Below are 57,671 nucleotides of genomic sequence, written 5' to 3' on the forward strand. Positions count from 1 at the left end.
CATTACAAAAAACATTGGAATCAAAAACATTCCAATGTCGTCACTATACCAATGACTTTTATTTAGGATTAAGAGTAAGGTTTCATAACTACGCCAGCCTAAAAACATAAGGATGAACGCATAGCCAATTTGGATTATAGTTAATAGAATTTTCATTTATTCTTTTAGTATATTCAGCTTGTAAAGATATTAGAAATAGCAGAAATCTTTCCTTATCCAATTTCAATTTTATCAATTTCTTTCATTAACCTATCGGTTTCATAAAGAGCAACAATGATTTTTTGATAGTGCAAAATATCTTCATATTCCAAAGTTCTATCTTTTCGGTCTTTCAGCCATTTTTGAGCGGGTTGATAACCACCAATGTAAAACTCCCAAGCTACTCTCGGAACATTGTCAAAATATTGCGTGTCGTTGATGTAAACCTTACCGTTTTTAAATATTGTTTTGCCAACTACATTTTCTCCGTCAATTGGATATTGCGTAATATATTCTTCAACGGTTGGACTTTCCAATAAATGTATTTGTCTGATTTCTCCGCCCAACTTTACTAAATGCCAAAACGTGTCTTGGTCTTTTGGGAAAGGTACTCTTGGGAAATCAATTTTTAAAAACTCTTTGTATTTCTCTCGGTATGTTGGCGAATGTAAAACCGCATAGATGTAATCTAAAATGTCAATTGGGGCAAAGGTGTTTTCCGTAGTTTCCTTTTCATTAGTAAAAGTCAAACCTAAACTCTCTGCTATTTGATTGACGATTTCAGTTTTTAAATTTGGTTTTCTCTCTGTGTCTTGTTCTATTGATTGTTGCCCATTTACTTCTGGATAGATATAAAGTGGGAAAATATATCCTGTTTCCTTTGTTTGTGATGAAATATTGCACATATCAGAAACAAGACGACTTGTAAAAATGTGTTGAAAATCAAATGTAGATTGTTGACGACAAGTAATCAAACTAATATTTTTAGGATTGTTTAAGTGATTAAACATTTCAGTTCTTGGATATGCAACAAAACCTTTTGATTTTCCTGTAAAAAAAGTATATCTGTCGTCAAATGGTCGATACATAACTCTTACTTCTGTTGGATGATTTTTTTGCAAATCTTCTTTAGCCCATTCAATTTTCCAATCTCTTCCGTCAGCAGGAAGTTTGAGAATACTTCTTATTTCATTATTATCATTTTCAATGAATGTATCCCTAATTTCTTTAAGTTCTTTAGGTTTTATATTGATTGTTATTTTATCTCTTTTAGTTTGAAAACCTGATACATAGGTTTTCATAAGATTGTCAACTTTAAAACCTGATTCATACTCACTTTGCGACTTAAAGTCTTTTGGAACAAAAAATAAGTAAGGTTCAACATTTTCTAATTTAACCCATTTGATAGATGAAAATGAGTTTTCATTAAGTGTTTCATATTTTAAGTTTCTCCTTCCAAACAATTCAGAATGGTAAATTTCTCCCAATTCTGTTTTTTTCTTTTTCCCTGTTTTAACTAAAATGTTAATTGAAACACCTTGTTGTATATCAAATACATTTTCATCTTTACTTCCATCTGGTGCTGTTTCGTTTTTTTTTGCACTACCGTGTAAATCAATTATATGAACCTTATCAAAAGTTTCTAATAAACTTCTACGCATTTGACGGTGTGTAATTCCGTCAATAAAGCTATTATTTGAAATGTAAGCCAAAACACCACTTCCATTTTTGTCGATATAATGTTGTCCGTAGCGAATGAATTTGATGTAATCATCATCCAAATTGATTTTACGTTCATTGAGATTTTTCTTGTAGTCAGAAATTAAATCTTGAATCCAATCATTTTTATTTGTGCTACTTACAGCATAAGGCGGATTTCCAATTACACACATTACAGGCGTATCTCTTTTTATGTGGTTGGCTTCATTGGCTTCATTTGCTAAAACTGTTGTCCATAATGTACCAGTATCTGGATGATGTTCTTCCAAACTGTTGGTGAGGTAAACCCTAAAACGTTGGTTGGTGGTGGGTTTGTAGCCTGTTTCTGTCAAAAGCAAATCTAATTTTAGATGTGCCATAGCATAACTCGCCATTAGCAACTCAAAACCGTTCAAGCGTGGCAATAAATTCGTTTCTACATAATTACTCCAAATGCCTTGTTGTCCTTCAAATTTTTTATGGATATGTTTTACAACTTCTGCCAAAAAAGTCCCTGTTCCTGTGGCTGGGTCAAGAATTTGTACTTTGTGTACTTCTAGTTCCATTTGTTTATAACCTGTTGCCGAACGTTTGTCTGCGGTTTGGGTGTTTACTTTTATGGTTGTTTTGCTGGTGTCGGCAAGTCCTTGCGGTAAATCAAATTCCGTTTTCAAAATGTCGTCAACTGCCCGTACAATGAAATTTACAACGGGTTGCGGTGTGTACCAAACGCCACGAGACTTACGCAATTTCGGGTCGTATTCGCTTAGGAAAGTTTCGTAAAAGTGGATAATCGGGTCTTCCATTTTGGTGGATTTCCCGTAGTTCTTCAAAATTTCTTCTACGTTACACGCCAAAAAGATTTCCGAAAGATTTTCAACAACCCATTTAATTCGGTCGTCAATGTCTGGCCCTGCAATGTAGCCAAACAGTTTTCGCAAAAAAGGATTGGATTTTGGAATCAGTTCAGCCGCTTCTTGTCTGCTAAAATTATCCAAAGTAGGGTCGTGCAAACGAGCTGCAAACATTCCGTAAGCAATGGTTTGAGCGTAAACATCAGCAAAACCTTGTGGTGTAATGTCGTGAATTAGAATATCCTTAAAAGCCAACATTTGATCTTTTAAGGTACTATCCTCTTGATGATTTTGGTCGCTGATTAATGCTTTACCAATAATATCGGCCAGTAGCCGAGCCTTACCTGCCATCATTTCAGCAAGCCTTTTTGGACTTTTAATAGTTTGCCCTATGTGAACACAAAAATCTTTTATAAGGTCTTCAAATGTTTTGAAGTTTTCGGGTTTAGCAATAATTCCTTTTTCAGTTATTTCTGCAATCGCAACTTTGGTAATAAACTCACCATCTATGTATAAATGAAAATTTATATAATCTGTAAAGATTAAATTATTTAAAGATGCCTTATAGCGGTCAAATTGTTCCTTATTTCCTGTTTTCTTCTTCCCTTCAAGGTCTTTATCGCCAATGTCTTTAGCTTCAATAAAGCCAACCGGAATATTTTTTTTGTAAGTATATAATCCGGGGCACCACAGGATTGGCGTTTTGGTTCGTTTGTTGCTCTTATCTCGGGAACTAAATTTTCAAGAAGTTGCTGAAGGTCGCCCCTAAATGTATGTTCGGTAGCATTACCTAATTGATAGCGTTGATTTATGTTGTTTAGGTATTGGTCTATGGTCATTTAATTCCTGTATATGTGGATGATTTGGTTAGAGGAACTAAAATTAAGAATAAACTTGGATGTAAGCTCTTATTAATTTAATAAAGGTCTATTCTCGGCTTCTTAATAAACCTATACAATAATTAATATCTTGTGTGAAATGCTTTATAAGTTCATTCATTTCATTAACCCTATTTTCTGGCTTTTTTTTGCTTTTCAAAAGTGGTTCTAACTGCTTAGAAATAGTTTGCTTTAAATTATAATATAAATTAAATCGGGTTCATCACTATTTTGATGAAAAACTTTCTATGAAAGCATTAAGTATTGAAATGGCTATTTCTAAACTCACAAAAAATTTACATCCATTTTATTTACTTCGAGAAATGAAGATGCTATCTACAAAGAAATAATTATTTTAGTGGGATGTGTTACGAAACTTCAAATACAAAAAATAGGGAGCAAGTCGAAAATTATAGTAAAGCAGTAGTTAGTGAGGTACTTGGATATAAACCAAACTATCATGTTTCTGGATTTTCAAAATATACAAATCAATATATTATACCTATGGAAAATAAGGGATTGATATTTCCAACAGTTTGGGGATTGATACCTGAGTTTGCATTGAATGATCCTGATACATTCTCAAAAAAGTATAATACTTTAAACGCTAAAAGGGAAACTCTTTTTTCCAGTATAGTATATAGGGAAAGTGCAAAAAACAAAAGATGTCTTATACTTGCGGACGGTTTTTTTGAGCCACATAAAGAAGGAAAAGTTTCTATTCCATATTATTGTTATATTCCCACAAAAGAATACGAGGACGGGAGAGATATGTTTTGTTTTGCTGGTATTTATTCGGAAATAGGTATTGACCTTTATAGTTGTAGTATTATAACCACCGAAGCGAATGATTTTTTTTCAGAAATACACAATGTAAAAAAAAGAATGCCTTTAGTATTGGATGAAGGTTTAAAAGATGAATGGCTTAATGACGGTTTAAAACAAAATCAAGTTGAAGAAATTATGCAAAATGGCTTTACTTCAAAAGAATTTAACGCATATCCTGTAAGCAGGGATTTGTATAAAAGGGATATAGACACAAACAATCCAAAAATTTTGAATCCAGTTGATAATAACAGCCTTTTTTAATATGGAAATGAACATCTATATCAAAGCAATGGAAATTGGATTTAACGCTAATGACGGTATTAAATATATTGATTTTAAAAAGCCAAATTGAATCAGAACTGAAATGCACCATTGATGGAAGTAAAGAAATCGCATTCTTTAATTGGGTAATGGAAAGCTTTGATACTATTCATAGAAAAGAAATGAAGTCACATGATCTTTATAAAAATACATTGAATCATATTAATCGTAAAAACATACATGGTGGTGACCCTTTGAAATTTGAAATATCTTATCATATTTTCTCCACACGCGTTTTTTATTTGAAGATTATTTAGAATTTAAAGAATCTAGGAAACAAGCCAAGAGCGCCCAGAAATCTTCCACCATTGCCATTATTATTGCTATAATCACTTTGCTAATATCTATTTATTTTTCTGCTACTACACCCAAACCCCCATTTGATGTAAAAGTCATTGAGAAGTCAATCCCAATAAAAGAACAAATCCGTATTTATAATGATATATTAAAATCATTTCAACCAAATAATCAAAAGGACTAAAAAAAACTTCAAATTTAATGCCCCATTAGATTTATAGCTTTTGTAGAAATCAAAAATGATCCGTACATTTGACATCCTATATAGCAAAACGTAATTTTTATGTAAGCTTAATGATTGTATTTCGTCTAAATTTTTGCTAAAACTATCCCCGCCAAAATAAATTTTTATTAATTTGTCATCAAATTATTATTAGGTATGAGCATGTCTCTTAAAATTACTCCTTCAGATAAAAAGGAAAAAAAGGATTTTCTTCGCATTAAAGGCAATGCGATAGAGGCTAAATTAAATATTTTTTCTGGCAAGCAAGGCGATCATTTTTTAACCTATTCTCCATCCCTAAAAATTTCTGGATACGGAAGTACTGAGAAGGAAGCAATTGAATTTATAAAGTTGGAATTAGAAACTTTTTGTGAAGATGTTTTTTCAATGAATACACAGGAGCGCGAAAATTACATTTTATCATTAGGTTTTAAAAAAGAAAAATTTCATACGAAAAATTTCTCAAAAGCCTATATAGATGAAAACGGCCGACTTCAAGATTTTGACCCCGGAACCATAAAGCATGAAGTCCTTGAAACTGCTTAATTTGTGGGGGACTATCGGCCAATAAAGACCAAGTTATTTATTAAGTTCTTAGAACACCACAACTGCTATCGACACGGTGAAGCAAGAGGCTCTCATTTTTATTGGAAACGTCCTGGACTTACTCGCAGAATAGTTATTCGTGAAAGCGATAAGGATATACCACCATTCCACATTAAAACAAATTTAGACACTCTTGGACTTTCCATTCAAGATTTATTAGATTTTTTGGATAAAAAGTCGAAGAACAAGAAAAAATCCAAATAACAAAAAGGGAAAAAGAAAAACAATCGTACATTAATCGTACAAAAATATAAAACAGAAAACCGTAAAAACTTAATAAATAAGTAATTACGGTTTTTCTCTGTACAGGCGGAGAGACTCGAACTCTCACACCGTAAGGCACTAGATCCTAAGTCTAGCGTATATTGCACTAAAGAAACGTAAAAACACTCATTTTCAATGATTTATATGTTTTACCATTTTCTTTAAAGTCATTTAATATCAGTTGATTTCAGCATTTGTTGTACCTATGTTGTACCTAAAAAGCTCAATAAATTCGTATCTTTATAAAAAGTGTACAACAAAAATTGAGCAAAAAACGCAATGTTGTACCTATGTTGTACCTGATTTGACTTTCGTACTCAAAACAGGTCAATTATGTCATCAAATGCAAAAATAGTTCTTCGTAAAAAACCGAACAGCAAAGGTCAATATCCATTAGCTATTCGAATTACAAAAAATCGTCGTTCCACCTATCAATATGTTGGTCACTATATTGATATAGAGGAATGGGACAAAAAAAACCTAAGGGTAAAAAAATCAAATCCAAATGCCGATAGTCTAAACAAGTTATTATCACAACAACTTTCTGATGCCAATAAGGCACTTATTGATTTACAGTCCGAATATAAAGATGCTTCGGCAAACCAGATTAAAAAAGAAATTTATGCGTCAGGGAATTCCTCAACTTTCTTTGAACTGGCACAAGAGCATCTGGACGAACTGGAAGTTGCAGAAAAGTTAAATCGCCTATCCACGGACAGTGCATTGATTAGTTATATAATAAAATATCATAAATCTAAACAGCTTTCATTTCAAGAAATTGACGAGCGTTTTCTTAAAAAATTGATGATATACCTCAAAGTTAAGCACGACCTTGCAGAGACTTCAATAATGAATATCCTTGTTTTAATCCGCTTATTGTTCAACAGAGCTATAAAGTTAAAAATAGTTAGTAGGGAATTGTATCCTTTTGGTGGTGACAAAATTAAAATCAAGTTTCCAGAGACTACAAAAATAGGGTTGAATATTATCGAGATAAGAGCTATTGAAGATTTAGATAATCTAACCCCCAATGAAATCCATACAAGGAATGTTTGGCTTTTTAGTTTCTATTTTGCAGGAATGCGGGTTACAGATGTGCTCTGGACAAAGTGGTCAGACATATATGACAATAGGCTTCATTATAGAATGAATAAAAACTCAAAACTACTGTCCTTAAAAATTCCAGATAAGGTTCTAAGTATTTTGGATTTCTATAGAGATGATAAAAGACACGCTACAGATTTTGTTTTTCCTGAATTGAAAAAGGCTAATCTGGATGATGCAAAAGACATTTATAATAAAAGAAAAACGGCAACCAAGAAATTCAACGATAACTTAAAATCCATTGCCAAAAAAGTAAAAATAGACAAGAAGATTACAATGCACATTGCCAGACATACTTTTGGTAATATTGCCAGTGATTCCATTCATCCTTTAATGTTACAAAAACTATATAGACATAGTGATTTAAAAACAACATTGAATTATCAGGCAAATTTTATACATAAAGAAGCAGATGATGCTTTAGATAGTGTTGTTAACTTTTGAATATTCAAAAAAAAGAGTAAATAAACTGAAATTAGCAATTCATATAGTCTGGATTAGGTGGTAGTTCACTTCCATTTCATTCGTTGTAATCTAACCGCATTTAAAATTGCCAACAAAGCCACACCAACGTCTGCAAAAACAGCTTCCCACATTGTGGCCAAACCACCTGCTCCCAAAACTAAAACCACAGCTTTCACGCCAAATGCCAGTCCAATGTTTTGCCAAACGATTCGGCGCGTGGAACGACCTATTTTTATGGCTCTTGCTATTTTGGAAGGTTGGTCTGTTTGGATGATAACATCTGCCGTTTCGATGGCCACATCGCTGCCCAAGCCACCCATTGCAATACCAACATCACTCGCTGCCAATACTGGTGCATCGTTGATGCCATCACCTATAAAAGCCACTCTGTTGTCGGTTTCGGCCATCAGTTTTTCGACTTCGGCTAATTTATCTTCTGGCAACAATCCACCTTTTGCCCAATCAACGCCCATTTCTTTTGCCACTTGTTGGGTTATGGAATCCTTGTCGCCGGAAAGCATTATGATTTTGGAAATTCCAGATTCACGAATTTGTTTGATGGCATCGTGGGCATCTTCTTTCAATTCGTCTGCAATGATGACATAGCCAGCGAATTTGTTTTCAATGGAAACCATCACAATGGATTCTACAATGTTGTCGGTTTCAGATGGAACTTCAATATTATTTGAATTCATCAAGGGCTTATTCCCAACTAAAACAGTTTTGCCATTGACCGTTCCCTTTAATCCTTTTCCTGCGACTTCTGTTACTTCTGTTGCCTGAAAATCTTCGCCATCGTCTTTATATTCCATTATGGCCTTGGCAATGGGATGGGTGGATTGTTCTTCCATCGCCATTAGATATTTCATAAATTCGGGTTCTTCCCAACCAATGGCTTTTATTTCCTTGATTTTGAAAACACCTTTGGTCACAGTTCCGGTTTTGTCCATTACCACTGTGGAAATCCTTGTCATTTCGTCCAAAAAGGATGCGCCCTTAAAGAGAATTCCATTTTTTGAAGCTGCTCCCAATCCACCGAAATAACCCAAGGGAATAGAGATAACCAAGGCACACGGACAGGAAATAACCAAGAATATCAATGCCCTGTATAACCAATCGCTAAACACATATTCTTCAACAAAAAAGTAGGGCAAAAATGTTAACCCAATCGCCAAGAACACCACAATAGGTGTATAAATTCTGGCAAATTTCCTGATGAACAATTCAGTTTTTGATTTACGTGTTGTGGCATTCTGCACCATATCGAGGATTCGTGCAATAGAACTGTCCTTGAATGCTTTGGTGGTTTCAATTTCAATAACACCATCCAGATTGATGCTTCCCGCAAATACTTTTTCGCCTTTGGCAATGGTGTCAGGTTTACTCTCGCCCGTTAAAGCCGCTGTATTGAATGAGCCTTTTTCAGAAAGTAAAACTCCATCCAGAGGAATTTTTTCGCCAACTCGGACTTTTACTTTTTCACCTATTTTGACGGTTTCGGGATTTACAGCAACATATTCGGCATTTCGATAGACCAATGCTTCATTTGGCCTTACATCGAGAAGAGATTTAATGTTTCCTTTGGCCTTTTTTATCGCAGCACTTTGGAACAATTCGCCCACGGCATAAAATAGCATTACGGCAACACCTTCGGGATATTCGCCTATGGCAAAAGCTCCCAACGTGGCTATTGACATTAGGAAGAATTCGGTAAAGAAATCACCTTTTTTAATACTGTTCCAACCTTCTACTATCACAGGAAAACCGACTGGAATGTAAGCTATAACATACCACAGGATGCGTATCCAACTCGAAAAATGAGGTAAGGTTTCAAAATAATCAAAAGCAATCCCTGCAATTAGCATTACAAAACTGAAAATTGCTGGCAGATAGGTTCTGAAATTTATTTTTTTGTTATTGTTCTTAGGACCTTCTTCGTGCGAATGTTTACCCGAATGCATTTCGACATCAATATCACGAAGATTTACTTTTTTCTTTTTCATATACACAATAAATTATTTAAAAGGGTGCAACGGAAGTGCATCTATTGTCCACTACACTTTTCACAAATTCCTTTAATGACCAAATTTGCATTTTCGGCCAAATAGCCATCGGGCAAATTGATATGAGGGATTTTATGCTCTGTCAAACAAACCGTTTCATCACAATTGGTACAATGAAAATGTAGATGCAAATCTTGGTCGAGTTCGCAACTGCATCCTATTTCACATAAGGCATATTTTGAGATTCCTGTACCATCATCTATTTGATGAACTATCCCTTCTTCTTCAAAAGTTTTTAAGGTTCTGTATAAGGTTGTTCTATCTGCTTTCACAAAGGTGTTTTCAATATCGGTTAGTGCAACCGCAACTTCCTTTTCTGCCATATACTTATAAATCAAAATGCGCATCGCAGTTGGTCTTATTCTTTTACTTTCCAATTTTTCTTCTATTTCTTTCATCTATACAATTATTTAATAATCAAGTAATCATCGTCTCCCAATTCGCCTTTTATCATTTCTGACGATAATGTATATGCACCTTTGGTTACAACTCTTATATTTTCTGGATTTTCAGTTTGCAGATTGATTTCAACATATCCCAAATCAGTAATACCAATGATAACGGGAATCATTTTAAACTTTATTGTGTTTTCTTCCTCTTCACCGTCCTCAACCAAAATAAAAATAAAGAACTGTTCACCCTCTTTGATAATGGCATCTTCAGGTACTGCAAACACCATTTTTTGGTCTTGGACGATTCTTCCTTCAACATACATTCCGGGAAGTAGTTCTTTGTCCTCGTTATGAACATCGGCGTGGACGTGCAATGCTTTTGGGTCATTTTCAAAGGTTTTCCCAATGGCGTGTATTTTTGCCTTTAAAACCTCGTCTGGTTTTGCTGCTACTGTAAAGTATATTTCCTGTCCTAACTTCACTTTTCTGATGTCCTTTTCATAAACTTTAAAATCTACGTGTATTTCAGAATTATCACTTACAGTGAACATTTTGGTCTGCGGCGCCACATAATCGCCAAGACTTACTGTTACTTCATCTACGTAACCGCTTATGGGTGTTGTAATAGGCACTGCAGAATAAATCTGTCCTTGCAAAACCTTGTCTGTATTAATACCCAGCAATTTCAATTTTGAACGTAAACCATTGACCGAAGAAGTAGTGGAACGAAACTTGGATTGTGCCATTTGAAATTCTTTTCCTGAAGACACCCCTTTGTCATAAAGCGTCTGTTTACGTTCAAAATCCTGTTTCAAAAATACGAGTTCATCATTTTTTTCCTGATATTCCTGTTGCATTGTAATAATATCGGGATGTTCCAGATAAGCCAATACTTGACCTTTGCTTACTTTATCGCCTTCAATAACTTTAATGGAACGGGCGTTGCCACCCACAAATGGGCTTATGTTTGCCCTATCTTGTGGGAACAGTTCCAATTGACCTGTAACCTTTATGGTATTGCCCAGGCTCTTTTTTTCCAAAGGATTCGTTTCAAGACCTATGGTTTCAGCCTGCTCTTTAGTAAGTTCAACAACGCCTTCTTCGTGGTTTTCCTCGCCGTGTTCCATATTTTCCGAACTTGCGGTTTCTTCATTATGACCTTCTTCTTTCTGATTATTATTACAGGAAGCGAACACGAAAGTCAGGGCTAAAAATAGTATGACTGCTATTGCTTTATTTTTCATTTCTCTTTTATTTAATATTATAGATTGCCCAATTGGTATTGTACCTCGATGGCTTGTTGGTTATATTGATTGATATATTGTAAGTGGGTTTGCTTTATACTGATGGCACTATTGAGTATGGTTATATAGTTCACATAATCTATCTCGCCCTCCTTGGATGCCAATTGTGCCGTGGAAATTTGTTCTTCAGCCAAAAGCAAAGCACCTTCTTCATAATACTGTAATATCTTTTTTGTTTTTTCAAGGGATTTGAGCAGTTGCAAAACACGGCTTTCAGTAATCGCTTTTTGTTCCAAATATTGGTTTTCAGCGACCATTGCATCTGCCTTGGCTGCCTTTATCCTTGATTTCTGCGGAAAAAACCATAGCGGAATATTGATTCCTGCCTGATAGGTATTGAAACCTGAAATATCATCTACTATTTGCCGTCCATAGGAAAGACTAAATTTTGGCAAGAACTGCGATTTTTCTACACCCACATTTGCTTTACTAACTTCCACATTTTGAAGGGAATATTGCAACATTGGATTATTTACTACAGACGTTGAATCCATCAAGGTGTTCAAATTCATTGGCTGATATAAAGCTGAAACCGTTTCAATGGGCGCATCCGTTCCCAAATATTGCTTTAAGGCACGTTTTGCAATTTCAATGTCATCATAGGCCTGTTGCCTCAATACCTGAATTTGTTGGTATTCCGAAGAAGCGGAAATAAATTCAAGCTTGCCAGTTTCGCCCGTATCATAACGCAACTGTGCCGCGGTCTTAAAATTGGCATAAACACTATCCAACTGTTCTGCAAAACGCAATTGTGCTTTGTTATAATTTATCAGGTCGTAAGCCTGCATCACATTACGGACCAACTGTTGCTCATTGACAGCATATAATTTTTCGCCCAAAGCCACGCGTTCTTTATAGAATTTCGATTTTGAAAAACCAGAAAGCAAATCAATATTACCCTGCTGTACGCCAATGGTAGTTTGCACTCCGGGAAGGTTGTTGCCATATTCTTCCTTTCCCGTAAAAACCTGTGTGCTGCCCAAGTCGAAACTTGTACCCTTCATTGCTTGTTCACGTTCTATAAAGGCCTGGCTTTTCTTAACGGAAGGATAATTTTGCTTTGCCATTGTAATGGCCTCTTTCAAAGTAATGGTTTTTGGAATTGTTGTATTCTGGTTTATTTCCTGTGCAAAGCTGTTTCCGGAAGTGAATACGCCTCCCAACATTAATAGAATAGTAATTACCGCTGTGCTTTTATTGATGTAACTTATTTCGCCACCGTTACCTTTTTTCTCTTTACGAGATTCGAGCAAATAATATAAAACAGGGATAACCACCAAGGTTAAAAATGTTGCCGTAAGCAATCCACCAATAACAACCGTTGCCAATGGTCGCTGGACTTCTGCACCGCCAGAGGTGGAAACAGCCATTGGGATAAAGCCCATAATGGCTGCTGTTGCCGTTAACAAAATTGGCCGCAAACGTTCGTGCGTAGCGTCGTAGATACGTTTTTTTAAATCTGTCATTCCGTTTTCTTTTAGTTCGTTGAATTTGTTTATGAGTACCAGTCCATTCAATACGGCAACACCAAAGAGTACGATAAACCCAACACCCGCAGAAATACTGAAAGGCATACCTCGAACCCACAAAGCAAAAACACCTCCAATAGCTGCCAATGGCACAGCCATATAAATCATTAAGGATTGTGAAAATGAGTTGAGTGCGAAATAGAGCAAAATGAAGATTAAAAACAATGCGATGGGCACTACAATCATTAAGCGGTCTGTGGCTCGTTGCAAATTTTCAAAAGAACCGCCGTAGGTTACGTAATAGCCAGCAGGTAATTTAACTTCGGCTTCCAGCTTCTGCTGAATTTCTTCCACCATTGTTTTTACATCACGTCCCCGAACATTCACACCAACCGATATACGACGGTAGGTATTGTCCCTTGAAATTTGCATAGGACCGGGTTTGTAACTGATTTCAGCAACTTCCTTTAAAGGCACTTGTGCACCATTTGGCAAATCGATATAAAGATTTTTAAGACTGTTGATGTCCTTTCTAAATTCCTTTGCCAAACGAATAACAACATCAAATCGTTTTTCACCTTCAAAAATGACACTTGCTTGCTCTCCTGCAAATGAAGCACTCACATAATCATTCAGCTTGTCAACGGTTACACCGTATTGTGCCATTTTTGCGCGGTTATATACCACTGTCATTTGTGGCAAACCGCTTGTAGCTTCTACATTGAGGTCTGCCGCTCCAGGAACGGTTCTTATGACCGCAGCGATTTCCTGTACCTTATCTGCCAACACGTCCAAATCTTCTCCGTACAATTTGATTGCCACGTCCTCACGAACACCGGTGAGCAATTCATTAAAGCGAAGTTCTACAGGTTGGGTAAAAACAAAGTTCACTCCGGGAATCACGGAAATCTTCTCTTGGATTTTTTCTATGAGTTCTTCCTTACTATCTGCCGAGGTCCATTTGCTTTTATCTTTTTCCAGAATAATATAGCTATCGGCAATGTCCATTGGCATTGGGTCTGTGGGGATTTCGGCAACGCCAATCCTTGACACCATCGTTTTGACTTCGGGAAATTTAGTAACAATATTTTGAAGTTTTTTCGATACTTCAATGGATTCGGTAAGGCTACTACCTGGCTTTATAAGAGCTTGCATAGCAATATCGCCTTCGTCAAATTTTGGGATAAATTCGCCACCCATATTGCTGAAAACAAATCCTGCTATTAATAGCAAAGCAACCGCACCAATAACAACACCAGCCTTAAAGCGCAATGCAAAATTGAGCAACGGTGCATACGCTATGTTTAAACCGGACATTATTTTATCACTAAACCTATCAATCTTGTTTTCAAATTTGGCGAACCAACTATTTTGATTTTCGGTGGGTTTTAAAAATAATGCCGAAATCATTGGCACATAGGTAAGGCAAAGGATAATGGCTCCCAAAACGGCAAACCCAAACGTGAACGCCATCGGACGGAACATTTTTCCTTCAATTCCTGTTAAAAATAGAATAGGAGTAAATACAATGAGGATAATCAATTGTCCAAAAAATGCGGAATTCATCATTGTACTTGCCGAATCGTATGCAATTTCATCCATTTCAGCCTGATTAATATCTGATGTGGTTTTTTTCATCCGCTGATGAATGTGGAATACCATTCCTTCTACAATTATTACGGCACCATCTACGATGATTCCAAAGTCAATCGCTCCCAATGACATCAGATTCGCCCAAACACCAAATTGTTTCATCATAATAAATGCGAACAATAGGGATAAAGGGATTACCGAAGCAGTTATTAATCCACCACGAAAACTTCCCAAAAGAAGTACTAAAACAAATATTACAATGAGTGACCCTTCAATAAGATTTTTTTCAACGGTACTTGTGGTTCGTGCAATAAGGTCACTTCTGCTTAAAAAAGTATCTATATATACGCCTTCAGGCAAGGATTTTTGTATTTCTTTGATACGTGCTTCTACATTTTTAACCACATTGCTCGGGCTTTGTCCTTTCAGCATCAAAATCTGTCCACCAACAGATTCGTGACCCTCTTGGGTAAAAGCACCATAACGTACTTGATTACCATAGCCTACTTTTTCAGCTACATCACGTATCAAAACAGGACTACCGTTTTGTGTGGTAACAACAGTGTTTTCTAAATCCTCGATACTCCGTGCCAAACCTTCTCCACGGATAAAATTGGCTTGGTGGTTTTTTTCAATATAGGCACCACCTGTATTGGCATTGTTCATTTTCAGGGCATCAAAAACCTGATTCATAGTAATACCAAAACTTTTAAGTTTATCGGGGCTTAAAGCCACTTCATATTGTTTCACAAAACCTCCAAAAGCATTGACCTCTACGACTCCAGGTACTAAAGCCATCTGCCGTTTTACAATCCAGTCTTGAATGGTACGAAGCTCCATTGCATCATATTTATCTTCGTAGCCTTCCTCTACTTTTAATGTGTATTGGTAAATTTCGCCCAAACCAGTGGTAATGGGTGCCATAAAGGGCTTGCCAAATCCATCGGGAATTTCTTCACTAACTTCTACAAGTTTCTCTTGTACAAGTTGTCGAGGTAAATACGTTCCAACTTCGTCCTCGAAAACAATGGTAACGACAGAAAGCCCAAAACGGGAAACGGAACGCAACTCGATAACATCGGGTAAATTGGCCATTGCCAATTCAACCGGGTAGGTTACAAATTGCTCAATATCCTCTGTTCCCAAATTAGGAGCAGTTGTTATAACCTGCACTTGGTTGTTGGTAATATCGGGTACAGAACCCAAGTTTATTGTAGCCATTGAGTATATGCCCGCACCAACAAGTGTCACTATAAATAGTCCAATAATAAACTTGTTATTAATGGAAAATGAAATGATTTTATTAATCATAGAAAAGTAATAATTCAGTTAAACCTTCCGATAAAAGCCAAAAGACCTATCGAATTGAAAATGACCAAAATGGTCAGGATAGGATATAGTTATCCTATAAAAAACTGAATCAAACTTTTGGGGGCTGAAGAAGAGAAAGGTGAATATCTTTGCCAAGACTATCGAAATGGCTGAAGTTCTCTTTTGAAATCGTATCTTGAAATGGATTGAATGAAGATATGCCAAAATCTATGGTGTGAACGTGGCAACAATGGCATTGGCAAAAAGGTGAACACAATTCACAGTCTATGTTGTGGTCACCATCAAAATCGGTTACGGTAACAACTTGGGAATCGTCCTTAACCTTTCCTGTATCGCTACAAGGCACAACATTAAGTGCCAAAAAGTAAATGGATAATATTATTGCTATGTATTTCACGATGCAAAGATAAAAGAATTATGGTGCAACTGTGTTGCAAATAATGATATCACTATATTTTTTTTATATGAAGCATTACCCCTCAAATTCTGATTAAAACATTTAACCAACATTTGATATAATTCAGGATGTTTCTTTTTGAGCAAGTCCTAAAAAGAAATTGAAAACCGTAATTTTTACTATTACTTTTTAGTTTGTATCAACCGTAGCCCTTTCGTAGACAAATTAATCCCACCCAAAATTCATACTTTTATTCATTCTTAATTTTTAAAAATATGTAATATGTTATATTTTGGGCAGAACTTATACTTATCTATTTACACTACGTCTTTCTTTGTTATTAATTGATACACACAAGGAATTACCACCAAGTTTAATATAGTTGCTGATAACAAACCGCCTAAAATTACAACTGCCATAGGGCTTTGTATTTCACTACCGGGTTCGCCACCTTTTAGAGCCAATGGTATCAATGCCAGACCTGTGGTAAAGGCAGTCATTAAAATAGGGTTCAATCTATCTAAAGCCCCAGCTTTTATCAACTGAAAACCCTGTACTCCTTCTTTTCTCAAATCTTCATATCGTGAGACCAAGAGAATACCGTTTCGTGTGGCAATACCAAACAAACTGATAAAGCCTATGGTCGCTGCAATACTTATGATACCTGATGTAAAATACACAATCAAGATACCACCAATCAAGGCCAGAGGTAAATTAATCAACACTACGAACGCCAGTTTTACGTCCTTGAATTCATAATACAATAACAAGAAAATGACAGCTATGGCGATGATGGCCGTTATCAAGAGAAGCTGTGATGCTTTGGATTCACTTTCAAACTGTCCACCATATTGCACACGGTAGCCTTCTGGCATATTCACGTTATTGGCCACAACTTCCTTTATTTCGTTTACCGCACCACGCAAATCCCTGCCCTGTACATTGGCGGCTACCACAATCTTTCGTTGCACATCTTCCCGATTGATGGTATTTGGACTACTCACGGATTGTACCGTAGCCAATTCGCCTAACGTGGTCTGTCCTCTATTCGGTAAACTGATCAAGGTCTTATTGATGTTCTCAATATTGTCGCGAAACGGTTTTTCGTAACGGACCACCAAATCAAAATATTGCTGTCCTTCATAAATCTCGCCCGCTTCTTCTCCCGCAAAAGCGATATCCACTTGTTCCATAAGATTACCCACCGTCATTCCATAAGCCGACAAAATCTGGCGTTTGGGTTTGATGCGTATTTGCGGTACTTCAATTTGTTGGTCAACCGCAACATCTGCCAATCCATCAATGTCCTTGATGTTCTGTTCCACGCTTTTGCCTACTTCAAATAGTTGTTGTAAATCTGAACCAAATATCTTGATGGCAATATTGGCGCGTGTTCCGGAAAGCATATGGTCAATACGGTGGGCGATGGGTTGTCCCAAGGTAATATTGACACCTGGTGCAACGCTCAATTTGTTTCGGACTTCCTCAAAGAACTCTTCTTTTGTTTTGTCCTCAAGGACAAAAGGCACATCAATTTCAGAAGCATTGACACCTTGCGCGTGTTCGTCCAGTTCGGCACGGCCTTGTCTTCGGGTAACGACCTCTACTTCGGGCATATCCAATAGTATAGTCTCGATTAATTTACCTGTCTTGTTGCTTTCTTCCAAAGACATTCCCGGGGGACCGACAACACTAATTACCAAAGAGCCTTCGTTGAATTCAGGAAGAAAACTCCGCCCTAATTGTGTGACAACCAACAGACTTAACAGAAAGGCAATCACGGTTACGCCTATAATGGTTTTGGGTGTTCTGGTTACACGTTCCAAAAGAGCTCCATACCGTCTTTGTAGCCATCGCTCCACGCGTGTACCTTCAGCCTGCTTGTTCAAAAGCTTTTCATTGTTCAATAAATAGGAACACAGAATAGGCGTGACCGTCACGGCAACTACCAATGAGGTCAATACTGATGTTACAAAGGCTATTCCCAGCGGTTGCAACAAGCGACCTTCCATTCCGCTTAAAAAGAACAAGGGCACAAATGATACAATAATAATTAAGGTAGCGATGATAATGGAACTTCGTATCTCTACCGAAGCATCACGTACTACTTTTATGGTCGATTCCCGCTCTGTTTTCGGTTTTCTGATATTTTCGCGCAAGCGTTTATACACATTTTCCACATCGATGATGGCATCATCTACCAGCGCACCTATAGCAATGGCCATACCACCCAAACTCATTGTATTTATGGTGTAACCCAACCATTTTAATATGATGATGGAAACCAATAATGAAATAGGGATAGCCAGCAAGGAAATAACGGTAGTTCTCCAGTTCATCAGAAAGATGAAAAGGATAATCATTACAAAAAATGCACCTTCTAAAAGGGTCATATTTAGATTACTAATAGAAGCATCAATAAAATCGGATTGTCTAAAGATTTGACTTTTGATGTTGACCCCGTTTGGCAATGAGGATTCTAAATCAGCAATCGCTTCATCCAAGCGGTCTGTCAGCTCCAAGGTGTTTACATCGGGCTGTTTAGAAATGGTCAGAATCACAGCGGGATTTGCGTTTAACGAGCCATCGCCAATTTTATCGGCAGCTCCTACTTGTACCGTGGCCACATCCTTAATCTTTATGGTCTGGCCGTTTACTTGCTTTAGAACCGCTTCCTGCAAGTCTTCCAGCACATAGGCTCTACCGCTTCCTTTAATGATGTATTGATTGCCATATTGGTTTATAATACCGCCAGGGGCATTTTCGTTAGCCTCCCTAACGTGTTCTACCAATTCTGATAGGCTTACGTCGTAATACTTCATCTTTTCGGGATTGGCAAATACTTGGTACTGCTTGTAATCTCCACCAATGACCACCACATTTGCAATACCGCCAATGGCTTTTATACGAGGCCTGATGGTCCAGTCGGACAAGGTTCGCAATTCCATTGGCGAAAGACTATCCGATGTCACGCCCAAGAGCATTATTTCGCCCATAATGGAAGATATAGGTGCCATTGTAGGCGCACCGATTCCTTCGGGTAGGTTCTCCCGTACCATTGGGATGCGTTCGCTTACAATTTGGCGTGCACGGTAAATATCGGTTCCCCATTCAAATTCTACCCAAACAATGGAAATACCTGCTGCCGATGACGAACGGATTCGTCTCACGTTGGGCGAACCGTTCAAGGCAGTTTCCAATTGATAGGTTACTAATTTTTCGACTTCTTCAGATTCCATTCCGTGCGCTTCGGTAAGAATGGTTACCGTAGGTGCCGTTAGGTCTGGGAATACATCCACGTTCATCGTACGGGCATAATAGATGCCCAACACGCTCAATGCAACCGCTCCCAATAGAATGAGCAATCTGTTTTGAAGTGAAATTGATAATATTTTATTTAACATTTCTCTTCGTTTTTAATGTTCGTGACCGTGTGCCGGTGTAGAACCGGACATTGAAGCCATTTTAACTTGATACGCTCCCGTTGTCACGACCACTTCGCCAACTTGCAGACCTTCCAGTATCTCTACATTTTCGCCATTGCGTTTTCCAATCTTTACAGGTCGTCTTTCAAAACTTTCGCCTGATAGTTGAACGATAACTGAATAGCTTCCATAGTCTTCCAAGAGAGCATTCACAGGAATCATTGTGTTCTGTGTTGCATTTCCCATCGCTATCTGAACAGGTGTTAGACTTCCTATTGGCATATCGACGGTGGCATTGACTTCCGCAAAAACAGAAATCAAAGGGTTTTCACGTTCCACGTCCTTACCAATCGAAAGGATTTTGCCCTCGGCATCAGTTACGTCTTTCCATTGGTTATCAATATCTTGATACCATATACCTTGCACATTGCCCATCGCAAGTCCGTAGTTGGGTGCTAGCTGCGCTTTTAAAACTCTCGATTGATGCGTCCCAACTGTTACAAGCGCTACGCCTTGTTCTACGTAATCGCCATTTGAAACTGTTATGGATTTGATAAAGCCATCAAAAGGTGCTCGAATTTGTTTACTTCCGCCCGATACACCAGATACCAATGATTGATAGTTGGCTTTGGCTATCTCGAAACTACTCTCCACTTTTTCAAATTCAGATTTTGGGACTATTTTGGATTCGTATAGCTCCTTCTTTCTTTCATATTCCGATTTGGCTTGTTGGAATTTCGCTTTTGCGGAAGCGATATCTGTACTCAAATTGTTTGAAGCTAAACCTTGACTGTTCAAGCTCATTAACAGCTGACCTTGTTTTATCGCTGTACCCTCAGTAAGATTATTTACTTTAAAATCTACCACACCATTGGATTTTGCCGCCAAGGACTTTGTTGAACTTGGCGATGGCATCCAAACACCTGACGTATTGATGACATCGTAAATTTCACCTGAAATGACAGGTGCGGTCTGAAAATCGATTTTCCAAGCCTGCTCTTTTAAGAACGAGATACTTCCATCATCTTCGGCAGTACCCAAAGCTTTTATGGCGTCGTCTGCATTAGCATAAACCGTAACATCATCAATCGTGATTTTATCAAAATAATCAGGTGTTTTCAATTCAAAAACCAATTGATAGTTTCCAGTTTCTTTCGGTTGAATGGCAGGTGAAAAAATACCTGGTGATGAAGGTGCATCTACCATATTTCTGATGCCTTGACTATCTTTTATCAAACTAACCGTTACAGAACCTTCCCGAACGGGCTGGTGTTTATCCAAAACCGTAAAGTGGGCTGCGAATTTGCTGCCGTTGCCCACTATAAGCGCAGGAAACTCAACAAAGAGCTCTGTTTTATGCGTCCAGATAGTATGGCTCAATCGTGGAATTTCTTCGCCCACGTGACTGCCATCTTCATTGTGTGCGTGTGCATCTTCTGCCTTGTTATTGCAGGACATTGCCAAAAAGGCGAGCACTATTATTATATATTTCATCTTTCGTATTTATTTGATTTTTAATGGTCGTGGTGTTCAGCACCATCATCGTGTTTGTGGGTTTCGATCTTCGTTTCCATAGAATCTTTTCCTACTTGAAACTCTTCTTGTCCTATGGTTTCATCGTCCATATGACTACCATCGGCATTGTGTTCGTGTCCGTGGTCGTCGGTACCTTCGGTTTTTGTATCTCTGCAAGAGGTTATGGTAATCATTGAACCTATGGCTATTGCGAATATTATTTTTGAAATTTTACTCATTGCTAAATATTTGTTTTGGTATCCGTGAATCTTCGATTTCATAATTGTATGCTTTAAAATTTATAGTTGATGTTTTAAGAGTTGCGCCTGAAGCAATTGGATTTCCTTTTCCATCTGCAACATTTTATCTGATGCATTTCGGTAGAACTGAAGCTCTACATAATAATCCATAAACGAATATTCGCCCAACCTATAGGCCTTAAAAAGCAGTTGTTCGCTATTTAAATTGCCCATCGTGGTTAGATACTCATTGTATTTTTCGAGCATCAGTTCATATCGGTTGTACGTTTCCTGAAATTGTGCATAAAGCGACGCAGTAATAACTTGAGTGTTTGATTGCTGATACTCATAATCGGCTTCGGCGGCTTTTACCTTGTTCTTGCTGTTCCATAATGGAATGGAAATACCGCCATAAAATCCCGAATAATGACCGGTACTAATGCCTTGATAATTGTAACCAAGTGCGATATCAGGCAACACCTTGTTTTTTTCGAGTTTTACTTTTTGAAGCGAAGCCGTTTCAGCTGCCTTTAAACCTTGTAACGAAGGGTCGCTGGTTAATCTTTCTTGCCAAAGCGTTTCGACCTCGGCAACCTCGATAGGTAAATCTATACCTGCTGTAAAACCATCAATGGCATTCCCGCCATTCAATGTTCTGAGTTTGGACAGTAAAATTAGGATTTCACTTTCAATCTGTTCGACTACAAACTGCTCTTGAATCCAAGCGATTTTTGCCTTGTTTAAATCTAAAATCCCGACTTGTTCCTTATCATAAAGCTCTTCAACCTGGTTGAAAACCCTCTTGTTCTGGGCTCTTCTTTCGGCTTCAATAGTTTTCTGTTTTTGAAGGAAAGCAAGTTCAATCAGTACCGTTTTCGCTTCCAACAAAACTTCCTGCCTCTTTTTAGCATAGGATGTTTGCAGTTGCATCGACTTTAGGCCGTTCCATTTACTGCGCGAACCATATACCGTTGGAAATTCGAAGGATTGCGATATTTCATATTCCGTATAATTTCCTGTTGCATTATCGCCGAAGGGCAAATAATAACCTGAAAGTTGTGGGTCAGGTAAATTATTGGTACTCTTGTTTTCGAGTTGTTGGCTTTCAATGAATGATTGGTAGCCTTTTAACTCAGTATTATTCTGTTCTATCTCATTAAGTAGTTCCCCAATGTTTTTATTCTGTGAGAAACCACTAACAAAGAACAGGCATCCGCAAATCGCGGACACGATGTATTTCTTCATTGCTTGAAATTTTAAGTTTAATCTTAATGTATAACAGAATTCCTGCCGTAGCGGTAGGTATTCCTAAACGATTAACCTAAAGATGGTGGTCCTCGTAAATCGAGGGATGAGAGGTAAGAATTAAAATAGTTATTGGGCGGATGATAAATTGGCGCTTTACTGTTTTGCCTAATATCAACGACATAAAATTCTTGAAAATCAGAGGTAGAATTTACAACATTGTCATCTACGATAGTCTGCCGCTCAACAGTATTCCTTTTAAGTACAACAATATCGTTGGACACCGTTGAATGGACGTGCATATCCATAAAGAACCCAAAGAAACCGTATGGGGATTCTTCTTTTTCTTGGGAACTATCATCGTGATGGTGATGCTCGCCAGTATGAGCAATATCTGAATGGGAATGCGTTTCTGCGTGCTGATGATGCAAATGTGGAATAGCTTGATGCAGAACCATTAGGCTAAATAGACCCAAAAAGAAAAATACCGCTATTTTATTTGGTTTTTGCATCACTTACAAATATATAAATTTTAAAACTTGTAGCTATGTTTTTTTAACACGACATATAACTTTCGTTAAAAGACCTATATGTTTCAACTGATTGACTTTTGATTAAAACATTCGACCAACATTTTATATAGTTCTGGATGTTTCTTTTTAAGCAAGTCCGAGCGTTCAAAAAAATACTCTGAAGCAACGGCAAAGAATTCAGCTTGATTGGTGCCTCCATATTTTCTGATATCAGAGTGGTTATCATTTATCGCTTCCATTTCTTTATGGATTAAATACAGCCAAGATATTGAATATTGATGTTATAATAGCTGCTCTGGCACACCATCTGTTCTATCATTCAAATTATATTTACAAGATATAAGAATTTGTTTATATCCGTAAGATATTAATTGCCTCCATATTCCCATTCTTATTTGTATATCTCAAATTTCAGGATTAAAAGACTTTAATCTGTTACGTTATATGCTGAATGATTTGTAGAATTTGTGAAATATATTTTTTAGTAATACTGCTCATTACAAGTCTTTAATACACTTCAGTTTTTCTGCGATTATAGACATTATTATTTTAAAACTATGTGTTCATCCAATGATTCAATAGGTATAAAAATTTCTAAAAGTTTTAATAATAAAATAAAACATAAGACTATAACTAGAATTATTATAACTATTACCCACCATATTTTATCCTTTTTGGTAATGCTATTTTTTACAGAGGGTACTTTATTGCTTTTTTTATTTCGTCTATTCCGTCTATTTTCCGACATAGAATATCATTTTTACTATTTATCAATCATTTCCAATTCAATTTTTGTAGCCACACAAAACGCTTGAATATTATATCCTCTTAATTCATTAATGCTTATGAATATTTCCTTTTAGCACAAAAAAATAAAGCAGAAATGCGGCTATTACCATAAGGATTATCATAAGAATACCTTTGACCTTATCTCTTTTTGTGATGTCGGTATTCGATGATTTCCGATTTTTTTTGTTTCTTCTATTTCTTCTATTTTGAGACATTCTTTTATACTATTTCCAATTCATCTTCTGTAATCGAACCGCATTCAGAATGGCTAACAAGGCCACGCCTACATCGGCAAAAACTGCTTCCCACATCGTTGCCAGACCACCTGCGCCCAAAACCAAAACCACTGCTTTTACACCAAAGGCCAACCCAATATTCTGCCAAACGATGCGTCTTGTAGAACGTCCTATTTTTATGGCTCTAGCTATTTTACTTGGTTGGTCTGTTTGGATGATTACATCTGCGGTCTCTATCGCCACATCGCTGCCCAAACCACCCATTGCAATGCCAACATCGCTCGCTGCCAAAACCGGTGCATCGTTGATGCCATCGCCTATAAAGGCTACTTTAGTATTAAATTGTTTTTTCAAATGCTCAACTTCGTTGAGCTTATCTTCTGGTAACAAACCGCCTTTTGCAGTATCAATACTCATTTCTTTTGCCACTTGTTGGGTTATGGAATCCTTATCGCCGGAAAGCATTATGATTTTGGAAATACCGGATTCTCGAATTTGTTTGATGGCTTCGTGGGCATCTGCTTTCAATTCGTCTGCAATGATGACATAGCCAGCGAATTTGTTTTCAATAGAAACCATCACAACGGATTCTACAATGTTGTCGGTTTCAGATGGAACTTCAATATTATTTGAAGTCATCAATGGTTTATTCCCAACTAAAACAATTTTGCCATTGACCGTTCCCTTTAATCCTTTTCCTGCAACTTCAGTTACTTTGGTTGCCTGAAAATCTTCGCCATCAGCTTTGTATTCCATTATGGCCTTGGCAATGGGATGTGTTGATTGTTCTTCCATCGCCATCAGGTATTTCATCATTTCGGCTTCGCTCAATGACCCATTATTTACGACGACATTTTTAATTTTGAAAACACCTTTGGTCACAGTTCCGGTTTTGTCCATTACAACCGTGGTTACTTTTGTCATTTCGTCCAAAAAGGATGCGCCCTTAAAGAGAATCCCATTTTTGGATGCTGCTCCCAATCCACCAAAATAACCCAACGGAATAGAGATTACCAAAGCACACGGGCAGGAAATGACCAAGAATATCAATGCCCTGTATAACCAATCGCTAAACACGTATTCATCCACAAAAAAGTAAGGTAAAAATGTTAACCCAATCGCCAAGAACACTACAATAGGCGTATAAATTCTTGCAAATATTCTAATAAACAATTCTGTTTTCGATTTACGTGCCGTGGCATTCTGAACCATTTCGAGGATTCGTGCAATAGAACTGTCCTTAAATTCTTTGGTGGTTTCTATTTCAATTACACCGTCCAAATTTATGCTTCCCGCAAATACTTTTTCTCCCTTTGCAATGGTATCGGGTTTACTTTCGCCCGTTAAAGCCGCTGTATTGAACGAGCCTTTTTCAGAAAGTAAAATACCATCCAAAGGGATTTTTTCGCCCACACGAACTTGTACTTTTTCGCCAATGGCAACGGTTTCTGGATTTACAGAAATATAATTTTTGTTCCTATAGACCAAGGCTTCATTAGGTCGTACATCCAGTAATGCCTTGATGCTTCCCTTGGCTTTTTTAACCGCGGCACTTTGGAACAATTCGCCCACGGCATAAAATAGCATCACGGCAACACCTTCAGGATATTCGCCAATGGCGAATGCCCCTATTGTGGCAATTGACATCAAAAGAAATTCCGTAAAGAAATCTCCTTTTTTAATACTTTCCCAGCCTTCAATTATAACTGGAAATCCAACAGGAATATAGGCCATAACATACCAAACAATCCTTATCCAATCGGAAAAATGCGGGAAAATCTCCAGATAATCAACGATAATTCCAGTTATCAGCATTACAAAGCTGAATGTAGCGGGCAAATAAATTTTAAAAGTACTTGCGTTGTCATTACTGTTATGGCTACCATCATTGCCAATGCAACAATTTTCGCTGTCATTTATATGCTGTGAATTTTGCTTTTTCTTTTTCATTTATTTAAATTATAATTTTATTTAAATTCACAGTCATTCCAATCTCAACACCAATTGGGCAAACTGCACCTCTATGGTATCATCGATACCCTTTATTAAGGAATCCAAACCAGTATTTGAAACCAATAATTGTCCGGTTGCACTTATCAGGCAGGACATACTTACTCCTTGTTCTATATGGGTAATGGTTGCTTTAAATTGTGATTTAAAGGATTTCCCTTGATAAGTAACATCTATCAGCCAATTAAAGTTGATAGGGTCGTGCCGTTTTGATAAAAAATCTTGTGATGGAATTGTGCCAGTAAATCGTAGTATTAAAGGGTCTTCCCGCTGTTCTAAAAGGGCATTGATTTTAGGACTATCTGTTGATAAAGTCTTAAGGTCGAGTACACCATTGACCACTTTGGAATCATAATCAAGATATAGTGCCAATTTATGGCTTTCTGCCTTGACGGGTTTATTGTCAACCAAAGTCATCATCATAATATGACCTTCTTCAGTTGTATAAACTTTTTGGGCATTTACCTTATAATAACTAACCAACAAGATTATTAAAAAACAATGTTTAATATTCATAATGCCCATCTTTACTTGTATAATTTAAAAAAGCAGCTTCTACTTTTGCTTTTAATGCTATTAATCATTTTGCTTTAAAAAGCATCATAAAAGCTGCCTGCTATTAATTAAGTTTTCACTTAACTTATTTAAATAAAAAATTTCGCTCATTCCTATAACGATTTACCGCTACTTGTTATCTATATCCTTTTCTCTTTTACCGAAATAATAAATCAGCGCAACACTTGCACCTAATAAGCCAAACAGAGTGTTCTCAAAAATTTGATTCCCATTGATATTCAAAATTTCAATGAAATTATTTATTAAATATTGCCACCAATTAATTTCATAATTCTGTCTGCTAAACGTGAAAATTGTTATTCCAAAAGGTTGAAGGATAAAAACACCTACTGCAAACCCAATTAAAATGGTAATAAGAATGTTTTTTTTATTCATCGTTTGTCTTTTACAGTTATAAACTTTACAGGCTTTCAATCCAACTTTTGGCCTCTTCCTTTTGGTCTAAATTGAAATACTTAATATCGGCGTTGGTAAAAGGTTTCATAAATTGGGTTATCCAATTCTGCCATTTTTTATCTCCTACCATTGCTATTTTTTCATAGTCCGTGGCGTGGGCTGTGTCCATTTTCAGGTCTTCCCATAAACCAGGTAAATCCCAACCCGTAAAGTTGACCATCTCAAAATACCAACGGACTTTCATTCCCTTGTCCAGTATAGCGTGGATAAGTGGATGGATTTTTTCTATATCTTCTTTTCTCAATTTTCCCGAAGCTTTTGTTGCAACAATATTTTTTTCTTTTAACTCGATTATCTGTAACATTTTATATAGTTTTTAATTAAGTATTATCCTTCTAAATCATAAAACCATTCTTCCGCCCTTATGATGCCTTCTGATAATGATTTTTTTAGTTCTGTCATATTTTGTAGTTAAAGAGGGTGGAAGAAACCTGAACTGGACCATTGGGCGCAAGGGTTCAAGGTTCAAGTACTCCCACCTGTTATTTTTTTCTGCATTTTTCACAAATTCCTTTCAATACAAGGTTCACATCGTTCACTTCATAATCGTCTGGCAAGCTTTCTTCCGATATTTTATTTGGTAAACAGATTGTTTTCCTACAATCGGTACAATGAAAGTGCATATGTAAATCTGTACCGTATTTACCTTTGGCATTTTCATCAGAAATCGCATATTTTGACACCCCGACACCATCATTAATCTGATGAATCAACCCTTTATCCTCAAAAATCTTGAGATTGCGATAAAAGGTCGTTCTGTTGGCTGTTTTATTGGTTTCGCTCTTTTGAACAAAGGCTTTTTTTAAATCGGAAAAGGACACGGCACTTTGTTTCCTTTTCAGGAACTTGTATATCTTCGACCTCATTTGAGTAGGTCGAATCCCTTTAGCCAATAATGTTTTTTCCGTCTTTGTCATTTAATATTCTTTCAAAAAACCAGGTTCTTCTATGTCCCAATTTTTCTAATCTTTTTTATAAGCCAAAAGGCGCAGAGCATTGGCCACGACTACCAAGGTAGACCCCTCGTGAAACGCAACGGCAACCCCTATATTTGCCCAACTCAAAATGGTAGCCGGTATCAAAAGTGCCACAACCCCAAGGCTTACCCAAAGGTTCTGCTTGATTATGGCCTTTGCCTTCCTGCTCAAACCTATGGCAAAGGGCAGGGTTTCCAGTTTATCGGCCATTAGGGCAATGTCAGCCGTTTCCAATGCCACATCACTGCCCGCTGCACCCATTGCGATTCCTACGGTGCTGTTTGCCATTGCAGGGGCATCGTTCACACCGTCGCCAACCATTGCGACTTTGGATTCCTGTTCTTTTAATTTTTTAATGGCATCTACCTTTTCCTCTGGCAACAGGCTTCCCCAAGCATCGGTCAATCCAATTTCTTTAGCAACGGCGTCGGCAACCTTTTGATTATCCCCGGTTAGCATTATCATCCGCTTGATACCGATTTCCTTTAATTTTTTCAGCGTTTCCTTGGCCGCTTCCCGTGGGGTGTCCATCAGGGCGATGATACCGATATATTCTTTGTTCCTTCTTATAAGCATCGTCGTGTTTCCGCCCCCTTCAAGTTCTTTTACTTTATTCGATATTTCTTCGGATGGTTTTGCTTCATCGAGGTCTTCGTACAAGTCCAGGTTTCCAATATAGATTTTATCCTTGCCCAAGGACGCTTTGATACCTTTTCCGAGAATCGCTTCCAAATCTGACGCATCGGTAATATCAGTACCTTTCAGACGCTCTTTCCCATCCCTTACGACGGCTTTGGCCAAAGGGTGGTCGCTCAAGTTTTCAACGGCAACGACTATCTTTAACAGTTCATTTTCTTCAATATTCCCCAATGGTACTACTTCGGTAAGTTTGGGCTTGCCTTCGGTAAGCGTGCCCGTTTTATCAAAAGCCAAAGCGGTAATGACCCCTAAATCCTCAAGCGGTCGCCCACCTTTGATAAGTACACCGCCCCGTGCTGCCCGTGCCACACCGCTTAATACCGCACTTGGTGTTGAAATGGCCAGTGCACAGGGGCTGGCGGCTACCAATACTGCCATTGCACGGTAAAAACTGGCACTAAACGGTTCATCAATGACCAAAAAGGCAAAGAGTAGGATACTAACCAATATCAGTACGGATGGTACAAAATATTTTTCAAACTTGTCGGTCAACAGTTGGGTAGGGGATTTCTGGGTCTGTGCCTCGTTGACCAATTTGACCAGTCGGGACAGCGTAGAGTCTTTGGCTTCTTTGATTACCTTTATTTCCAGAGTATTATTACCGTTGATAGTTCCGGCAAAAACGCGGTTTTCGTCCTTGATATCATCGTCTGCCGAATAGTCCCTGCTCGTATCCTCCACAGGAATTTTGTCCACAGGTACACTTTCCCCTGTGATAGGTGCTTGGTTGACACTGCTTTTTCCTTTGACCACAACACCATCGGCAGATATTTTACTGTTGGGCTTGACCACAATGATATCGCCTATAATTAATTTTTCAATCCCGACTTCTTCTGTCTTGCCATCTTTTTTCAGCAAGGCCGTTTTTGGTGCCAAATCTGCCAGTGCTGCGATAGATTTTCGGGCCTTTTCCATTGCATAATGTTCAAGGGCGTGCCCCAAACTAAACAGGAACAATAACAATGCACCTTCTGCCCATTCTCCCAGAATGGCTGCACCAATGGCGGCAACCAGCATTAAGAAGTCAATTTCAAAACCGCCTTTGGCAACGGTCTGTACTGCTTCCTTGGCCGTAAAGAAACCACCGAAAAAGTAAGCGCCAATGTATAAAGTAAGACTGACCCAATCTGGGATGGATTCCACATAGGAAAGGCCGAAACCTATTCCGAGAAGTGCCCCACAGATAATGGAAAAAATGAGCTCCGTATTTTTACCGAAAATACCACCGTGGGCGTGCTCTTCTCCTTCCTCGTGGGTCTCGCCTTCTTTGTGCTCGTGTCCCTCTGTGGAAGTTTGCTCTTTAGTATCTTCCTTCTTTGAACGCTCCTGTTTTTTGGATGCTTTGGTGTAATCATTTTCGTTTGAAGCACTGCGTTGAACCTGAAGGTCTTCTTTTTCAATTTGTTTACTTATTTCATCAAAATTTGTTTGCTTTTTATCAAATTCAAGTCGTACCATTCCAGAGCCTGAAACGGAAGCTTCCAAAACTCCATTGATTGCCAAAAGGCTTTTCTCTATGGAACGAGCCTGTCTTGTGTGTCTGATTCCTTTAACTTCAATGAGCAAATGCCCGTATTTTTCGGTAATCTCGGCACCAGTACTTTCGGCGAGGGATTGAATGCGGTCAATGGAAATGATATCTGGGTCATAATGAAAACAGAGCTGTGGTACATCAGCTCCGTTTGCATCGGCAATGTGCACTTTTTCGATGCCCTCTTTAGCTTGTAGTTTTTGAATAAGCCTTTCAACACAAGAATCTTTTTCGTTAGGAACTTGCGGAAGGATGACCGGTATTTTTAGTTGTAGTTTTTCCATTTTTTATTTTTATTTTATCCACTCTTTGGCATCGTCTTTTTCTTCGGTCTTATAAAATTTTATATGGGCTTCTGAAAAAGGAAGCAATACCTCGGTAAATTGCTCTTGCCATTTAACGCTACCCACCAAAGCAACACGCTTTAAATGCTTTTCATTCGGAAGATTTAATTCAATACCCTTCCAATAGGCACTTACCGTCCAGCCTTCAAAATTTTGCATTTCAATGTACCAGAACACTTCCTGATATGCATTTATGTGTTCTGTTAAGACCGGTATCAAGTTTTCATAATCCTTGGCATCCAGCTTATTCTCTGCTACCATATATACCGTAGCCTCTTTTTTATAGATTGTTATCATTGCTAATTATTTATAAATGATAATTGAATTTAAAAACCAAAGGTTTAATCCAAATTGCCACTGCATTTTTCGCAGATACCCTTTACCACCAAGTTGATATCCTCGGTAATATAACCATCAGGCAAGTTGATATGAGGGATTTTATGTTCTGTTAAACAGACCGTCTCATTACAATTGTTGCAATGAAAGTGCAAATGAAGGTCGTTGCCGACCTCGCATTCACAATTTTCTTCGCAAAGGGCGTATTTTATAATTCCTGTCCCATCCTCGATTTGATGCACAATCCCTTTTTCTTCAAACGCTTTCATAGTCCTAAACAGGGTACTTCTTTCACTGATCTTAAAATCTTTTTCCAAATCGCCAAGGCTGATGGCAACATTCAACTCTGCCAACCGCTTATAGGTCATAAGGCGCATAGCTGTAGGTCGTATTCCTTTGCTTTCTAAAAATTGAACTATTTTTTCCATTTGTTTAGAAAGAGAATTACAGGTCGTAACGTTTTAAGGAATCTCCTGTTTTAATGTGAAACGCATCTTCTATATTAGCTATATAAATTATACCATCTCCAGGCCCGTCGGTTTTGGCGTTGGCTATAATTGTTTCAATGGCCGCTTGGGCTTCCTCATTTTGACAGACCAATTCCAATTTGACCACTGGACTATCTGTTACGTGAAAATCCAGCGACGGTCTGGCACCTTTTGCCTTGAACGCGCCCGTGCCTTCTGCTTGTGAAAGGGTCATACTTTCAAATCCATTGTCAGAAAGTGCTTCAATGACTCTTTGGATTCGGTTCGGTTTTATAAATGCTTTTATTTCTTTCATATTATTAACTTTTTAAATTTTTAATCAATTTTGAACCGAGTCTGTTTTATAATTTTTAACTAACTAATTAAGACGATAAACAAACTCGGAATCAAAACCTTTGATTATTATTGAATTAATGTCCGTGTTCCAGTTCGCCCTTTATCATTTCAGAAGACAGGTTATAAGCTCCGTTTATGACCACTTTGGCATCGGTTGAAACTTCGGCAGGCAGATTGACTTCAACAAAGCCTAAATCAGTAATACCAACCGTTACGGGTATCATTTTGAATTTCATTTTGCCTACTTCCATTTCCTCATCTTCATCCAAGATAAAAATAAAGGATTGCTCGCCTTCCTTTATAATGGCGGCTTCCGGAACGGCAAAACCCTTTTTCTCGCCCTGCACTATGCGCCCTTCTACATACATACCTGGCAAAAGATTTTTATCCTTGTTTTCTATATCAGCAAGAACTTCTATGGCTTTTGGGTCTGTCTCAAAAGTTTTACCTATAGACCGAACGGTTGCTTTAAGCAGTTCATCTGGGCGAGAGGCCGTGGAAAAATATATCTGTTGTCCTTTCTGGATTTGCTTTATGTCCTTTTCATAGACTTTGAAGTTTACATAAATTTTTGAATTATCGCTTATCGAGAACATTTTGGATTGTTGTGCCACGTAATCGCCAAGGCTAATCATTACTTCATCCACATAACCACTTATGGGTGTGGTAATGGGAACTGCGGAATATATCTGTCCTTCCGCCACTTTTTCCGGATTAATCCCCAACAACTTCAATTGGGCCCTCAAACCATTGACGCTGGATGTTGTGGAACGAAATTTTGATTGAGCCATTTGAAATTCCTTTCCCGAAGAAACGCCTTTGTCATAAAGCGTCTGCTTGCGTTCAAAATCCTGTTTCAAAAAGACCAGTTCGTCATTTTTTTCCTGATAGTCCTGTTGCATTGCAATGATATCCGGGTGTTCTATATATGCCAGCACTTGACCTTTGCTTACGTTATCTCCGGGTATTACTTTTATGGCACTCACATTTCCACCAACAAACGGGCTTATGTTCGCCTTGTCCTGTGGGAAAAGCTCCAGCGTTCCCGTTACCTTAATGTTGTTCCCTAAATTGCGTTCCTCCAAAGGTTTCATTTCCAAACCTATGGTTTCGGCCTGTTGCTTTGTAAGTTCCACAACGCCTTCTTCCTCGCTGTGACCTTCTTCTTCTCCTTCATTGTGGCCTTCATCGCCGTGTGCATCTTCCCCAGCTTCATTGGTTTTTGATACGCCTTCGGCTTCGTTATGCCCAAGTTCAGATTTTGGGGCATCATTACAACTCATAAACATAAGTGTAAATAATACGGTACTTACTAATAATATATTCTTCATTTTTCTTTTTTTAAGATTATAAATTGCCCAATTGATATTGTATCTCAATGGATTGTTGGTTAAACTGGTTTATGTATTGCAAATGGTTTTGTTTTATCCTGATGGCACTGTTGAGAATTGTGATATAATTGACATAATCTATTTCGCCTTCCTTGGATGCCAATTGCGCTGTGGTAATTTGCTGTTCTGCCAACAATAGTGCGCCTTCTTCGTAATATTGCAAAATCTTCTTTGTTTTTTCAAGGGATTTAGTCAATTGCGACACACGACTTTCCGTGACCGCCTTTTGTTCCAAATATTGATTCTCTGCTACCATTGCGTCTGCCTTGGCCGCCTTTACCCTTGACTTCTGGGGAAAAAACCATAACGGAATGCTAATACCTGCCTGATAGGTGTTGAAGCCTGACACTTCATCCACAACCTGTCTGCCATACGATAAGCTGAATTTCGGCAGGAATTGTGATTTCTCAACACCTACGTTTGCCTTGCTTACTTCGGCATTTTGCAACGCATATTGCAACATTGGGTTATTGGCCACCGAAGTGGAATCCAATGTCGCCATAAAATCCAATGTTTTGTATGGTTCATTAATGGTCTCAATGGATTCGTCGGTTCCCAAATATTGTTTTAAGACACGTTTGGCAATTTCAATATCATCAAAGGCCTGTTGCCTTAATACTTGAATCTGTTGAAATTCGGAAGAGGCTGAAATAAATTCCAATTTGCCTGTTTCTCCCGTATCATAGCGAAGTTGGGCAGCGGTCTTAAAATTGGCATAAATACTGTCCAATTGGTCTGCAAAGCGCAACTGCGCCTTATAATAATTTATTTGGTCATACGCTTGCATCACATTCCGCACCAATTGTTGTTCACTGGCCACATAAAACTTTTCTCCCAAGGCAATACGCTCTTTATAAAACTTCGATTTTGAAAATCCGGATAGCAAATCAATATTGCCCTGTTGCACACCAACGGTTGTTTGTACTCCAGGAAGATTATTGCCATATTCTTCTTTGCCCGTGAAAACTTGGGTGCTACCAAGGTCAAAACTCGTTCCCTTTAGTGCCTTTTCCCGGTCAATAAATGCCTGACTTTCCTTAAGCGATGGATAATTCTGTTTAGCCATAGCAATGGCCTCATCAATGGTCAAGGTCGTTGGGATTGTACCATCTTGATTGGTGTCTTGGGCAAATGAAGTACCAGAAGCCATCAAACCTCCCACCATCAATAATACGGTTACGATACTGGGTGATGTTTTAATATAGCTTACATCTCCACCATTGTCCTTCTTTTCTTTTCGGGATTCCAGCCAATAGTATAATACGGGAAGGACCACAAGCGTCAAAAACGTTGCGGTAATCAAACCACCGATAACCACTGTTGCCAAAGGCCTTTGCACTTCCGCACCACCAGAGGTAGAAACCGCCATAGGGATAAAGCCCATAATGGCAGCGGTTGCCGTCAGCAAAATTGGACGTAAGCGTTCGTGCGTTGCTTCGTATATTCGTTTTTTTAAGTCTGTCATTCCACTTTCTTTTAGTTCATTGAATTTGTTTATCAGTACCAATCCGTTTAAAACCGCAACTCCAAAGAGCACGATAAAACCAACGCCTGCGGAAATACTAAATGGCATTCCACGAACCCACAAAGCAAATACGCCACCAATGGCCGCCAAAGGCACTGCCATATAAATCATTACCGATTGTGAGAACGAACTCAAGGCAAAATAAAGCAATATGAATATTAAGAAAAGTGCAATAGGCACTACAATCATCAATCGGTCAGAAGCACGTTGTAGGTTTTCGAACGAACCTCCATAGGTTACAAAATAACCAGGTGGCAATTTTACTTGTGTTTCCAATTTTTGCTGTATTTCCTCGACCATCGATTTTACATCGCGTCCACGGACATTGACACCTACCGAAATACGACGGGAGGTGTTGTCCCTTGAAATTTGCATCGGTCCGGGTTTATAACTGATTTCCGCCACTTCCTTTAATGGTACTTGCGCTCCATTTGGCAAATCGATATAAAGATTTTTAAGGTTGTTGATGTCTTGTCTAAATTCCTTTGCCAATCGGATAACCACATCGAACCGTTTTTCGCCTTCAAAAATTACACCTGCCTCTTCTCCTGCAAAGGCGGCACTTACATAATCATTCAATTTATCCACGGTTACACCGTATTGTGCCATTTTTGCGCGATTGTATTCCACCGTCATTTGAGGTAAGCCGCTGGTGGCTTCTACATTCAAATCTGCTGCGCCAGGGACGGTTCTGATGACCGCAGCAATTTCCTGTACCTTGTCTGCCAAAACGCCCAAATCTTCTCCGTACAATTTAATGGCCACGTCCTCACGGACACCTGTAAGCAATTCATTAAAACGAAGTTCTACAGGTTGGGTAAACACGAAATTTACGCCTGGAACAACTGAAATTTTTTCCTGTATTTTTTCGATAAGTTCTTCTTTGCTGTCTGCTGAAGTCCATTTGCTCTTATCTTTTTCAAGAATAATATAACTATCCGCAATGTCCATAGGCATTGGGTCGGTTGGGATTTCGGCAACCCCAATTCTTGAAATTACGGTTTTTACTTCTGGAAATTCATTGATTAAATTTTGAAGTTTTTTTGAAGCCTCGATGGACTCCGTAAGGCTGCTACCTGGTTTTATCAACGCTTGGAATGCAATATCGCCCTCATCGAATTTTGGGATAAATTCGCCACCCATATTGCTGAAGATAAATCCTGCGATTAATAGTAGGGTAACTGCGCCTATAACGACACCAGCCCGAAAACGAAGTGCAAAATTGAGCAACGGTACATATCCTCTATTTAGCCCAGACATTATTTTATCACTGAACCTATCAATTTTATTTTCAAACTTGGCAAACCAACTGTTTTGGTTCTTTGCTGGTTTCAAGAACATCGACGAAATCATTGGGACGTAAGTAAGACAAAGGATAATCGCTCCCAAAACAGCAAATCCAAAGGTAAAAGCCATTGGACGGAACATTTTTCCTTCCACACCAGTTAAAAAGAGAATCGGTGTAAAGACGATAAGAATAATAAGCTGTCCGAAAAATGCCGAATTCATCATCGTACTTGCCGATTCGTAGGCTATTTCATCCATTTCGGGCTGACCTATGGCAGTAGTGGTTTTTTTCATCCGTTGATGGATATGGAATACCATTCCTTCAACAATGATTACCGCACCATCCACGATGATTCCAAAGTCGATTGCACCCAAGGACATTAAATTTGCCCACACCCCAAATTGTTTCATCAAAATAAATGCGAAGAGCAATGATAAAGGGATTACCGAAGCTGTAATCAAACCACCACGGAAGCTTCCCAACAATAACACCAAAACAAAAATCACAATTAGCGAACCTTCAATAAGGTTTTTCTCGACTGTACTTGTGGTTCTTCCTATCAATTCACTTCGACTTAAAAACGGTGCTATATAAACCCCTTCCGGCAAGGATTTTTGTATTTCATCAATCCGGTTTTGTACATTTTCTATCACAGTACCAGGGCTTTCGCCTTTAAGCATCAAAATCTGTCCGCCTACGGATTCGTGACCGTCTTGGGTAAATGCACCATAACGCACTTGGTTTCCGTAGCCCACTTTTTCGGCAACGTCCCTTACCAAGACAGGGCTTCCATTTTGAGTGGTCACAACCGTGTTTTCCAAATCGGCGATACTTCGAGCCAGCCCTTCGCCACGGATAAAATTGGCTTGGTGGTTTTTTTCAATGTAAGCACCACCGGTATTAGCATTGTTCACTTTAAGAGCTTCAAAAACCTGATTCATTGTAATGCCAAAACTTTTTAGTTTATCAGGATTTATGGCAACTTCATATTGTTTTACATAACCTCCAAAAGCATTGACCTCGACGACTCCGGGGACTAACGCCATTTGGCGTTTTACAATCCAGTCCTGTATGGTGCGAAGCTCCATGGCATCATATTTGTCCTCATAGCCTTCTTTTACTTTTAAGGTATATTGAAAAATTTCGCCCAGACCTGTTGTTATGGGAGCCATAAAAGGTGTGCCAAAACCTTCGGGGATTTCTCCGGCAACTTCGGTTAATTTCTCTTGTACCAATTGCCGTGGCAGATAAGTGCCTGCCTCGTCCTTAAAAACAATGGTAACCACGGACAGCCCAAAACGGGATACTGAACGCAGCTCGATGACGTCAGGAAGATTGGCCATTGCCAATTCTACGGGATAGGTAACAAATTGTTCTATATCTTCTGTCCCCAAGTTTGGGGCCACGGTTATTACCTGTACTTGGTTGTTTGTTATATCGGGTACAGAACCCAAGTTTATAGTGGCCATAGACCAAATGCCCGTACCAACCAATGCCACTATAAATAAGCCAATAATAAATTTATTATTAATGGAAAATGAAATGATTTTGTTAATCATAGAAAAAGTATTAATTCAGTTTAAAACTTACGATGCGAATAGGTGCAACGCATTTATATAGCAATGCCTATCTTGAGAAGCATCACGTTAGGATATAGCTATCCTTAAAAAAAACTGAATTATACTTTAGGGGGTTGGAAAAGCGATTCCAAATATCTGGAAGAGAAGTTTACTTTATGTAAGTTAACCTGTTTTTTTCCTTCAAACTTTAATTGATTAATTAAAGCCAAATTGTTGTTCTCAATCATTAACACTAAAGGGTGACAACATTGCTGATGGGAATGGATTGGTGTATTCTCCTTATCAGGGTTATGATGATGCCCTTCATTTTTTGCACCATTGTCAATGTAATCTTCGACTACGTATTCAAGGAAAGAGTCTCCATAAACTTTATGGTCTTGATAATGGGTAATAATGCTTGAAATTTCTTTAATTGGCCCACAAAAGTCCATATCAATGCTGATTCCCTGAAAAAAGAATAAAATAGACATTGATATGGAAAAGAATATTTTCATAAAGTTTGACAAAGATACAAAAATTGAGATGCACAGGTTGTGCAAAGAAATTATCATTATATTTTGTAATGTGAAACATTACCTCTCAAATTTTGATTAAAACATTCACTCAACATCCTGTATAATTCAGGATGTTTCTTTTTAAGCAAGTCCGGACGTTCAAAAAAGTATTCCGAAGCTACAGCAAAGAATTCAGCTTGATTGGTGCCACCATATTTTCGGATATCAGAATGGTTATCATTTATCGCTTCCATTTCTTTATGGATTAAGTTTAACCAAGGTATGGCATATTGATGTTCCAATAATCGCTCTGGCACACCGTCTGTTCTATCGTCCAACTTATCTATAAGGTGCACAAATTCGCGTATGCCAGTATTACTTTTATCCGTTGTATTTTTAAAGCCGTGGTACAATGCTTTCTTGGAAAGTATCATCTGTTTCTCGAACCTTCCATTTCCAACTATTCCACCAATATTCCGTGAGTTATCCTTACTGCTAAATTGCATATCCTCATTAAAATTATCAGGATATAAAAGGATACCACTTAAATTGGTGTAATGCCATTCTTTAAAGCCAAAAACTGGAATGACGGCACTTGCTGCAATTAAAACCTTATCCAACTCTTCCAGTTCAAACTGCACAGCATCGATATAGACCTCACTTAAAAATTGCATCATTTTTTGCTAAAAAATAAGCTGCCTATCTTTTGAAAGGTTTCTATAAAACAGCACATTATCCATCAGTAATTTGTGCCAATCCTCTGGAAATGGCTTTACGTTATGGCGTTTCGCTTTTCTATAAAAATGAACAGCAAAGAGAACAATCACAACTGAAATTAAAATGTAAGCCATATTAAAAAAACGTATTAGTCTACAGGTTCCGCCTTAAATCCTGCTTTTTGCAAAGTCGATTTTACGTCTTCTTCGGTTGCACCATCGCTTTCAATAGTTAGGATTTTATTAGGATTGGCGGTATCTACTTCCCAACTTTCTACACCTTCTTGTTTGTTTAAAAAAGGGGTTACTTTTGATACACACCCACCACAATTGATATTTGTTTTAAATTTTAAAGTTTTCATAGTATTGAATTTATTAATTATTAAAGTTTTACTCGTTTAAGTCTTAAGCTGTTTGCTACTACAGATACACTACTAAATGCCATTGCTGCGCCTGCAATCATCGGATCCAACAAAAACCCATTTACAGGATAAAGAACTCCCGCTGCAATTGGAATGCCAATAATGTTGTAAATAAATGCCCAGAAAAGGTTCTGACGTATGCCCAACACGGTTCTTTTTGATAGTTCCAATGCTTTTGGGATAGATTGTAAATCTGATGTTATCAAGGTCATTTTTGCTACATCCATTGCGATATCCGAACCTTTGCCCATAGCAATACTCACATTGGCTTGCGCCAGGGCGTGCGAATCGTTGATACCATCGCCCACCATTGCTACTATCTTTCCGTCCGCCTGTAATTTTTCGACAAAAGCCGCTTTGTCCGAAGGCATCACTTCTCCTTGGTAATTTGTTATTCCTACTTGTTTTGCGACAGCAGATGCGGTTTTATTGTTATCTCCAGTAAGCATATAGACCTCAATGCCTCGTTCTTGAAGTGTTGCTATGGCCATTTTTGAAGTTTCCTTAATCTTGTCTGCAATGGCGAGTATCGCCAGCACTTGTTTTTCATTGCCAAAGAAAATGACGGTTTTCGCTTGCTCTTCGAGACTTTCTGCTGTTTGCATCAAGGAAGCATCGATTTGAATATTTTTCTCAAGCATTAGTTTATGGTTTCCAACATAGTATGGTGAACCATTTTCTGTTTGAGCTTTCACACCTTTTCCTGTAATACTTTCAAAAGAAGCAATTTCAGCTTTTTCAATATTTTCATCTTTTAAGTGATTGACTACAGCTTCCGCCAAAGGGTGTTCTGATTGTGCTTCAATAGCTAGAAGAACTTTTTTGTATTCGTTGATATCTTCGAGTTTATCCTTCCAAAATATATCAGTTACTAAAGGTTTTCCTTCTGTAATTGTACCTGTTTTATCAAGAATGACAGCATTCACTTTATGACCGAGTTCTAAACTTTCGGCATCCTTTATAAGGATATTATTTTCAGCTCCCTTACCGATACCCACCATTATGGCGGTAGGCGTTGCCAAGCCCAAGGCACAGGGACAAGCGATAACCAATACTGCTACAGAGGTCAATAAGGCTTGTGAAAAGGCATTGTCGCCACCTACTGACATCCAGACTATAAAGGTTATAATGGAAATACCCAATACCACAGGAACGAAAATACCGGCAATCTTATCGACTAGTTTTTGAACTGGTGCCTTACTCCCTTGCGCTTGCTGAACCATTTTAATGATTTGGGAAAGCAGGGTTTCTCCACCAACCTTTTCAGCGGTAAATTGAAAACTTCCTTTTTGATTAACGGTACCGGCGAATACCTTTTCCCCTTGGGATTTCTGAACTGGAACAGGTTCTCCCGTAATCATACTTTCATCTACATACGAGCTTCCCTTGGAAACTTCGCCATCCACCGGAATCTTTTCTCCGGGACGCACCAAAATGGTCTGACCCACCTGTACGGATGAAATAGGGATTTCCCTCTCTTCCCCATTCTCAATAATTTTAAGGGTTTTAGGCTGAAGCCCCATTAGTTTTTTAATGGCTGAAGATGTATTTGATTTTGCCTTTTCTTCCAATAGTTTCCCCAAGGAAATAAAGGTGATAATCACGGTAGCCGCTTCGTAATATACGTGAGGCTCGATGCCACGACTTAACCAAAATTCAGGAAAAAAGGTATTGAATACACTAAAGAGGAAGGCGATTCCGGTACTCAACGCCACCAAGGTATCCATATTTGCTTTACCGTGTTTGGCCTGCTTGAAGGCATTGATGAAAAAACTGCGCCCAAACCAAAAAAGAATTGGAAAGGCCAATACCAATGAAATCCATTTGCCTGGTTCCCATTGCATATAGAACATTCCCAACACAAAAATGGGTAGCGTAAGTATCGCCGACCAGATGGTTCGGTTTTTTATGTCCTGATAATGCTTTTGCTGAAGTTCTTGCTGTACTTCCGAAGGGTCTTCGGCATCAATTATAATATCGTAACCGACCTCACGAAGCGCGTTTTGAAGTTGATTTGGACTCAACTCCTTGTCATATTCCACAAGAACGGAACTATTGGCAAAATTAACACTTGCATCAAACACACCTTCCGTGTGTTTTAATACAGATTCAACACTTGCTGCACAAGAGGCACAGGTCATTCCCGTAACAGGAAATGATTCTTTTACTCCTTTTTTAGTTTTCTTTTCTTTGGTTTCAAATATGCTGATTGTCTCCATAAACCCATTCTTATTTGTATGTTACAAATTTCAGGATTAATAGACTTTAATATGTTATGTAATATGCTGAATGATTTGTAGAATTTACTCTTCACGAATTATTACTACCCAATTGGAATAATTTATGTCTCTTATAATCATAATGGGGACGTGTCTATCGGTCTTTAGTATTTGTAATCAAATACCCTTTTGATTGGATGACCTTTTTTATCTCATCGATATTCGTTTTAGTGGCATCAAATTCTATAATTGAAGTCCCTTCTTCAAAAGACGTAGATACATTTGCAACCCCGTCAATTTTGTTTACCGAATGGTTGATGTTTTCTTCACAACCCGAGCATACCATCCCTTCAATATTCAACTTTACAGTTTGAATACCGGTATTGTTTGTTGCAACAATTCCTACTTTCTCCGTTGAATGAAATATTTGTGGATAATAAGAAACCAATGTCATTACAACAACAAACACTGTAACCAACCACAAATAGAATTTCGACTTAAAAAATGATGGCTTAGCCATATCACAGTTACCACAATCGTCCACCTTCTTTTTTTTATAAACCTGATAAAAGGCCAGTCCCAATGACAAAAATGCTATAACCAACAGATAAGGTTTCAAGGCAATAAGCCAAGAGAAATACACCGAGCTACCACTAATCCCAGCTACACTTGTAAGTAGTAAAGGACCCCAGCAGCATAGTTTAAGGGAAACTGCTGAAAATACAGCAGTACCCATGGATGCTTTTTTGTTCAATTTGGTAAGTGCCATACCTAACAACTTCCTATTCCAGCATTTACCAAATCATCTTTAGTGATTTCGATGTTGGTGCAGCAATTCAGTAGTTTTCCGTTAACAGCAATGGCAGGAACCCTTGTAACCCCATATTCCTTCATTTTTGAAACACATATTTTACTTTCGCATTGCTCGGACAGATTATGAAGTGTGATTTCGCAGTCCTTTCCTGCTGTCTCTTTTACTAATTGCACCACAGGCTCGCATACCGGGCAACCTGCTGTAAAAATCTCGATTTGTCGTTTCATCTTATTTAAGTTTAAATTAATAATGGAACAAAGATGAGAACGTAAGGTAGGGGGTCACCAAACTTTTTTTTGGTCTTTTTTTTCGTTGTAGTTTTTTAATCTGGTTTCAATGGTTTGGATTTCTTTTAAGCGATTGGTCAAATCGGATAATTCCAAATTGGGGAATTCACTTTTTAAATATTCAATTTTATCTTCATTGCCACAATTTCCTGGGCAAGAGTCTACGGCCTTTACAATTCCAATAGCAAGTGCTTTTCGATAGACTTCGTCCAACAGTAAGTAATGTGCTTTTTGAATCCCCTTATCAATGGATTTGAACTGTATGTTTATTTGTTCGGGGTCCTTTCCTTCATCAAGCATTTTAACAATGCCGTTTAATTGACCACTCAAAGTTTTTAATCTGGATTTAATATCCAAGATTAAATCAGTAGGTAATTTGTACTGTTCTCCTTTCATAACTCAAACTTAACTCGCGCAGCAACTTAATTTGGAAACATCTTTCCCAAAGGTAATCGCTGCCAGTTTAACAGATTCTCCTAAAGTTAAATATGGATAAAAGCTTTCTGCTAAATCTTTTACAGTGATTCCAAATTTAATAGCCATACTCAATTGTTGTATCAGTTCACCACCTTCAAGTGCAACTACTCTTGCGCCTATTAATTTATCGGTTTCAGTGTTGCGTATCAGTTTTATGAACCCTCTGGTATCTTGAGCTGCCAAGGCTCTTGGAACGTGAATTAAATCAAGTTTACTGACTTCAAAAGGAATTTCCTTTTTTTCTGCTTCAATTTCATCTATACCTGCTCCTGCGATTTGAGGGTCTGTAAATACTACCCAAGGTAATGATGAATAATCAATACTTGTTTTTGTTGATGAAAACGCATTGTTCACTGCTGTACTACCTTCGGTTGCTGCTGTATAAACAAATGCCGGTGTAATGGTGACGTCGCCTGCTGCATAAATATTGGAAATATTGGTTTCCATCTTTTCATTTACAATAATATGGCCGCTTTCTGTTAACTTTAGGCCAATATTCTCAAGCCCTAAATTAGAGGTGTTAGGCTTCGTCCCTGTAGCCACCACAATATGTCCTTTTTCAACAATTTGAGTTGTGGAACCATCAGGACAATTACAATGAATAATTGTATCGTTACCTTTCTTTTCAAATTTAAAAGCTCTAAAGTTTGGAAGGATTTCAATTCCTTCACTATTCATTTGTTCTACCAAAACATCTGTAATATCTTTTGTTTGACTGCGTAATGGCCTGTCGGTAAATTCAATGATACGTACTTTTACTCCTAAACGGTTATATGCCATAACAATTTCCAATCCGATATAGCCAGCTCCCATTATGGTTAAGCTTTTTGGTTTTTCTTCTAAATCGAATAAAGAAACATTCGTTAAGTAGCCTACTTTATTCAGTCCTTCAATACTTGGAATGTTTGTTGTCGCTCCTGTTGCTATAATGATGTTAGCTGCTGTGTATGTATCTTTTCCATTTACAAGAATGGTTTTATTATCTACAAATTCTGCCCAACCTTTAAGCATTGTTAAGTTTTTGAAATCACTTACCACATCCATATATTTTTGTTGCTGAAGTGAAGCAACCAATGCTTTTTTATCTTTTATGATTTGTGTAAAATCAATGTCTGCTCCTCTAGGTTTTATACCCTTAAAATTGGAATGCGTAGCGAGACGTACCGTTTCGGCAGCCCGAATAAGGTTTTTAGACGGTACACAACCCACATTTACGCAAGTGCCACCAAAATCTAATCCTGCATTTACCATAAGTGTTGTGAGCCCTAAACCTTCAGCTTTAATGGCTGCTGAAAATGCAGCTGAACCACCACCAATAATTATTAAATCGAATTTATTTTGGCCTTTGGAATTTACAGCGGAAACCTCTTCCTCGTCGACATTATTTACAACCGAATAATCACCAACGCTGTTTATAGCATCTATTACATTTGCCTTACTCATCTTATCAGCATCAAAATTAAATTCGCCTTTTCCGGTTTCGTGGTTAACTGTGGAACTTAAAACTCCTTCAGTTGCGTTCATATCCTTTTCGATATGTGTTGCACAACCTTTACAGGTCATACCCTCGATTTCCAATGTAATGGTTTCTCTATTTTGAGGCATTTTGATTTTCATTTTAGCTGTATTTTTCATTGAAATCGGTACTGTTTACTTATTAAAAATTAGACCTTCCCTTTAATTACTTCGGCCTTAAACCCTTTCTTTTCTATGATAAGTTTTAGGGCTTTGATACTTGTTTTTGAACCATCAAACTCAATAACAGCAATATCTCCAGGGTATTCAACCGAATGTTCCAAAACACCATCTACTTCCTTTAATGCATTATAAATAGCATTGGAACAACCAGCACAAGTAATGCCTGTAATTTTAAATTTCACCGTGGTTGCATTGTGTTTCTTTGAAGCTACTTCCACAACTTGATTTGTAACCTCCTTGCTTTGTGATTTGGCCTGAAAAGAAAACAGCATTAAAGCCAAAATAGGCACTATTGATAGTTTTTTCATAATGGGTAATTTTGCGTTTATTTATCTTTTATAACTTTGTATCCTGTTGAATTAATTGCCTTTTCAATAGCTACTTTAGAGGTTTTAGACTTATCAAACTCTACGATGGCATTTCCCTTTTCATACGAAGGGGTTACATTTATAATACCGTCCAATTCATTTACAGCGTGTTTTATGCTTTCTTCACAGCCAGCACAAGTCATTCCTTGAACATTAAAGTTTACAGTTTGAATATTTGATTGGTTTACAATGACCACTTCTTTTTTATTATCCGGATAAAAAATGGATGAATAATATGGAAATGCCAGCATTATAATTGCAAATGCTGTTACTATTCCCAAAAAGGTTTTTGACTGTATAAATTTTGATTTTCCTTCCTTACCGGCAGGCAGGTCGTCCGTATCGCATTCACAATCGATTTCCTTATGGGGTTTTAGTTTTTGATACCAAGCAAAGCCGAGCACTAAAATTGTTAGCCCGATTAGATAAGGTCTAAAAGGCTCAAGCCAAGAAAATGTTGAGGCAATTCCACTTGTTCCCGCGATTAAAGCCAAAACGGGTGTAATACAACATAATGAAGCTGTAATAGCAGCAAGTAAACCTGCACCAATTAATTTGTTCTCACGTTTCATATCGTTTCTAAAACTTTGTTTTTATCGAGTATTTCAAAAAACGGATTTAATAATGTTGAATATTCAGGGGTTAGTGAGTAAAAAATCGTTTGAGCATCTCTTTCGGTTTCCAATAAATTTCTGTCCTTCATTTTTCTCAAATGTTGAGAGATAGCAGAAATATTCATTTCGAGAATATCACTTAAGTCGCAAACGCAAAGTCGTTTCTCCTCAAAGAGTAGGTAAAGAATTTTTAGCCGAACATTATTTCCGACTAAAGAAAGTCCATTTGCCAAATAGTCAAACGATTCATTTAATTCTGAAACTGTCTTTTTACAATGGTTTATCTGTTCAATATCTGCCTGTTGTCTTATGCAAGAATTATTTTTCATAAGGCAAAGTTACAATTATTTCTTATTTAAGCAAATACTTAAATACAAAAAAGAATGATATGTAAATTTTGATCATTATGTTCCTTTTGTTCTGATTTGTGTTTTGCAAAAACTAAAACTGCCGAATTGTACATCTGTTCTTTTAGCTTGTAGGTGAGGGTATTGCTGGCTTTACAGTTAATTGTCTTTTAAAACTACAAAACAGAAAATTCTGTATGGTGTTGAATGGTGTTGTGTGGTCCTCTGATACACAGCGAATTTTGTCAAATCCTTTTTTTAATTCCGATGTTAATTCCTCTTCATTGTATTGTTTTATTTCAAGTCCGCTACATTTTTTTGGTCCGTTTTGTGAAAAGGTTCCTATTATTAAATAACCTCTTACAAATTTTGTCGCTATGTTAGTATATTTTTTAATCTGATCATCTGTTGTAAGAAAATGAAAAGTTGCTCTGTCGTGCCAAACATCGAAAGATGTATCTGGTTCAAATTCGGCAATGTCGCTTACAATCCAATTTACTTTACTTGCCTTTTCTCCCAGTCTTTTTTTAGCTTTCGCAATTGCTTTTTCTGAAATATCAAGTACAGTAATGTTATTATACCCTTCCTTGAGTAAATAGTCAACAAGTTTACTGTCGCCACCACCAATGTCTATAATTTTTGCCTTTTTATTTAGTTTGAACGAACGTATAAACTTCAGTGAAGTTTTTGGTATTTCTTGCGTCCAACTTACCTGGTCTGGATTTTTAGTTTCGTAAACTGTTTCCCAATGTTTCTTTCTGTCCAATTTCATTTTGATATCTAAATTCGGTTCATTGGTAAATCAATATATCATCTATTGATTTAAATATCCCTTTAATTGTGGTAAACACACCTTAAATCTCATCCAAGGATTTTCGGTTTTTGTCTACAGATTTCTTGAACTGCGTAGGTGTCATTCCGGTTACTTTTTTGAATTGATTGCTTAAGTACGCAACGCTACTATAATGTAGTTGAAAAGCTATCTCGCTTAATGTCAATTCGTCGTAGACAATGAGTTCTTTTACACGTTCAATTTTTTGGTTGATGATGTATTGCTCGAACGTGATGCTTTCGACAGACGAGAATAGGGAACTTAAATATTTATAATCCAAGTTAAGTTCGCCAGTAACAATATCTGCCCATTTTAATTCGGTCTTTTCATTGGAATAATGTATCTTCTCAATTACCAAATTCTTCATTTGCTCGATAAGCTGGCTTTTACGGTCGTCAATCAAACTAAATCCTGCATTTTGTAGCTTTTTTGACAAAGATTTTTTTTCGAATTCATTGAGTGTCGAAACCAATTCTACCTCTCCTAACTTGACAGCTTTGTAATCAATGTTCAATACCACCAAAATTTCGGAAACTGCCGATATACATCTCGGACAGACCATATTTTTTATGTGGATGGTATTATTCATAGGTTGAACAAATGCCTAATAAAATCTAAATTTAGATATATGATTAGTATTACAGCAGCAATAAATAATCCTATCATCGCTGAAATTCCGATAACCTTATCTTTTTTTGTAATCGGATTTTTCTGTTTATATGTATTTTTCTTGTTTTTTCTTCTATTTCTTCTACTTTCACTCATTGCCCTCTTGCTATTACTTGATTTTTCTTTTCTTAGCTTCTACAACTAATTTTATAAAACCATATCCCTCAATATAGCATGGTAAGATGCTCAATCCAATTTTAAAACTGTTTGGGCAAACTGCACATCTATTGTTTTGTCCAATCCCGGTATTACCTTGTCCAAACCTGTATCCGAGACCAAAATTTGCCCATGTGCGCTTATTACGCATGACATTGAAGAACTAAAATAGATATGGGTAACGGTGGCTTTTAAACTGGTATTATAAGTGCTGTTATTGTAGGTAATTGAGACCAGCCAATTAAAATTTATAGGATCATGTTCTTTTGATAAAAAATCCGTAGAGGGAATAGATCCTGAAAAACGTAAAATAAGCGGTTCCTCTTCCTCATTTAAATTGGTCATTATTTCAGGGTTATCTGTGGATAAGGTTTTCAAATCAAGAGTACCATTCAACTCTTTGCTACCATAATCCAAATACAAAGCGAGTTTATGACTTTCTGCTTTTAAAGGTTTGTCCCGTAACATGGCCATCATTTGAATATGTCCATTTTCGTTCCTGTAAATATTTTGGGCACTGACCGTATAATAGTTAATGAATAGAGCAAATAACAGGGTTAAAATAAAATCTGCTATTCTTGACTTGTTTTTGAGTGCATTAATCATATGTCTAGGGGTGTTTATAATAGTTAGTTTTCCCTTATTTTCTTTTTAATTATTTTTCTAATGGTCGGTGATGACGTATACCATAGCAAGAATCCACTCAAGACAGTAATTAAGCCCAAAAGTGAAAATGCTCTTAAAACAATGGTGTTGAAATTATCTCGTCCTTCATAGTCCATAGTATGCGTCATCCATAAAAAATCGAACCAACGCCAATCTCGATGACGTACTGTTTGAAAAGCTCCATTTTCAATCGCCACATAAGCCTTAAGATTTTCATCGGTTTTATATGAAATCTCATAAGCTGGTAAAGGTCTACCCCTATACTCGTGATGATTGCCTACGGATTCAATTCTCTGTATTTTGTCAAACTCTAAATCCGACAACATATAGCGTTCAGCTACCTTAATTGCTTCCTGTTTGGTGATTCCTTTCTTTTTAGCTCCTGAAACAGCGTTGTACAGATGCTCTTCATTTATCCAATAATAAGGTTTGTCATCAATTTCTAATAACTCTAAAGATTTTACATTCAACTCATTTTCCAACTCAGATAAACCAATCAAGTTCTTAAATGTAGCTTGTTCAGGAACGTCTTTTTTGAAATGGTCACCGTGAATCTCATCAATGTCTGTCCAACTGAAATATAGACCACTAATAGTCCACATTAAGAATTGAATGCCGATGAAAAGGCCTAAATACCTATGTGTTTTTCTAATTTTTAGTGCTGTATGCCTATTTACCATATTACTGATTTACCTTAAAGTGGAATTTTATAGAGACCTTCTCCCAACTCAATGAAATTGCACCTTCATTGTCATTAATCTTGTTCACTTGATATTCCAAGTGTTCGGTAACTTCATCTGAAATGATGGGTTTAACTTTGAAGCGCAAAACATCATCCTTCTCCTCATACTCGTCCTTGCCATGTTGGTCCCAATTTGAATTAAAAATTATGGTCCATTCTTCTTTTGATGGAATAGTAAAAAACCCATATTTACCGGCAGGTAACATTTTACCATCAATAATTAAATCCTTGTTAGTTTCTATCCAGGTAGCCATATGTGCACCAGCTTGCCACAACTGGTCATAAGCCAACAACCCACCAAAAATGATTCTATTTCTTACGCCTGGCGACGAATAATCTATATGAATATGGGCATCGCCTATCATCGCCATCGTTGATGTATGTGGGCTCAAAGGTTTCTTTTTATCTGGTTGTGCAGAAGTTTCTGAAGCTTTTTCCTCAACAACTACCTCTTTGTCTTCTTTCACTTCTTGCTTGCAAGAGACAATAAGAAAACCGATTAGTAATACAGAAAGGTGGATATATTTTTTCATTAAATTTTATTTTGCATTTCTTGACGAAGAATGTGTTTTAATAATTTTCCATTTACCTTCCATCTTTTTCAAGATTGATGTTGCTACTCCTTTTTTCTTTATCGTTCTACTTTCGCCTTTTTCATCTGGGTTTAGTACGATAGTGTAGATGTAAGTTTCAGTAGTAAAAGCATAGGGCAAATCTACTTCCGCATCAATTTCATAATCTGAAAATTCAAATTTCTTAAAATGCCCTAATTCTGGTCCTAAATGATGTTCTATGTAGTTTGCATAGGTACCCTCTATACCACCTGATTCAAATACTTCGGAATCCTTGGCAAATAACTCGAACGTACCTTCTGTCGTTAGGTTTTGCAGGGCATCTTTGTATGATTTCATTACTTTTAGAACAGCTTCTTTCTCTGTTCCTGAATCTGCGTTTTGGCTAAACAGTTGGCCTGTGGCAAACATAATTAGCATTAGGATTGTTGTTAGTTTTAGTGTTTTCATAATTTTAGTTTTATAATGTTTTATTTATTGACGTGTATTCTATTTATGTTGGCTATACCAAATACGAGTACCAAAAAGCTTAAAAAAACTTCCATTATCACTAAAAGTTTTCCCGAAATAGTTAATGGTACTACATCACCAAACCCAACCGATGAAAAAGTAATTAAGCTGAAATATATAAACTCGAAAAATTGTGGTATAAATGAATTGTTGATTGATGTAGTTGATTTAAAATTTTCTGAATTCAAAATATATAATGCTTGGTAGTCTGCTGAAAACGAAAGAACAATTAAAATAATTAACACAGCAAATAATGTAAGAACGTGTGTAAGTTGATGACTTTCGCCTATTATTTTACTTAGCTGTATAAAAGTGAGCCTGACAATAAAAACCGTTTTCACCAAAGCCATACCAACAATTATAAGTGCAAGAAACTGGTTATCAGAATCTAAATCTGCCCATAATGTATAACTTAATGATAGTGCAATGACCACACTTGCAGTAAGCAATACCTTTTTTAATAGTTGTTTGTAAAACCCTGTACTTCCAGGTTTTTCTATTTTGCTTTCTTGAACCATCTTAAATTTATTTGCTTAACTAAATAATTGAAGTGCCAATGCACCACTAACTATTATAATAAGTATTGTATAGACTATATAATTAATCCATTTATTAGCAACCGATTTTTCAGTTGTGTGTTTGCAACCATCTTTGCAACAATCTTTCATCGTTTTTTTAAATCAAATTTTTATTTCTTCTTTAAATAGCACTTGATTATGAGAGTTAGGCTCTATCCATCAATCAAAAAATAGGCCTCCCTCCCATAATCAAGCACTTTTTTATTAGCCTCTCTTTTTCATTTTCCATTATCACCTGACTAAGGAAGAGAAGTGCTGTTAATCAATTATTAGGGAGAATTTAGTTCCCTTCCTTCTTCAGGCTGCTATTAATTATATCAAATCTTGCTTTTTAAAATTTGTTGTGCCTGACAAGGGAAGGAGTTAACACTAACCATCAACATTTTTTTCCTTCCCGTGACAGGACTTAATGACTATTAATATTTCCTTAAGACTGGAACCGTTCTGTTAACTAATAAACCAGAAAGATTCCAAAACTTAAGGAAGGGGATTATCTAATTAATAGTCTTTTTTACTTTACCACATTTAAGCATCTTACTGCCATAATATGGGTTTCTCACTTGGTCACTGCTACTCAACCAAGAGCTACCACCATCATACATTGGGCAAAACTGCTCGTACAGCGTGTTTTTTGTACCTGTAATTGCTATCAAATCTGACATATCCTTACTTAAGGTTTTAAAATGCTCTCTTTGATGGCCCATATCACTTTTTGCAATATGTTCGGCGTGCTCTGTGGCATCTTCAATTATGTCAGCTAATTCTTTTTGTTCTTCTGCCGTATACTTTGAAGCATCAAAGGCTTTTAGTGAAGCGGCCAATTTAGAGCCTTCTTGGGCTGCCTTTTTGGTATCATCTGCAACCAAGGCATCCTTTAGGTTGAAGTAATCATTTAATATTGCTTCAGCCTTTGTATCACTATTCATATTCATCATTTTACTATGGTCCATTTTACTATGGTCCATTTTCATTTTTTCCTTTTCCTGTGCATTGGTAAAAGAAACTGCTAACAATAGCATTGTTGCGATACTCATTTTTAAATTTTTCATTTTTATTGTTTTTAATTGTTATTGTTTATATACTATCTTTTAATTGTTCTATCCAACGGATTAGTTCCTGTTTTTCAGCTTCAGAAAAGCTTGCGTCTTTATGAATCAAAGTGTAAGAATATAAAGGCATTTCGTCACTTTCAATCTGTTTGATGATTGACCTTAACTTGCTCTTTTTTCTTCTGTTTGATAACGAATCCCATTCATTAAAATTCAATTCAGCCTTGCCTTCTTTTATATGGTCTTCCAGAAACCAAGCAACAGGCTGAACTTTGTTATACCAAGGGTATTGCGTATTATTGCTGTGACAATCATAGCAGGATACCTGTAACTTTTTTTGAATATTCTCTGGCACATTATTGACCAACATAAAATCGGTGGAAGGAACAGAATCACTTTGGTTGCGCGTTGTGGGCATAAATTGAATCCCCACAAACGCTACCAATAACACAATCGCTATGATTTTCACAATCTTCATTTAATTAATCTCCTTTTGGACTTTCCCACAGGTCAACATCTTACTTCCGTAATAAGGATTCTTAACATCCTTGCTCATACTTAACCAAGCACTACCTTCATCATACATTGGGCAGAATTGTTGGTACAAGGTGTTTTCTGTTCCGGTAATGGCAACCATATCTGTTACATCCTTACTTAAAATTTTAAAGTGCTCTCGTTGGTGGGCTATATCACTTTCTGAAATATGTTCTGCGTGTTCCACCGCATCCTCAACAATGTCCTTTAAATCTGATTGCTGGGCATCCGTATATTTTGAAATGTCAAGCTTGCCTAAAGATGTTGCGAGGATTGCTCCCAACTCTTTGGCTTTGGCATTATCATCTGCTACCAAGGCATCTTTTAAGTTGAAATAGTCATTTAAGACTGCTTGAGAATCTCCATCTCCATTCATTGCCATTTCCATATCCTCACCATCGTGGTTCATTTTTGAATGGTCATCATCAGCACTCGTTTCAGAATGGGTAGTGTTCTCTGTTTTCGCATCTTTACAAGACACCGCTGTTAAGGTTATAAATGCTATTGCAACTGTACCTAATGTTAATTTTAATTGTTTCATCTTCTCTATTGTTTTTAAGTGTTTTACTTGATTTAATTTTCTTTTTTTAATATTAATTTCTTACTTAGACTAAAAATAATTATTGGCAATATTGTGAATTGAAGAACTGGCGAAACGCCTGCTTTTACTATTGGGATTAAGGGCATAGATTCGGCATACAACCAATCCTCTCTGTTAATATGCCAGATTTCTACAAGTGTTGAACTTAATGCTCCTACAAGCATTAGCAAAAGAACATTTGAAAAACTAAGTTTTTCAATCCAATACACATTTCTAAGTACCAGGCTAAAGACAAAGAAAAGTAACAGAAGGGTCAACATATCGGTTATTGAAGCCAATGTACAAAGCGAGATATGACTGAAATCATACTTAAATCCTTGATATAATGGCCCGTGAGCCAACTCCCAAATAAGGTTTAAAGCAAAACCTACTAAAGCTATGGTTGTAATCATCCGTTTGTAGTTTGACGTATCGGCAACTTTTTTATAAAAATGGATATATAAAATACTTACCAATACAAGTGAAAATATTGGGATAATTAATATTCCTGGACTTAGTGCTAACATTTATTATATACCTTTATGTTACTATGCATTTCTGTTTATTATTACCTATAACCCTATAATTATAGCTTTTCAATTACGTTATCCAGTTTAGAGGATATTTCATTGGCAATTTCATTTAGCTTTTCGTTTTCTACTGCCTGCATTGAAGCCATTGGATTTACGGCTGCAACTTCAATGACGCCAGCTTCAATTTCCTGGACTATAACATTACAAGGCAGCATTGTTCCAATTTTATCTTCTGCAAGCAAAGCTCTATGAGCATAGGGCGGGTTACACGCTCCTAAAATTCTATACTTCTTGAAATCGACATCCAGTTTCTTTTTTAATGTTTCCTTGATATCAATCTCTGTTAGGATACCAAAGCCTTCTTCTTTTAATTCTTGTGTGACTCTATCAATAACCTCTTCAAAAGTTCCATTAATGGTTTTGTTGAAATAATAGTTCATATTTTTATTTTTTAGAATTAATGACTCGTTTTCTTTCTTCATATTCTTCCTTGGTGATTTCACCATTGGCATACCGTCTGCCCAAAATTTCCTCAGGACTTTCTTTCTTGAGTATTTTGCTTCCGTTTTTTCCAGCATATAGGATAATCCCCAAGACAATTACTCCTAATACTATAATCCACGTATACATCATAACTTTATCTTTTAATTATTAAAATCTGGCTGTTAATCCACCGCCCCAACCATATCGGTTATTATAATTTCCTTGTATTGAAAAATTTCTTGAAAGGATATATGAAGCTCCTACCAACCATTGGGTCTCACTTTCATAAGAATTGTTGTTTTCCAAATCGTTTACCCAGCCAAAATCAATTCTGTATTCATATTCTCCCTCTAAAAAAACTCTTGGGAAAATCAATAACTCTCTGTCCAGACGTATTCTTGGGCGTAATTGGTGGTCTATACTCACATCTACATTAAATCGGTAAGGTGTAAAGTATTTAACCCCAACCAGTCCAACGGTATTGAACTCATCGTACGAATTCGGAATTTCAGTTTCGGTATTTACTCCTACATAAACACGTACCCAATCATTGAGGTACCTATTGTAATTTACTTCCGCTTCAAGGTTTTGGTCGTAGTCCAACTCTGCTCTCAAACCAAATTCATTGCGGATATTACTTGTTGTTAGAAAAAGTTCTGAAAAATTAGAACCTAATCGAGCCATTCCCCAGGAATAATAGTGGTCAGTCTCATCAATTAGTTTTTGAACTGGATAATCTGCCATTCTTTTGTCTCTTGGTGTGTCATAACTAAATACGCGTGCCATACCACCCATCATATGATACAGTACGTGACAGTGAAAGAACCAATCGCCATACTCTTCGTTATAAAATTCGATTACAACTTTCTGCATCGGCGGCACATTAACGGTATGCTTTAATGGGGAACGTTTTCCATTTTCGTTAATCACCCTAAAGTAATGCCCGTGAAGGTGCATTGGGTGGTGCATCATTGTCAGGTTATTGAGGGTAATTCTTGTTACCTCTCCCCCTTTGATTTTTATTTTATCCGTTTCCGATAAGGGTACACCGTTCATACTCCAGACGTAACGCTGCATATTTCCAGTTAGGTTCAATAAAATGTCATTTACTGGTAAATCTGCTTTATATGTGGTGTTTTCTTTTGCCTTTAAAAAATCATAGTTGAAATAGGTCTTTCGGGTGTTGTAATCAAACGAAGAAGTGTCCTTTTGCATCATTTGATCATTATGGTTCATATGCTCATCCATATTCATTTTATCATTCATTGCGCCATCCTTCATAGACATATTATCGTTCATATTCATTTGCCCATCTTTCATATCCATCTTCATCCCGTACTTCTGCATCAAAACTTCGGGTGTGTTTTTCTTTTTGTTGCCTACCATAGAAGGAGCTCCCATTTTCATATCCATTTTAGCCATTTGCTTCATCATTTCCACTTTATCTGGTCTGTCAATTCTTCTTGCGGGATAAAGTGTTCCTTGTCCTATACGTAAAGAGGTATCACCAGAGCCATCCTGTGCCGTGGCAGTAATTTCTACTGTACCTTCTGGAATGGTGACAATTACATCGTAGGTTTCAGCAATACCGAAAAGGAAGCGACTTTTTGATATAGGTTCCACATCAATACCGTCACTTGAAACAATCATTGGGTTACCTCCTCCGAAATCCATCCAATAATAGGTAGATGCCGATGCATTGATAAAACGAAGCCTTACTTTTTCACCTGGTAGAAATTCTGGATAGTCTGCTTGTTTTTTACCATTTGTTAAAAATGCAGGGTAGTAGATATCTGCAATATCTGCACCTTCCATACGGTCTCGCCAAAATTTGAACTGTGCTCCCAGAGCACCTTCTTTAATTACCCTACTCAACGGTACTGCTGTACCCTTTTTAACTTGATACCACTCGTTACCCCTCTTTAAGTTACGTAGTACATTCATTGGTTTTTCATTAGTCCAATCAGACAATACCACTACCAAATCTTTATCATAATCCAATGTTTTTTCTTTAGGCTGAATGATTATGGAACCATACACACCCTTTTGCTCTTGTAACATTGTGTGTGAATGATACCAATAAGTTCCAGACTGATTGATTGGAATTCTGTATTGGAATGTCCCCCCTGGTTCAATAGGTGGTGTTGTTAAATATGGAACACCGTCATAAAAATTTGGAAGTATTAATCCGTGCCAATGGACTGATGTTTCCTCATCCATTTTATTAGTCACATTGATTATGGCAAGGTCTCCCTCGGTAAATTCCAAGACTGGACCAGGAATTTGGCCGTTTATGGTCATTGCCTTGGACGTTACGCCTCCAAGGGTCATCTCCCTTTGTTCAAGGGTAAGGTTATACTCTTTGACGGGTCGTCCTTCTTCTTTCCTGTCATCACTATTTGTGCCGACTTGGGAGAATACTAATGAAGTTAAGAATAAGAGTAATATTGTGTTAAAAGTTTTCACTGTCATTATTATTTTTTAAGAATTTATAGAAATCTCTTTGAGAGTTCCTATTTAATTTCCTTTGTAATTTCGCCACAAGTAAGCATTGACTGTCCATAATATGGGTTTTTTACTTCTTTGGAAATACTTAACCAATCTGCACCTTTATTGTTATTTGCCATGGGGCAATGCATAACATATAATGCCTCGTCGTTGGTGTTAAATGATGTTTCTAGTCCAATCATAGTATTGGATACCTGTTGAAACGCTTTTCGAATCTCTTCCAGTGTTTTAAAATGCTGAACATGCTGGAGTGTATTCTTTAAATCACTGCTCAAACCCATCCAAACATTGTGCGATTCGCCAGTAAATAAAGCCATGTTCAATCCATCAACCGTTTTTAAGATATTTGAGCCTGCCTTTTTGGCGTTTTCCAAGTTGTCATTTGTCAAGGCATCTTTCATGGATAGATATTCAGTAAAAAGGGGCTTTAGAGCATCTTTGGCTTTTTGACTAACCGATACTTTTTTAGCAGCCGTTTTATTGGGTGTTCCATTTATGGCAGGCATATCGCCACCACCATGATTATGCCCAGTCATGGCAGGGCCACCCTCGGGATTCATCATACTGGGTTTACCAGCCAATTGCGCTGCGGCATCGATACTGAATGTACCATTAATGGCTATTTCTTCTCCTTCTTGAAGCCCTTCATTCACGACGAATCCATCTCCCAAAGCCGGTCCTAACGTAACATCACGCATCATAAAATTAACACCCTTGGCTGTAGTATTCTTTATGTACACTACAGAACGTTGCCCGGTCCACATCACGGCAGTTTTAGGAACTATAATAGCATCCGATTTTATTGGTAATTCTGCTTCTACGTTGCCTGATACAAACATTTCTGGCTTCAGTTTTAATCCTTTATTGGTTACTTCCACTCTGGCTTTCGCCACCCTTGTCATAGGATTGATTACAGGATCGATAAATGAAATTTTTCCCTTAAAACTTTCCCCAGGCAAGGATTGCACAGTAAAATTGACTGCATCTCCCTTTTTCACCCATGCCATATCCGATTCATAAACGTCAAATAAAATCCAAACATTATTTAGGTTGGCTATCTCATATATAGCCATCCCTTTCATGACATAATCACCAAGATTGACCTTTTTTTCGGTCACGTAGCCTGATATGTCTGCCAGTATAGGGAGTTCTTCTTTAACAATTCCAGATTCTAAAATTTGTGAAATCTGCTTATCGGTAAGCTTCCAGTTTTTCAG

Annotated in this window: 53 protein-coding genes and 2 pseudogenes (1 of these 55 only partly in view); 5 read left to right on the top strand and 50 right to left on the bottom strand. The window is 37.3% G+C overall.

The genetic code is table 11. From position 1 onward, the window contains the following. Nucleotides 1–212: 212 nt before the first annotated feature. Complete coding sequence (locus AC58DT_RS09935; protein WP_497216691.1) at nucleotides 213–2,885, bottom strand: type ISP restriction/modification enzyme; 2,673 nt, start codon at nucleotides 2,883–2,885, stop codon at nucleotides 213–215. A gap of 197 nt (nucleotides 2,886–3,082) precedes the next feature. Further along, nucleotides 3,083–3,370: a hypothetical protein gene (locus AC58DT_RS09940; protein ID WP_497216692.1), complete on the bottom strand. Its 288-nt coding sequence runs from the start codon at nucleotides 3,368–3,370 to the stop codon at nucleotides 3,083–3,085. Nucleotides 3,371–3,772: 402 nt separating this feature from the next. Here AC58DT_RS09940 and AC58DT_RS09945 point away from each other — a divergent pair, with 402 nt between their 5' ends. The 5 genes from AC58DT_RS09945 to AC58DT_RS09965 all read left to right on the top strand — a co-directional run bounded on the left by AC58DT_RS09945 (nucleotide 3,773) and on the right by AC58DT_RS09965 (nucleotide 7,496). After that, complete coding sequence (locus AC58DT_RS09945) at nucleotides 3,773–4,498, top strand: SOS response-associated peptidase (protein ID WP_497216693.1); 726 nt, start codon at nucleotides 3,773–3,775, stop codon at nucleotides 4,496–4,498. Nucleotides 4,499–4,533: 35 nt separating this feature from the next. Next, nucleotides 4,534–4,815 carry a hypothetical protein gene (locus tag AC58DT_RS09950; RefSeq protein ID WP_497216694.1) on the top strand — a complete coding sequence of 94 codons (282 nt, stop codon included), beginning with the start codon at nucleotides 4,534–4,536 and terminating at the stop codon, nucleotides 4,813–4,815. A 419-nt stretch (nucleotides 4,816–5,234) separates the two neighbouring features. Continuing rightward, nucleotides 5,235–5,624, top strand: coding sequence for a hypothetical protein (locus AC58DT_RS09955; protein WP_497216695.1), 390 nt, complete (start codon nucleotides 5,235–5,237; stop codon nucleotides 5,622–5,624). 3 nt (nucleotides 5,625–5,627) lie between these two features. Beyond that, the gene (locus tag AC58DT_RS09960; RefSeq protein ID WP_497216696.1) at nucleotides 5,628–5,888 is read left to right on the top strand and encodes a type II toxin-antitoxin system HicA family toxin; all 261 of its coding nucleotides are present in this window, start codon (nucleotides 5,628–5,630) and stop codon (nucleotides 5,886–5,888) included. Nucleotides 5,889–6,281: 393 nt separating this feature from the next. Then, entirely contained in the window at nucleotides 6,282–7,496 is a 1,215-nt protein-coding gene (locus tag AC58DT_RS09965; protein ID WP_497216697.1) for a phage integrase SAM-like domain-containing protein, read from the top strand. Nucleotides 7,497–7,561: 65 nt separating this feature from the next. Here AC58DT_RS09965 and AC58DT_RS09970 read toward each other — a convergent pair whose 3' ends face one another. From AC58DT_RS09970 to AC58DT_RS10205, 48 genes and pseudogenes are all read right to left on the bottom strand, one after another. Then, nucleotides 7,562–9,520 carry a heavy metal translocating P-type ATPase gene (locus AC58DT_RS09970; RefSeq protein WP_497216698.1) on the bottom strand — a complete coding sequence of 653 codons (1,959 nt, stop codon included), beginning with the start codon at nucleotides 9,518–9,520 and terminating at the stop codon, nucleotides 7,562–7,564. 41 nt (nucleotides 9,521–9,561) lie between these two features. Beyond that, nucleotides 9,562–9,978, bottom strand: a complete 417-nt coding sequence (locus AC58DT_RS09975) for a Fur family transcriptional regulator (RefSeq protein ID WP_497216699.1) — start codon at nucleotides 9,976–9,978, stop codon at nucleotides 9,562–9,564. A gap of 8 nt (nucleotides 9,979–9,986) precedes the next feature. Beyond that, on the bottom strand, nucleotides 9,987–11,216 hold the full coding sequence (locus AC58DT_RS09980) for an efflux RND transporter periplasmic adaptor subunit (protein WP_497216700.1): 1,230 nt from the start codon (nucleotides 11,214–11,216) through the stop codon (nucleotides 9,987–9,989). Nucleotides 11,217–11,233: 17 nt separating this feature from the next. Continuing rightward, complete coding sequence (locus AC58DT_RS09985; RefSeq protein WP_497216701.1) at nucleotides 11,234–15,649, bottom strand: CusA/CzcA family heavy metal efflux RND transporter; 4,416 nt, start codon at nucleotides 15,647–15,649, stop codon at nucleotides 11,234–11,236. Nucleotides 15,650–15,758: 109 nt separating this feature from the next. Beyond that, a complete protein-coding gene (locus AC58DT_RS09990) occupies nucleotides 15,759–16,067 on the bottom strand; it encodes a DUF6660 family protein (protein ID WP_497216702.1) in 309 nt (102 codons plus the stop codon). 317 nt (nucleotides 16,068–16,384) lie between these two features. Continuing rightward, nucleotides 16,385–19,471, bottom strand: a complete 3,087-nt coding sequence (locus tag AC58DT_RS09995) for an efflux RND transporter permease subunit (protein ID WP_497216703.1) — start codon at nucleotides 19,469–19,471, stop codon at nucleotides 16,385–16,387. A 12-nt stretch (nucleotides 19,472–19,483) separates the two neighbouring features. Further along, entirely contained in the window at nucleotides 19,484–20,986 is a 1,503-nt protein-coding gene (locus AC58DT_RS10000) for an efflux RND transporter periplasmic adaptor subunit (RefSeq protein WP_497216704.1), read from the bottom strand. Between the two features lie 20 nt (nucleotides 20,987–21,006). Beyond that, on the bottom strand, nucleotides 21,007–21,288 hold the full coding sequence (locus AC58DT_RS10005) for a hypothetical protein (RefSeq protein ID WP_497216705.1): 282 nt from the start codon (nucleotides 21,286–21,288) through the stop codon (nucleotides 21,007–21,009). Between the two features lie 18 nt (nucleotides 21,289–21,306). Next, nucleotides 21,307–22,491, bottom strand: coding sequence for a TolC family protein (locus AC58DT_RS10010; RefSeq protein ID WP_497216706.1), 1,185 nt, complete (start codon nucleotides 22,489–22,491; stop codon nucleotides 21,307–21,309). Nucleotides 22,492–22,562: 71 nt separating this feature from the next. Then, the gene (locus AC58DT_RS10015) at nucleotides 22,563–23,003 is read right to left on the bottom strand and encodes a hypothetical protein (protein WP_497216849.1); all 441 of its coding nucleotides are present in this window, start codon (nucleotides 23,001–23,003) and stop codon (nucleotides 22,563–22,565) included. 83 nt (nucleotides 23,004–23,086) lie between these two features. Then, nucleotides 23,087–23,350, bottom strand: a pseudogene (locus AC58DT_RS10020) (zinc-dependent peptidase); the annotation flags it as partial. Nucleotides 23,351–24,037: 687 nt separating this feature from the next. Beyond that, nucleotides 24,038–25,999, bottom strand: coding sequence for a heavy metal translocating P-type ATPase (locus AC58DT_RS10025; RefSeq protein WP_136567578.1), 1,962 nt, complete (start codon nucleotides 25,997–25,999; stop codon nucleotides 24,038–24,040). 33 nt (nucleotides 26,000–26,032) lie between these two features. Next, nucleotides 26,033–26,575 (bottom strand): hypothetical protein, encoded by a 543-nt coding sequence (locus tag AC58DT_RS10030; RefSeq protein WP_025743378.1) that lies wholly within the window; start codon nucleotides 26,573–26,575, stop codon nucleotides 26,033–26,035. 168 nt (nucleotides 26,576–26,743) lie between these two features. Continuing rightward, on the bottom strand, nucleotides 26,744–27,010 hold the full coding sequence (locus AC58DT_RS10035) for a hypothetical protein (RefSeq protein ID WP_025743379.1): 267 nt from the start codon (nucleotides 27,008–27,010) through the stop codon (nucleotides 26,744–26,746). 25 nt (nucleotides 27,011–27,035) lie between these two features. Next, nucleotides 27,036–27,395, bottom strand: a complete 360-nt coding sequence (locus AC58DT_RS10040) for a SpoIIAA family protein (protein WP_025743380.1) — start codon at nucleotides 27,393–27,395, stop codon at nucleotides 27,036–27,038. Between the two features lie 178 nt (nucleotides 27,396–27,573). Continuing rightward, nucleotides 27,574–28,008 carry a Fur family transcriptional regulator gene (locus AC58DT_RS10045; RefSeq protein ID WP_136567580.1) on the bottom strand — a complete coding sequence of 145 codons (435 nt, stop codon included), beginning with the start codon at nucleotides 28,006–28,008 and terminating at the stop codon, nucleotides 27,574–27,576. Between the two features lie 45 nt (nucleotides 28,009–28,053). Then, nucleotides 28,054–30,582: a heavy metal translocating P-type ATPase gene (locus tag AC58DT_RS10050; RefSeq protein WP_497216707.1), complete on the bottom strand. Its 2,529-nt coding sequence runs from the start codon at nucleotides 30,580–30,582 to the stop codon at nucleotides 28,054–28,056. Between the two features lie 9 nt (nucleotides 30,583–30,591). Further along, the gene (locus AC58DT_RS10055) at nucleotides 30,592–30,939 is read right to left on the bottom strand and encodes a SpoIIAA family protein (RefSeq protein ID WP_008992769.1); all 348 of its coding nucleotides are present in this window, start codon (nucleotides 30,937–30,939) and stop codon (nucleotides 30,592–30,594) included. 44 nt (nucleotides 30,940–30,983) lie between these two features. Then, a complete protein-coding gene (locus AC58DT_RS10060) occupies nucleotides 30,984–31,406 on the bottom strand; it encodes a Fur family transcriptional regulator (protein ID WP_497216708.1) in 423 nt (140 codons plus the stop codon). Nucleotides 31,407–31,422: 16 nt separating this feature from the next. Next, nucleotides 31,423–31,761, bottom strand: coding sequence for a P-II family nitrogen regulator (locus AC58DT_RS10065; protein WP_076547108.1), 339 nt, complete (start codon nucleotides 31,759–31,761; stop codon nucleotides 31,423–31,425). A 115-nt stretch (nucleotides 31,762–31,876) separates the two neighbouring features. Next, on the bottom strand, nucleotides 31,877–33,133 hold the full coding sequence (locus tag AC58DT_RS10070; protein ID WP_154192130.1) for an efflux RND transporter periplasmic adaptor subunit: 1,257 nt from the start codon (nucleotides 33,131–33,133) through the stop codon (nucleotides 31,877–31,879). Between the two features lie 16 nt (nucleotides 33,134–33,149). Beyond that, on the bottom strand, nucleotides 33,150–37,565 hold the full coding sequence (locus tag AC58DT_RS10075; RefSeq protein ID WP_497216709.1) for a CusA/CzcA family heavy metal efflux RND transporter: 4,416 nt from the start codon (nucleotides 37,563–37,565) through the stop codon (nucleotides 33,150–33,152). Nucleotides 37,566–37,684: 119 nt separating this feature from the next. Further along, nucleotides 37,685–38,080, bottom strand: a complete 396-nt coding sequence (locus tag AC58DT_RS10080) for a hypothetical protein (RefSeq protein ID WP_244745226.1) — start codon at nucleotides 38,078–38,080, stop codon at nucleotides 37,685–37,687. Between the two features lie 56 nt (nucleotides 38,081–38,136). After that, a pseudogene (locus AC58DT_RS10085) lies at nucleotides 38,137–38,931 on the bottom strand (M90 family metallopeptidase). Nucleotides 38,932–38,945: 14 nt separating this feature from the next. Further along, complete coding sequence (locus AC58DT_RS10090; protein WP_497216710.1) at nucleotides 38,946–39,158, bottom strand: heavy-metal-associated domain-containing protein; 213 nt, start codon at nucleotides 39,156–39,158, stop codon at nucleotides 38,946–38,948. Nucleotides 39,159–39,178: 20 nt separating this feature from the next. Next, complete coding sequence (locus AC58DT_RS10095; RefSeq protein ID WP_497216711.1) at nucleotides 39,179–41,437, bottom strand: heavy metal translocating P-type ATPase; 2,259 nt, start codon at nucleotides 41,435–41,437, stop codon at nucleotides 39,179–39,181. Between the two features lie 154 nt (nucleotides 41,438–41,591). Then, complete coding sequence (locus tag AC58DT_RS10100; RefSeq protein WP_497216712.1) at nucleotides 41,592–42,206, bottom strand: mercuric transporter MerT family protein; 615 nt, start codon at nucleotides 42,204–42,206, stop codon at nucleotides 41,592–41,594. A 2-nt stretch (nucleotides 42,207–42,208) separates the two neighbouring features. After that, complete coding sequence (locus AC58DT_RS10105; RefSeq protein ID WP_497216713.1) at nucleotides 42,209–42,478, bottom strand: thioredoxin family protein; 270 nt, start codon at nucleotides 42,476–42,478, stop codon at nucleotides 42,209–42,211. Nucleotides 42,479–42,532: 54 nt separating this feature from the next. Further along, the gene (locus AC58DT_RS10110) at nucleotides 42,533–42,934 is read right to left on the bottom strand and encodes a metal-sensing transcriptional repressor (protein WP_497216714.1); all 402 of its coding nucleotides are present in this window, start codon (nucleotides 42,932–42,934) and stop codon (nucleotides 42,533–42,535) included. 9 nt (nucleotides 42,935–42,943) lie between these two features. Beyond that, nucleotides 42,944–44,650 carry a mercury(II) reductase gene (merA, locus tag AC58DT_RS10115; RefSeq protein ID WP_497216715.1) on the bottom strand — a complete coding sequence of 569 codons (1,707 nt, stop codon included), beginning with the start codon at nucleotides 44,648–44,650 and terminating at the stop codon, nucleotides 42,944–42,946. A 29-nt stretch (nucleotides 44,651–44,679) separates the two neighbouring features. Next, nucleotides 44,680–45,021, bottom strand: a complete 342-nt coding sequence (locus tag AC58DT_RS10120) for a heavy-metal-associated domain-containing protein (protein ID WP_099543538.1) — start codon at nucleotides 45,019–45,021, stop codon at nucleotides 44,680–44,682. A gap of 17 nt (nucleotides 45,022–45,038) precedes the next feature. Next, the gene (gene merTP / locus AC58DT_RS10125) at nucleotides 45,039–45,653 is read right to left on the bottom strand and encodes a mercuric transport protein MerTP (RefSeq protein WP_497216716.1); all 615 of its coding nucleotides are present in this window, start codon (nucleotides 45,651–45,653) and stop codon (nucleotides 45,039–45,041) included. Beyond that, nucleotides 45,650–46,024: an ArsR/SmtB family transcription factor gene (locus AC58DT_RS10130; RefSeq protein ID WP_497216717.1), complete on the bottom strand. Its 375-nt coding sequence runs from the start codon at nucleotides 46,022–46,024 to the stop codon at nucleotides 45,650–45,652. The genes merTP and AC58DT_RS10130 overlap by 4 nt, the downstream gene beginning before the upstream one ends. A 142-nt stretch (nucleotides 46,025–46,166) precedes the next feature. Next, a complete protein-coding gene (locus AC58DT_RS10135; protein WP_497216718.1) occupies nucleotides 46,167–46,814 on the bottom strand; it encodes a class I SAM-dependent methyltransferase in 648 nt (215 codons plus the stop codon). 82 nt (nucleotides 46,815–46,896) lie between these two features. After that, the gene (locus tag AC58DT_RS10140) at nucleotides 46,897–47,463 is read right to left on the bottom strand and encodes a helix-turn-helix domain-containing protein (RefSeq protein WP_497216719.1); all 567 of its coding nucleotides are present in this window, start codon (nucleotides 47,461–47,463) and stop codon (nucleotides 46,897–46,899) included. Nucleotides 47,464–47,729: 266 nt separating this feature from the next. Beyond that, the gene (locus AC58DT_RS10145) at nucleotides 47,730–48,305 is read right to left on the bottom strand and encodes a hypothetical protein (RefSeq protein ID WP_497216720.1); all 576 of its coding nucleotides are present in this window, start codon (nucleotides 48,303–48,305) and stop codon (nucleotides 47,730–47,732) included. 23 nt (nucleotides 48,306–48,328) lie between these two features. After that, nucleotides 48,329–49,045, bottom strand: coding sequence for a PepSY domain-containing protein (locus AC58DT_RS10150; protein WP_497216721.1), 717 nt, complete (start codon nucleotides 49,043–49,045; stop codon nucleotides 48,329–48,331). Between the two features lies 1 nt (nucleotide 49,046). Then, nucleotides 49,047–49,640, bottom strand: a complete 594-nt coding sequence (locus AC58DT_RS10155) for a DUF2911 domain-containing protein (RefSeq protein WP_497216722.1) — start codon at nucleotides 49,638–49,640, stop codon at nucleotides 49,047–49,049. A gap of 6 nt (nucleotides 49,641–49,646) precedes the next feature. Continuing rightward, nucleotides 49,647–50,129 carry a YybH family protein gene (locus AC58DT_RS10160; protein ID WP_497216723.1) on the bottom strand — a complete coding sequence of 161 codons (483 nt, stop codon included), beginning with the start codon at nucleotides 50,127–50,129 and terminating at the stop codon, nucleotides 49,647–49,649. A 20-nt stretch (nucleotides 50,130–50,149) separates the two neighbouring features. Continuing rightward, nucleotides 50,150–50,707 carry a potassium channel family protein gene (locus tag AC58DT_RS10165; RefSeq protein WP_497216724.1) on the bottom strand — a complete coding sequence of 186 codons (558 nt, stop codon included), beginning with the start codon at nucleotides 50,705–50,707 and terminating at the stop codon, nucleotides 50,150–50,152. A 554-nt stretch (nucleotides 50,708–51,261) separates the two neighbouring features. Continuing rightward, nucleotides 51,262–51,816, bottom strand: a complete 555-nt coding sequence (locus tag AC58DT_RS10170) for a DUF3347 domain-containing protein (protein ID WP_127137402.1) — start codon at nucleotides 51,814–51,816, stop codon at nucleotides 51,262–51,264. Between the two features lie 25 nt (nucleotides 51,817–51,841). Further along, entirely contained in the window at nucleotides 51,842–52,294 is a 453-nt protein-coding gene (locus AC58DT_RS10175; protein ID WP_497216725.1) for a heme-binding domain-containing protein, read from the bottom strand. Further along, nucleotides 52,295–52,891, bottom strand: a complete 597-nt coding sequence (locus AC58DT_RS10180) for a DUF3347 domain-containing protein (RefSeq protein ID WP_497216726.1) — start codon at nucleotides 52,889–52,891, stop codon at nucleotides 52,295–52,297. A 32-nt stretch (nucleotides 52,892–52,923) separates the two neighbouring features. Next, complete coding sequence (locus AC58DT_RS10185) at nucleotides 52,924–53,457, bottom strand: hypothetical protein (protein WP_497216727.1); 534 nt, start codon at nucleotides 53,455–53,457, stop codon at nucleotides 52,924–52,926. A gap of 59 nt (nucleotides 53,458–53,516) precedes the next feature. After that, nucleotides 53,517–53,903, bottom strand: a complete 387-nt coding sequence (locus AC58DT_RS10190; RefSeq protein WP_497216850.1) for a DUF302 domain-containing protein — start codon at nucleotides 53,901–53,903, stop codon at nucleotides 53,517–53,519. 4 nt (nucleotides 53,904–53,907) lie between these two features. Further along, the gene (locus AC58DT_RS10195; protein WP_497216728.1) at nucleotides 53,908–54,096 is read right to left on the bottom strand and encodes an SHOCT domain-containing protein; all 189 of its coding nucleotides are present in this window, start codon (nucleotides 54,094–54,096) and stop codon (nucleotides 53,908–53,910) included. 18 nt (nucleotides 54,097–54,114) lie between these two features. Continuing rightward, nucleotides 54,115–56,418 (bottom strand): multicopper oxidase domain-containing protein, encoded by a 2,304-nt coding sequence (locus tag AC58DT_RS10200; RefSeq protein ID WP_497216729.1) that lies wholly within the window; start codon nucleotides 56,416–56,418, stop codon nucleotides 54,115–54,117. A 41-nt stretch (nucleotides 56,419–56,459) separates the two neighbouring features. Next, nucleotides 56,460–57,671, bottom strand: the 3' portion of a protein-coding gene (locus AC58DT_RS10205) for an efflux RND transporter periplasmic adaptor subunit (RefSeq protein ID WP_497216730.1). Its footprint extends 576 nt past the window's final position; only the last 1,212 of its 1,788 coding nucleotides appear in the window; the start codon falls outside the window, past its right edge; it ends in the stop codon at nucleotides 56,460–56,462.

It is taken from the genome of Aequorivita sp. CRS11 (genome assembly GCF_059693805.1).

Coding starts and splice junctions, on each gene's coding strand:
- AC58DT_RS10110 (WP_497216714.1), bottom strand. CDS start 42,934: ATGAAAGGAGAACAGTACAAATTACCTACTGATTTAATCTTGGATATT.
- AC58DT_RS10120 (WP_099543538.1), bottom strand. CDS start 45,021: ATGAAAAAACTATCAATAGTGCCTATTTTGGCTTTAATGCTGTTTTCT.
- AC58DT_RS10060 (WP_497216708.1), bottom strand. CDS start 31,406: ATGGAAAAAATAGTTCAATTTTTAGAAAGCAAAGGAATACGACCTACA.
- AC58DT_RS10130 (WP_497216717.1), bottom strand. CDS start 46,024: ATGAAAAATAATTCTTGCATAAGACAACAGGCAGATATTGAACAGATA.
- AC58DT_RS10005 (WP_497216705.1), bottom strand. CDS start 21,288: ATGAAATCGAAGATTCACGGATACCAAAACAAATATTTAGCAATGAGT.
- AC58DT_RS09955 (WP_497216695.1), top strand. CDS start 5,235: ATGAGCATGTCTCTTAAAATTACTCCTTCAGATAAAAAGGAAAAAAAG.
- AC58DT_RS10075 (WP_497216709.1), bottom strand. CDS start 37,565: ATGATTAACAAAATCATTTCATTTTCCATTAATAATAAATTTATTATT.
- AC58DT_RS10065 (WP_076547108.1), bottom strand. CDS start 31,761: ATGAAAGAAATAAAAGCATTTATAAAACCGAACCGAATCCAAAGAGTC.
- merA (WP_497216715.1), bottom strand. CDS start 44,650: ATGAAAAATACAGCTAAAATGAAAATCAAAATGCCTCAAAATAGAGAA.
- AC58DT_RS09970 (WP_497216698.1), bottom strand. CDS start 9,520: ATGAAAAAGAAAAAAGTAAATCTTCGTGATATTGATGTCGAAATGCAT.
- AC58DT_RS10000 (WP_497216704.1), bottom strand. CDS start 20,986: ATGAAATATATAATAATAGTGCTCGCCTTTTTGGCAATGTCCTGCAAT.
- AC58DT_RS10015 (WP_497216849.1), bottom strand. CDS start 23,003: ATGCAAAAACCAAATAAAATAGCGGTATTTTTCTTTTTGGGTCTATTT.
- AC58DT_RS10140 (WP_497216719.1), bottom strand. CDS start 47,463: ATGAATAATACCATCCACATAAAAAATATGGTCTGTCCGAGATGTATA.
- AC58DT_RS10135 (WP_497216718.1), bottom strand. CDS start 46,814: ATGAAATTGGACAGAAAGAAACATTGGGAAACAGTTTACGAAACTAAA.
- AC58DT_RS10080 (WP_244745226.1), bottom strand. CDS start 38,080: ATGAAAATATTCTTTTCCATATCAATGTCTATTTTATTCTTTTTTCAG.
- AC58DT_RS10165 (WP_497216724.1), bottom strand. CDS start 50,707: ATGGTTCAAGAAAGCAAAATAGAAAAACCTGGAAGTACAGGGTTTTAC.
- AC58DT_RS10045 (WP_136567580.1), bottom strand. CDS start 28,008: ATGACAAAGACGGAAAAAACATTATTGGCTAAAGGGATTCGACCTACT.
- AC58DT_RS10175 (WP_497216725.1), bottom strand. CDS start 52,294: ATGAAGATTGTGAAAATCATAGCGATTGTGTTATTGGTAGCGTTTGTG.
- AC58DT_RS09935 (WP_497216691.1), bottom strand. CDS start 2,885: ATGATGGCAGGTAAGGCTCGGCTACTGGCCGATATTATTGGTAAAGCA.
- AC58DT_RS10170 (WP_127137402.1), bottom strand. CDS start 51,816: ATGAAAAATTTAAAAATGAGTATCGCAACAATGCTATTGTTAGCAGTT.
- AC58DT_RS09975 (WP_497216699.1), bottom strand. CDS start 9,978: ATGAAAGAAATAGAAGAAAAATTGGAAAGTAAAAGAATAAGACCAACT.
- AC58DT_RS09945 (WP_497216693.1), top strand. CDS start 3,773: ATGTGTTACGAAACTTCAAATACAAAAAATAGGGAGCAAGTCGAAAAT.
- AC58DT_RS10145 (WP_497216720.1), bottom strand. CDS start 48,305: ATGATTAATGCACTCAAAAACAAGTCAAGAATAGCAGATTTTATTTTA.
- AC58DT_RS10150 (WP_497216721.1), bottom strand. CDS start 49,045: ATGGTAAATAGGCATACAGCACTAAAAATTAGAAAAACACATAGGTAT.
- AC58DT_RS10185 (WP_497216727.1), bottom strand. CDS start 53,457: ATGTTAGCACTAAGTCCAGGAATATTAATTATCCCAATATTTTCACTT.
- AC58DT_RS10035 (WP_025743379.1), bottom strand. CDS start 27,010: ATGAATAAAAAAAACATTCTTATTACCATTTTAATTGGGTTTGCAGTA.
- AC58DT_RS10155 (WP_497216722.1), bottom strand. CDS start 49,640: ATGAAAAAATATATCCACCTTTCTGTATTACTAATCGGTTTTCTTATT.
- AC58DT_RS10040 (WP_025743380.1), bottom strand. CDS start 27,395: ATGTTACAGATAATCGAGTTAAAAGAAAAAAATATTGTTGCAACAAAA.
- AC58DT_RS10050 (WP_497216707.1), bottom strand. CDS start 30,582: ATGGAAAAACTACAACTAAAAATACCGGTCATCCTTCCGCAAGTTCCT.
- merTP (WP_497216716.1), bottom strand. CDS start 45,653: ATGAAACGTGAGAACAAATTAATTGGTGCAGGTTTACTTGCTGCTATT.
- AC58DT_RS10090 (WP_497216710.1), bottom strand. CDS start 39,158: ATGAAAACTTTAAAATTTAAAACAAATATCAATTGTGGTGGGTGTGTA.
- AC58DT_RS10025 (WP_136567578.1), bottom strand. CDS start 25,999: ATGAAAAAGAAAAAGCAAAATTCACAGCATATAAATGACAGCGAAAAT.
- AC58DT_RS09985 (WP_497216701.1), bottom strand. CDS start 15,649: ATGATTAATAAAATCATTTCATTTTCCATTAATAACAAGTTTATTATT.
- AC58DT_RS09940 (WP_497216692.1), bottom strand. CDS start 3,370: ATGACCATAGACCAATACCTAAACAACATAAATCAACGCTATCAATTA.
- AC58DT_RS10180 (WP_497216726.1), bottom strand. CDS start 52,891: ATGAAACAATTAAAATTAACATTAGGTACAGTTGCAATAGCATTTATA.
- AC58DT_RS09995 (WP_497216703.1), bottom strand. CDS start 19,471: ATGTTAAATAAAATATTATCAATTTCACTTCAAAACAGATTGCTCATT.
- AC58DT_RS10070 (WP_154192130.1), bottom strand. CDS start 33,133: ATGAAGAATATATTATTAGTAAGTACCGTATTATTTACACTTATGTTT.
- AC58DT_RS10055 (WP_008992769.1), bottom strand. CDS start 30,939: ATGATAACAATCTATAAAAAAGAGGCTACGGTATATATGGTAGCAGAG.
- AC58DT_RS09965 (WP_497216697.1), top strand. CDS start 6,282: ATGTCATCAAATGCAAAAATAGTTCTTCGTAAAAAACCGAACAGCAAA.
- AC58DT_RS10200 (WP_497216729.1), bottom strand. CDS start 56,418: ATGACAGTGAAAACTTTTAACACAATATTACTCTTATTCTTAACTTCA.
- AC58DT_RS10160 (WP_497216723.1), bottom strand. CDS start 50,129: ATGAAAACACTAAAACTAACAACAATCCTAATGCTAATTATGTTTGCC.
- AC58DT_RS10105 (WP_497216713.1), bottom strand. CDS start 42,478: ATGAAACGACAAATCGAGATTTTTACAGCAGGTTGCCCGGTATGCGAG.
- AC58DT_RS10195 (WP_497216728.1), bottom strand. CDS start 54,096: ATGATGTATACGTGGATTATAGTATTAGGAGTAATTGTCTTGGGGATT.
- AC58DT_RS10095 (WP_497216711.1), bottom strand. CDS start 41,437: ATGGAGACAATCAGCATATTTGAAACCAAAGAAAAGAAAACTAAAAAA.
- AC58DT_RS10030 (WP_025743378.1), bottom strand. CDS start 26,575: ATGAATATTAAACATTGTTTTTTAATAATCTTGTTGGTTAGTTATTAT.
- AC58DT_RS10190 (WP_497216850.1), bottom strand. CDS start 53,903: ATGAACTATTATTTCAACAAAACCATTAATGGAACTTTTGAAGAGGTT.
- AC58DT_RS10100 (WP_497216712.1), bottom strand. CDS start 42,206: ATGGCACTTACCAAATTGAACAAAAAAGCATCCATGGGTACTGCTGTA.
- AC58DT_RS10010 (WP_497216706.1), bottom strand. CDS start 22,491: ATGAAGAAATACATCGTGTCCGCGATTTGCGGATGCCTGTTCTTTGTT.
- AC58DT_RS09980 (WP_497216700.1), bottom strand. CDS start 11,216: ATGAAAAATAAAGCAATAGCAGTCATACTATTTTTAGCCCTGACTTTC.